Genomic DNA, 57,671 nt, shown 5'->3' with positions numbered 1-57,671 from the left:
ATGGGAGCGGTCGCGGCCGCGCACGGTCGGGCGGGGCGCCACACCCGGAGAACTCCGACATCGCGGACCACCGTTCACGATGCCCGCATGCGTAGCGAAGGGACCTCCCGGATGCCCCAGCTTGACGGCGCCTCTCTGCTCAAAGCGGGAGCGCGCAGTGTCCTCCGTCCGCACCGACTCGCGGTCGGCGATACGGCGCCGGCCGTGGCGGAGGCGGCGCACGGCCTCCTCGCCGGGCCGACGGGGCTGGGTACGTCGGCGGCCCGCCTGTTCCGCACGGCCGTTGCCGAGGCCGAAACCGCTCCCGACCGGCCCGCGGACGGCGGCTCGGACAAGCGCTCGGACGGCGGCTCGGAGGAGCGCTCCGAGGGGTCTTCCGTCCGTGTGCCGCCGCTCTACTGCCCGGATGCCGAGCGGGACGACCCGGCCCTCGGCGAAGAGGTGAACAACCGACTGGTCGAGTGGGCCGAGGAGATCGGCATCTTCCAGGGCCGTCTCGAGCGGCTGCGGTCCCATGACTTCGGGCGGCTGTTCATGCTCGCCCACCCCGACACCGACGACCCCGAACGCATCCTCACCGCGGCCCGTTGCGGCCTCGCCGAGTGGGCCGTCGACGACCACTGGGTCGACGAGGGGGAGGACACCACACCGGAGCTGATCGGTTCACGTCTCGCCCTGGCCCATGCCGTGGTCGACCCGGTCCGCCTCCCGGCCCGCTACCTGGCGGAGTTCGAGAACGTCGTCCGGAAGGAGCCGGTACTGCGCGCGTTCCGCTCGTGCCTCGATCACCTGGCGCGGATCGCGAGCCCCACCCAGGTGGCACGGCTGCGTCACGAACTGGCCGTGATGTTCGTGGGTTACAACCAGGAAGCGGAGTGGCGCAGTTCCGGGCGGACCCCCGCCGTCTGGGAGTACATGCTGCACCGCTACGAGAACGCCTTCTATCCCTGCATGGTCCTGGTCGACCCCGTCGGCGGCTACGAACTGCCGGCCGCGGAGTTCGCCGACGCGCGCGTACGCCGCACCTACCTGTACGCCGGTACGGCCAACGTGCTGCTCAACGACCTGTACTCGATGACCAAGGAAGATCCCACCGACACCAACCTTCCCAATCTCCTCGCCGTCGAGGACAACTGCTCGCTCCAGGAGGCCGTCGACCGCGCGGCGTGCATCCACGACGAGCTCATGCACACGGTGGAAGCCGAGTGCGCCGTCCTGAGTGCCGCCGGCTCCCCCGAACTGCGGCGCTACCTGGCCGGGCTGTGGGCCTGGATGGGCGGCAGCAAGGAGTGGCACGCGACCAGCCCCCGGTACCACGGCGCATCGACCCAGTGAATCCATATCAGTTCATCAGCTATCGGAAAGAGAAGACACGGTGACCATTCAGGAGACCCCCGCCTCGGTTCTCGCCAGCGCCTACCAGCGGTCCGTCGCCGATTACTGGAACCGCGAGAAGAACCCGGTGAACCTCCGCCTCGGTGAAGTGGACGGCATCTACCACCACCACTACGGAATCGGTGACGCCGACTGGTCGGTCCTGGAAGGGCCGGAGGAGACCCGCGACGAGCGGATCACCGCCGAACTGCACCGCCTGGAGTGCGCGCAGGCGGATCTGCTGCTGAGCCATCTGGGGCCCATCGGCCCCGACGATCACCTGCTGGACTCCGGGTCGGGCCGCGGAGGCAGCAGCCTCGTCGCCAACCAGAGGTTCGGCTGCCACGTCGACGGAATCTCCATCTCCGAGACCCAGGTGGCCTTCGCCAATGAGCAGGCCGAGAAGCGCGGCGTGGCCGACAAGGTGCGCTTCCATCTCAAGAACATGCTGGACACCGGCTTCGAGACGGGCCGTTTCCGGGCCATCTGGAACAACGAAAGCACCATGTACGTCGACCTGTCCCAGCTGTTCCCCGAGTACGCCCGGATGCTGAGCCACGGCGGCCGGTACGTGACCATCACCGGCTGCTACAACGACGCCTACGGGCTGCCGTCCCGCGCCGTCAGCGAGATCAACGCCCACTACATCTGTGACATCCACCCGCGGAGCAGCTACTTCAAGGAGATGGCGAGGAACCGTCTCGTCCCCGCCGCCGTGGTGGACCTGACCGAGGCCACCATCCCGTACTGGGAGCTGCGCGCCCAGTCACCGCTGGCCACGGGCATCGAGAAGGCCTTCCTGACCGCGTACAAGGACGGCAGCTTCCAGTACCTGCTCATCGCGGCCGACCGGGTCTGATCGCGTAGCGCTTTTCGGTCCCCGGCGCATCGCCGTCGGGGACCGACGCCTGGCCCCCTCCTGCCGGTCCCGGCCTTGGCCAGGCCCGCCTCGGCCCTGCCTCAGGTCTGCCTAGGCTCCCCCCTCAGGTCCGTCTCAGGTCCGCGTCAGCACCTTCCGGAGGACCGTCGCCGCGCTGATATCGCGGTCCCTGGTCGCCGTGAGAAGGGTGAGGGGGCCCTGCCGGGCCAGTTCCTCAAGGTGCCGGAGGGCCGTCGCGCGGGATGCGTCGCGCAGTTCCGCGCGGTAGCGGCGCTCGAACTCCTCGAAGAGGGCAGGATCGTGTCCGTACCACGTGCGCAGCTCGGTGGACGGTGCGACGTCCTTGCACCACTCGTCGAGTGCGGCAGCGTCCTTTCTCAGGCCACGTGGCCAGATGCGGTCCACGAGTACGCGGCTCCCGTCCGCCTCCTCGGGCGGGTCGTAGACCCTGCCCACCCGCACCTGCCGTGACTGCCCCATGAGCCCATCGTCCGGCCCGGCCGTGCGGAGCGCACCCGGGGCGTCTCACACCCCCGCCCTGAAGTCCGCCGCCCGTGCTCCAAAGCCGCAGCCGGGGCGGTAGCAGCGGATCGACATATGCCCCCAAGTCATTACTCCGGTCGAGTTCGGCCGGGGCAACTCGACAAGAACTGACTCCGAGTTCTAGTGGAAGCGTCCCTTCCTCATGCAGTGAACCTCATTGAGGATCGTGTGACATCCGGAAGCACCCCGTCCGCTTCTTCCGCTCTGCACTCTTATGAGGACTCATGTTGGCCCCATTCGACTTCCATGCCGCTCCCGCTGGATGGAGATCCGGTGAAGGTTCCGCCCTCTGTGTGCCTCGAAGGCGAGGAGCTTTGGGCCGTATCACCTCGCGGTATACCCGGCGGAAGTCATATCGCCCAGCGAATGGGGGAGCGCTGGCGCGTTGAGATTCCGGATCGGTCGCCCGAACAGCACATCCGTCCGCCCGTCTCCGGAGGATCCGGTAACCCTCCATGCCGCGTATGACGCACAGGGTTCACAGGGTCTACAGGACCCACGGGACGCACAGGCCGCACAAGCCGTACATACCGGAGAGCCGGAGACCGCCGAAGCACCTCTGTCGGATCACGAGATAGACCTCATAAGGACCTCCCTCGCGGTGGTCGAACCCCTTGCGGGGGAGATAACGGTCTACTTCTACGCAATCCTTTTCGCTCGCTACCCCGAAGTCCGTCCGATGTTCCCGGAAGGGATGGACACCCAGCGCGATCGCCTTCTGCGGGCACTGCTGCGCATCGTGGATCTGGTCGACGACCCCGAGCATCTCGTCCGCTTCTGCGGAAACCTCGGCCGCGATCACCGTAAGTTCGGCACCCTCGCCGCGCATTTCCCGGCCGTAGGCGAGTGCCTCCTCGCCTCTCTGGCCCGGTACGCCGGCCCCGCATGGACCCTGGACATCGCCGCCGCCTGGACGAAGGCGTACGGGACCGTCGCCCAAGTCATGATCAGCGCGGCCGAGCAGGACGAGGCGGTACGGCCCGCCGTGTGGCCCGCCACCGTCGTGCACCGCGTCTCGCGCGGAAACGGAATCGCCGAAATCACCGTACGCCCCCATATTCCCTATGAGTACGCTGCCGGCCAATATGCGAGCATCGAGACTCCTTGGTGGCCGAAGCGGTGGCGTTACTATTCCGTCGCCAACGCACCTCGTGAGGACGGCACACTCACCTTTCACGTGCGCGCAGTGGACGGCGGCTCGGTCAGCAATGCACTGGTGCACCGAGCGGTGGTGGGCGACGTACTCCGGCTGGGGCCCCCGATGGGCGACATGGTCCTGGATGCGGCCGACCCCTACAGCGAACTGCTCTTCGTGGCCGGGGGCACCGGTCTCGCCCCGATCCGCGCACTCATCGAAGAGGTCGCCCGCCGAGGGGGACGCCATCAAGTGGACCTTTTCCTCGGGGCCCGGACCAGTGCCGAGCTGTACGGCGTCGACGACATGCTCCGGATGGCCCAACGGAACCACTGGCTGACGATCAGGGGCGCAGTCTCCGACGAGTACATTCCCGGAATCCGTGGATCCCTGCCGGACGTACTGGCCGAGTACGGGCCGTGGTACCAGCACGACATCTTTCTCAGCGGCCCGGCTCAGATGGTCGCCTCGGCCAGGCACATGCTCACCCTCAGCGGCACCCGGCCCGACCGTATCCATCACGACCCGTTCGAGACTCCGGTCCTGTCCACTCCCTGAGTCGTACGCCCCTATCCGCCTTGCCAGGAGAACCCTTCGTGACTTCGCCTCCGCCGCCTTTGGGATCAGCGGGTGAACACCGGCTGCAGCAGCACCTCGGTACCGCGGACCGTGCTGCCCGGTTCTACGACCAACAGGTGCGTCGCCATCTCACACCCGAGATGCGGGACTTCATCGGCCGCCAGGCAATGGTCTTTCTGTCCACCGCCGACTCCCACGGCGAGTGCGATGCCAGCTTTCGGGCCGGGCCGCCGGGGTTCGTCCACGTGATCGACGCCTATACGCTCGTCTACCCGGAATTCCGCGGGAACGGTGTGATGGCCAGCGCCGGCAACATGGTCGAGAACCCTCACCTCGGCATGCTCTTCGTGGATTTCACCCACCATCGCGTGGGGCTGCACGTCAACGGAGTGGCCCACCTCTACCACGACAGCGACCTACGCCGTATCCATCCCGGACTGCCCACTGACGTCGCACCCGGGCGCAGCCCGGAAATGTGGGTCCATCTCGCGGTCGAGGAGGCCTACATCCACTGCTCCAAATACATACCCCATCTGGTGCCGGCCCCCCGTCCCGCCGGCCGCGACGCAGCCCGTCCCAAGGACGCGGAGTATTTCACCAAGCCCCGTGCGACATCCTGGCCGAACCTTCCGTGAACATGGGAGTGTGGACGGGAACCGGGATGTGGACGGGGCCGGGTCGCCGGGCGTGCTCCAGGTGGCGCCGACGGCGCGGACTGCGGTGGCGTGGCTGCCGCCGCAGGAGCTCTGGCCGGCGATTCAGGACATCCGCTGGGAGCACGATCCCCAGGTGCGGCGGTGGCCGCCGCATGTGAATCTGCTGTTCGGCTTCGTACCGGAGGAGGATTTCGCGCGGGCGGTGCCGCTGCTGTCCGCCGGGGCGGCGGAGAGCGTGGCGTTCACGGCGCGTCTGTCCGGAGTGCGGTACTTCCGGCATCGGCACTATGCGACGGTGTGGCTCGATCCGGCCGCGGCGGGCCCGGCACCGTGGGCCCGTCTCCGCCGGGAGCTGGGGTCGCGGTTCCCGCTCTGCCGTGAGCGCGGCGGGCGCTTCACCCCGCACCTGTCTCTGGGCCGTACCCAGGACCCGCGGGGTCTGGCGGCCGAGTGCGCCGGCCGGCTCGGCGCACTGTCGGCCGTGGTCGAGGAGGTGGTCCTGCTCTCCCGGCGCGGCGAGGAGCCCATGCGGCCGCGGGCCGTGATCACGCTGGGCACGGGCCGGGTCCGCCGGCTGCCGGAGCGCTGAGGCGAGCGTGCCCGGCGGCGGCCTGGCGCGCCGGGGGCGTCGATGCCGCGTAGGCCGACGGCGCCGCCCGGCGTCGCCGTCGGCCTACACGGTCAGGAGCGGATCAGGAGCAGGTCACGAGCGGGTCAGGAGGACGCGCCGAAGTTCTGCGTCCACCACGGGCCGTTCGAGGCGAAGTTGATGCCCACGCCGATCTCCTTGAAGGAGCAGTTGAGGATGTTGGCGCGGTGACCGGAGCTCTTCATCCAGCCGTCCATCGCCGTACGGGCGTCCTTGGGGCTCTTGAAGATGTTCTCGCCGTATGTGCTCCAGCGGTACCCGGCGGCGGTCATCCGATCGCCGGGGCTCTTGCCCTCCGGGCTGGTGTGGGCGTAGTAGTCGCGGGCGGCCATGTCGTCGGAGTGGCCCTGGGCCGCCGCCTGCAGCTTCGCGTTGATGGTGAGGGGTGAGCAGCCGGCCTTCGCACGCTCCGCGTTGACCATGTCGACGACCTGCTGCACGTGCTTGCCGTTCGCGCCGCCGGCCTGGGCGCCGCCACCGCCACCGCCGCCGGCCGCGGGCTTACGGGCGCTGCCGCCGGAGCCGTTGCCGCTCGCGCTGCCCGTCGAGGACGTCTCCTTGGCCTTGGCGGGCGTCCGGGCGTCCGGCTCGTCCCCGGCCCCGGCCTCGGTCTTGGCCTCGGTCCCGGTCTGGTCCTTCTTCTTCTCCTGGTCCCGGTCCTTGCCTGCGGCCTTCGACGCGCTCGCGCTGGGGGACGCGCTGTGCGCGGTGGGAGCCGACGAGGCGGCCGCCGCTGCGGTGAGGTGGTCCTTCGACGGCTCGGTGGTCCGGTCCGCGGTCGGCTCGGACGCCGCCGCGGCGCCCGAGCGGGTCTCCCCGCCGCCCGACAGCGACTGGGCCACGCCGTACCCGCCGCCCACGACGGCTATCAGACCCACCGTCCCGCCTATGACCATCGCCCGCCGGGGGCGCCGGCCACGGTGGCGGCGCGGGCGCCGGGTGCCGTCGGATGCCGGGTCGAACGTCGGAGTCTCGGGTTCACGATTCACGTGGATCACTTCCGGTGCGGGGTCACTGAGTGCTGGTCCAACACTCAGGAGACGCCGCGGCCGGGCCCGGATAACAAAAATTCGTGAACGACGTCCGCCGATCCGCCGACTCGCTGCCCGCGCGGCCTGCGCCCCGGCTTCCGGCGTCAGACCGTGTCCAGCGCCGGGGCGATGACCGCGAAGGCGCGGTCGATCAGTTCGGCGGGGTCCTCGGCCCCGTCGCTGCCGCTCCACCGGTGCAGCACGGCGTCGAAGGCGTTGAGCGCCATCCCGGCGGCCAGCCGTGGATACAGGTCGGAGTCGGGGTCGAGCCCCAGGCGCTGCGCCAGTTCCGCCGCCAGGTCGTCGCGCCACTGTGCCTGACGTTCCAGGAAGCGCGCGTGCAGGGCGGGAGTGCGCAGGATCAGCTGCACCACTCGCAGCGCCCTGTCGGAGTGGTCGGCGCAGGTGGCGATGGGCACCCCGACGGCGCACTGCAGCGCCGCGGACGGGCGCTCCTCGGCGGAGCGGGCCGCCAGCTCCGCGCGCATGTCGGCGCCCATGTCGGCCAGGAACTGGACGACCACGTCCTCCTTGGAGGCGAAGTAGCGGAAGAACGTCCGCTTGGAGACGCCGGCGGTCGTCGCGATCTCGTCGATGGTGACCGCGTCGAACCCCTTCAACGCCAGTAGTTGCAGCGCTGCTTCGGTCAGCTCGTTCGAGACGAGCTGACGTTTGCGCATGGCCATGGTCACTTCAGGGCGGGAACTCACCGAACGATGGTAACGCCATGCCTCGAATGGCACCTAGTGACATCTTGACACTCAGTGACACGAGCGGCAATGTATGTCGCATGACGAAGCAGCAGCGATGGACTGCCGATCAGATAGCGGACCAGACGGGGCGGGTGTTCGTCGTCACCGGAGCCAACAGCGGCCTCGGCCTGGCGACCACCCGGGCGCTCGCCCGCCGGGGTGCACATGTGATCCTTGCGGTACGTGACGAGGAAAAGGGCCGCCGGGCGGTCGCCGATATCACCGCCGAACAGCCGGGCGCCCGTCTCGAAGTGCGCCACCTCGACCTGGCCGATCTCGATTCGGTCAGGGCATTCGCCGACGGTCTGCACGCCGACCACCGGCGGCTGGACGTGCTCATCAACAACGCCGGTGTGATGGCGCCGCCGCGCTCACTGAGCGCGCAGGGTCACGAACTGCAATTCGCGTGCAACCACCTCGGCCACTTCGCGCTCACCGGACTGCTGCTCGACCTGCTCACCGCGGGGCACGACCCCCGCGTGGTCACGGTGAGCTCGGTCAACCACCGGAAGGCGAAGATCCGCTTCGATGACCTGATGGGCGAGCGCAGCTACTCGCCCATGGGCTTCTACAACCAGTCGAAGTTCGCCAACGCCGTCTTCGGGCGAGAACTCCACCTGCGGCTGACCCGGGCCGGCAGCCCTGTGCGCAGTGTGCTCGCCCACCCCGGCTACACCGCCACCAATCTGCAGACGAGCGCGCCGATCGGCCTGTGGCGGGTCGTATTCGGCACGATCGGAAATCCACTGCTCGCCCAGGCTCCGGCCGACGGCGCACTGCCGCAGCTGTACGCCGCGACGGACCCGAATGCGGAGAGCGGCCAGTTCATCGGGCCGGACGGCATGGCCGAACTGCGCGGCGGCCCCACGCGGGTGGAGCTCGCTCCTGCCGCAGCCGACGGTGCGACCGGCCGGCGCCTGTGGGAGCTGTCGGAACGGCTCACCGGCGTACGGTTTGTGATTCCCGCCTGTGCCTGACCGGCTCTCGGAACGGCTTGAGCGGGGCGCTTCTTGACCTGAGCCTCTGGTCAGGCACAAGGGGTGCCCGGCCGGGCCGGTGCGCTGTGCTGCAGGGCGACCACCGCAGGCCCGACGGCGCGGGGGTCAGCGATGGGTACGCGCCGCGGTGTCACGTGCTCCGGCCTGCCGCGGTACCGGCGGGGCGGGCAGGCGGTACTCCGCGCAGCTGCCGGGGATCCGTACGCCCGCGGCGCGCAGTTGGTCCAGCCGGCGGTGGTAGGCGGCGCCGCGCAGGAGGTGTTCGGCGATGGCGGTGGCGTGACGGTGTTCGGGGGCGGCCAGTGCGCTGCCCGCGGTCCAGTCGTTGAACGCGCCCATCGCCGGGCCGCACCAGATCTGCCAGTCCTCGGCGCGGTCGTCCGCCCCTGTGGTCGCCCATCGTGAGGCCATGGCCAGGTACCAGCGGAAGATCAGGGCCATCCGGTGCTTGGGGTCCTGCTCCGCCCGGGCGAGCTGAGTGGGGTGACGGTCCTTCAGGTAGTCGGCGGTCTCCTGCCACACCCGGTCCAGGGGCATCCCGAAGGTCCGCTCCAGGCGCCGCTGTTCGGCGTCGGGCAGCGCGTCCAGTGCGGGGTGGTCGCGGTACAGGCGGTACAGCCGTCCGGCGCGGCCCGGGAAGAGCGTGCCACGGCCGAGGACCTGCACGGTGACACCCTGCTCGAACATGTCGGCGGCCGGCGCCATGACGCAGTCCGCCGGGCCCGCTTCGGCCAGCAGGCGCTTGACGGCCGGCGAGGTCGCGGCCTCGACGGTGCCCTGGTTGACCGAGCCGGTGACGACGTAGTCCGCGCCGAGGGCGAGAGCGGCGGCCACGGCGCGGGGTGTGCCGATGCCGCCGGCCGCGCCGAGACGCACCGGGTCACCACCGGGGTGGGGCAGGCCGAGCCGGTCGCGCAGCCGCGCGATGGCCGGGAGGAGGACGGTCAGCGGCCGGCGGTCGGTGTGGCCCCCTGAATCGGCTTCCACGGTGATGTCGTCGGCCATCGGCACCGCGCGGGCGAGAGAGGCCTGTTCGACCGTGATCTCGCCGCGGGCCAGCAGCTCGGTGACGAGTGCTTCGGGTGCGGGACGCAGGAACAGCTCCGCGGTCTCGGAGCGGGAGATCTTGGCGATCACCCGGTGCCCGGCTCGGATGCCGCCGCCGGGTGCGGGGCGCAGTCCCGTGAGGCGGTAGCGCACCAGGGCCGGGGTGAGCTGGACGAAGGCGGACGCCTCCACGCAGCGCACGCGGTGGCGCAGACAGAGGTCCACGCAGGTCCGTTCGGCCTCCGGCGCCATGGGGCTGTGGATCAGGTTGCAGGCGTACGGCGCGTCACCGAGCCGTTCCTCCAGACTCCCGAGCGCCTCCCGCAGACGGGACGCGGGCAGGCCGGCGGCGCCGAAGGAGGCGAGATGACCGGCGCGGGACATCGCGACGACGAGGTCCTCGCCGGCGATGCCGCCGGCCATGGCGCCCGCCATGTAGGCGGAGCGCACGCCGTGGTGGCGCGCGAAGGCGGCCGAGCCGAGGCGGTGGGGCGGCTGGGGGCCGGCCGCGGCGAGCAGGGCGGTGGGGGAGCCCGGCGCGGGGCGGTCGTGGGTGACCCCCACGCGCCCTCCGACGGCGACGACGTAGCACGGCAGGTCGAGCGCGGAGAGGACCGCGTAGACGCCGTCCGCGTCGTGGTGCACGGTCATCGCCCGGCCTCCCGCCCCGCCCCCGGCCGGACGGCCAGAGCGATGTTGTCCACCTGATAGACCCGCAGGTCGTCGCGCCATACGCTGCCGTCCGCACGGACGAGCAGCCGGTCGCGCTCCTGCCGCACCTCGCGGATGTGTGCCTCGCCGCGCACCCGCCCGTGGTGGCGCAGGATCTGGCCCCGGTAGGACCACCGCAGTTCCTCGCCGACCGCGAGGGCGAACCACGGGCTGCACAGATGATCGGCGAGTCCGGTGCGCAGGACGCATGCCTGTACGGCCTGGAAGAGCATCTGCACCCCGACCGATCCGGGCAGCACCGGGTCGTGGGGGAAGTGCTGGTCGAAGAACCAGTCATCGTCGCGCACCGGTTTGCCGCACCACACGTACCCCGCGCCGTGGTCACCGCCGCCGGGCACCACGACCACCTCTTCGAGCAGGGCCAGCCGGCCGCTGCCCGTGCGGCTGTCGTCACGCAGATCCAGCCGGACCGCCCCGGCCGGGCTCTCGGGCCGGCGCTCCAGCCACGGCGCGACATACCTGCCACCGTCCAGGCCCTGTTGCCTCGCCAGCACCTCGGCCGTGAAATAGCCGTGCGTCGCCTCACCGACACAGAACGCCTCGCCGCCGGTGCTCAGCTCGAAACCGGAGCGCTGCATCACCGCTCCCGGGAGGGGCACGGACGAGCGCAGGACGGCATCCTGAACCACCGTCATCGCGCGCAGGTCGGTCTCGTGGATCAGCATGGCCCGGCCCTCGAGATTGCGGCACACGAAGTCGCGGTCGGGGTACTCCCACGTCATGCCGGACAGACCGCCGAGCAGTCCCAAGGTCTGGAGTGCCATCTCCATCAGGGCGAACGCCGGGACCCCGGGGCCGCCGCTCTCGCGGCAGTACCAGGGGTCGGCCGGGACGTCGTACTCGGCGGTCAGCCTGCTGCCGAGCCGCTGCGGTGGCGGGCCGGTCTCGGTGTGCGTGCAGCGGTCCACCATCCTCAGGTCGGTGCGGGGCAGCCGGGGCCGGGTCCGGGTCGCGGTCGGCTGCGCACCGAAGGAGGCGAACACCTCCACCGGGTCGCCGTCGGCCACCTGCGCGATGTGCCGTTCGTCGAGGACCACCGGGCCGCCCGACGCCGACTTGCGGCAGCTGAGCCGCTCGGGATGGGGCGTGACGTCGGAGCCCGGCCGCTCCCGCACGGTCACTCCGAGTGCCCGCAGCCGGGCCACCGTCCGCCCGGCCGCGGTGACGCGGCAGTCGGCGGTGGCGTACGGGCGGGGCGCCAGACCGAGTCCGGTCACCTCGACGGTGAAGCGCAGTGCGCTCGTGAATGTCGCCGCAGGGTCGAGGACTTCGACCCTCATGGGGCTATCGGATGAGGGGACCACTCGTGCCCCGGGCAGGCACAGGTGCATGCCCTGGTGGAAGACGTACACCCGCAGTGCCTCGGTGGCCGCCGCGACCAACCACGGCCACACCGGTTCGGGGTCACCCGCGGTCCCGGCGCCGGCCGTGGCCGGACGGGCGGTTGCGACGAGCAGTCCTTGGCCGTACGGGCCGCCGCGGGGCTCGATGACGGAGATCTCCTCCAGCAGGCGGGCGGGCCATCGCTCGGGCAAGGACTCCGGCTCCACGCCGTCCTGGTCGAAGGCGTCGCCGAGGACACCGGTGATGTCCCCGGCGGCGAGCGCGTCGAGCCCGGACGCGGACAGCCGGTGCACAGCGGTACGGGCGAGGGGCCGGAACTCCGGGGGAACGGCGGGCACAGGGCGTTGCGCCGGTTCCTCCTCCTGCAGGTCCGCAGTGCTGCGCACGATCGAGACGATGAGCCGCCGATCGCCGTCGTGGACCAGGCAGCGGGGCTCGGCGGCGCCGGATCCGGCGAGGTGGGCATGGAGCTCGGTGGGTTCGAACGGTACCTGCCCCTGCCAGGTCACCTCGTAGGTGCCCGGCTCGGCGGCGTACGGCAAGCGGGCCGCCCCGGCCCGCAGCACCGCGGCCGCGCCGCCCAGCCGTGCCCACGCGTGATGGCCACGCGGGGGCGGTCCCGTGGGCGTGCCGGGCCCGGCAAGGTGGGCCTGGCGACGGCTGATGGCCCGGTGTGCTTCGAGTACCGTGGCGTGGGCGCGCTGTACTTGCCGTGCGATGCGCCGGGCCGGGTCCGCCGGCGAGGCGCTGTCCGCCGACGCGGGCCGCTCCGACGGCACAGGCCTGCCCGCCGGTGCGACCGTGCTGCCGCTGCCGCCCGGCGGAAGTGCCGAGGCCCCGCCCCACAGTTCGGCGAGAGGGACGCCGTCGAAACCGAGCTCGTCCGTCGTTCCCGGTCCGGTCATGCCGTCTCCCCTGTCGGCGCCCGGCGGCTAGGTGCAGTCATCCGTTCCACCATCTGTTCTTTGCTGAGCCCGACCAGGGTCAGCCCGGACCACCGCTGACGGACGAGTCCGTCCGGGGAACAGGCAGTGACCGTGCAGCGCACGTCGAGCGCGGTCGCCGACTCCAGTTCGGCGACGACGGCGAACGGCGCGTCGTCCGGGAGCGGTGCGAACAGCTCCACGCGTTCGACGCTGACCGGTGCGCAGCTGTCCTCATGGCGGTGACGCCCCAGCAGAGCGGCGGCCTGGAGCAGCAGATCGGCCGTGCCGGGGCTGTAGAGGCAGCCGGCGTATGCGCCGTGGGCGAGGAGGGGGTCAGGCAGCCGAGCGGCCAGGACGAGCCTGCCGTCCTCCTCGGCCAGGACGTTGCGCAGTCCTTGCAACGTGGGTCCGTGGAAGAGGAATCCTTCGGCGTAGGCGGGATGCGGCTTGTCCGAGATCACGTAGGGCGGCAGTTCCAGGCGCGGTGCGGCGGGGGCACGGTCGGCGCACCGGAAATCACCTTCGTAGCGCACCCTCGCTTCGTGTTCGTCGTCGAGTGTGTGTACGGTCACCCGGGCATCGGTCTGCGCCGCCTGGGGGTCCGGCACCACGCGGACCACGGCCTGTTTCGGCTGGGAGCCGTCGAAGTACAGGCCCCGGCTGATGCGGAATCCCCGGCACTCCACCACGGGCCGGGCTCCTGCCCGGGCGCTCTCCACGACGTGCAGGCCCCATCCGACGGCGGCCGTCATGGGCAGCAGTGGTGCGCCCGCCCAGCGGTGGTCGGTCAGTACCGGTTCGCCTTCCAGTCCGGCCAGGTCGCGCAGTGCCGTCAGCCCCTTGCCGGGCAGGCTGTCGGACCGGCGGAAGAGCGGAGCGACGGGCCCGATGACGACGACTTCGTCCGCGCTGCGTCCGGGGCGCATCTGGTCGAGGAAGTAGGCGCAGCCCGCGTCGCGCGCCAGCACGGGAACGCCCTGTTGGCGGAAGATCTCCTGTACGGGGGCGGCCATGCCGCCTGCCCACGGGCCCCAGGCGATGGAGGCGACCCTGCAGGTGGGGTGGGCTGCCTTGAAGGCGCAGGCATAGCGGTTGACGGCCTCGTTGGCCAGGGCGTAGTCCGACTGCCGGACGTTGCCCCAGATGCCCGAGACGGAGGAGAAGACCACGAGGTGGCGCAGCCGGGAGACGTCCAGGGCGGTGAGCACGTGGTGCAGGCCGGAGAGTTTGGTGCCGATCACCCGGGCGATGGAGCCGGGCGTCTTGTCCGCCAGGGGCGAGTCGCCGAGGGATCCGGCGGCGTGGATGACACCGGTGATGCGTGAGGCGTGCGGAGCCAGCGCCTGCGCCAGCGCGTCGGCATCGCGTACGTCCGCAGCCAGGTAGTGGGCTTCGACTCCTCGGGCCCGTAGAGCGTCGAGGGTGGAGCGGATCCTGCGACCGGCCAGGATCTCCTGGACCTGCCGGTCGGTGTGGGATCGGTTCTGCGGCTCGTCGGCGCCGTCGTTGTCGTCACCGGCGGCGCGCAGCCGCTCCGCGAGGGCGTCGCGGAGCGCTTCGGGTCCGTCCAGGCCCGCGGCCCACTCCGGTTCCGCGGTGAGAGGTGTCCGGCCGAGCAGCAGGTAGGAGCAGCGGTGCTCGGCGGCGAGGGCTTCGACGCACCAGGCAGTGATGCCGGAGGCGCCGCCGGTGACCAGCAGCACGTCGTCGGGGGAGAGCTCCGCCGTCTGCGGCGGGTGCGGCAGCAGCGGGTCCGGGGCCGTGGACAGTACGGGTGTGCGGCGGCGTGCGGCGTCCACTCCCACCTCGCGGACGTCGGTTGCGGAGTCCGCGATCTCCGCGGCGAAGATCTCTCCGGCCCTCTGGGCGGGCAGGTCCGGGGCGAGGTCCAGGGCCCGGCAGAACAGGGGTGCGGACTCCAGGGCGAGCGTCTTGACCAGGCCGCCGAGACCACCGGCGAAGGCCGCCACCGGATCCTGGCCGGACCCTGCGTAGCCCAGGACGCCGTCGAGCCGGGTGGCGGTGACGAACGCGGCGCGCGAGCCGCCGCGGGCGGTCTCCTCCAGCACGGGGAAGGCGTGCTTGGCCACCAGGACGGCGTGTTGCAGCCGGGCGACGAGCTGATCCGCCGTCGTACCGGCGCTGCGGTCGACCGGCAGGGCGCACAGGTCGATCCGCGAGGTGGCCGCCAGGACATCGGCGAGCCGGTCGGCCAGTGCCGCCTCGGTCCAGTCCGCGAGCGCCCAGGTCTCGCCGTCGGCGCCGTCGGCGCCGGGGAGCGTCAGACGGCACGTGCGCCAGCCGCCGGTCCGCAGGGCTCGGGCCACCGCCGTGCACAGCTCGCCGCCGTCGTCCAGCAGCAGGGCGCACGGCCGGTCGGCGTAGGCGTCGGTGCGGATGTCGACGGCGGGCAGCTCGCGCAGCGTCACGAGGGCCCGGTCGAGCGGCATGACGTCGGCCCGCCGGAGTTCGGGGCGCGCGCCGGTGAGGGTCTGGCGGAGCATCTCGGTGAGTTCGCCGACGGTGCGCGCCTCGGTGAAGCGGAAGAGTTCGTCCCGGGTGATCACGGGATAGCGGCGCCAGAACTCCGCGGCGATCTCGACCTGTTTGAGCGAGTCGATACCGAGGTCCTCCTGGATGTAGAGGTCCGGCTCGATCATGTCGGCGTCGTAGCCGGTCTTCTCGGCGACCACTTGGCGGAAGACCCGCTCCATCTCCGCAAGATCCACCTCCGAGTCGTCCGCCGCCGGCTGTGCCGGGCGCCCGGCCCCCTCCGGGTCGGCCATGAGGTCCGCGAGAGCGGAGGTACGGGGGGCCGGGGGCCGTGCGCTGCCGGAGGCCGCCGGGCGGGGGAACAGCGGGGGCTCGCCCGCGGGGCGGGGCACGAGCGGGTTGCCCGGGCCCGGGGGAGCGGCTGTCTCGGGCGGCCGGCCCGCTGCCCCGTCCCGGGCCCGCGAGTCTGTGGAGGGCCACGTCTGCCGGCCGTCGGGGGACAGGCTCATCAACCGGGTGACGACCTCGCCCGCGCGGGTGTGCGCCTCCCCGAGGGCGATGCTGTGTTCGGTGATGGCGTGGACGGCGGCGGAGAGCGACTCGTCCACCCGTCCGTCGACGGTGCCTGCCGACAGCAGACCGGTGAGCTGCTCTGCGGTGTCCAACTGGTCGTTCAGATACCGGACATGGGCGGTGAGGTGCTCGGCGGCGGCCCGGGACAGCGGGTCCGTCCCGGCCGGTACGGATGGCTGCGGTGATGCCTGCTGCTGTTCCGGGAGGCGCGGGGGCTCGGCCTCTTGTGCGCGCCGGCCGGTCTCCATGGCGAAGTTGGGGCCCTCCAGCAGGCGGGCGACGTTCGAGGCCGTGGGGCGTTGAGGTCGCTCCGGGGCGTCGTAGCGGTTGATGTCCGTCAGCGGCAGTCCCAGTACGGCGAGCCTCAGTGCTGCTTGCTTGAGGACCACCGAGCTGTCGGCGCCGGCGAGGTCGCAGGGGACGGCTTGCGCGCCGCGTTCGCCCAGGGTGCGCTCCACCAGCCCCGTGAGGGTGCGGCCGGGCCCGAACTCGACGAAGACGCGGACGCCGTCTGCGTACATCTCCTCCAGCCGCGCCGCGAACTCCACCGGACGGCGCAGCTGTTCCACGAGCGTGCGGCGATCGGCCTCCGGGCCGGGTCCGTACGTCGCGCCCGCGGTGTTGGCGTAGACGGGCAGAGCAGGCGCGGCGAAGTCCACGGCGGCGCAGGCCGCGGCGAAGGGGGCGAGGGCGTGCTCGACGAACGCGGTGTGGAAGGCCGCGGCGACCGGCAGCCGCTGCACGGGTACCGTCTGCTCGGCGCACCACCGTACGAAGTCCTCGACGGCCGGGGTCGGGCCGCCCACCACCTGTTCGTCCGGTGCGTTGCGGGCGCACACCACCAGCTCGGGGCGGTCGGCCAGCAGCTGCCGCAGTCTGTCGTCCGGTACGCGCAGCGCGGCCATGGCCCCGGGGTCGGTGCTGCCGGGCGGCGGGGACTGCATGGCCTCGCCTCTGGCCCGCGCGAGTGCCAGGAACGCGTCGTCGTCCAGGGTTCCGGCGGCCCACAGCGCGGTCAGCTCGCCGAAGCTGTGGCCGAGTACCGCGTGCGGGGCGAAACCCAGCTCGGTCAGGAAGCGGTACTGCCCCATGGCCAGCGCGGCGATGGCCGGCTGGGCGTACGCGGTGCGCCGCAGACGCTCCTCGGCGCGCTGTTCGTCCCGGGCGCCGGGCGGTGGGAAGACCGTGCGCGCCAGAGTGTCGCCGGGCGGGAAGAGGGCGCCCGCCGCGTCGAAGGCCGCGCGCACGGGCGGCACGTCGAGCAAGGCCCGCAGGCCCATGTCCACGTACTGGCTTCCCTGCCCGGCGAACAGCGCGCCGGCCTTGGCACCGGGCGGCAGGGCGGTGCGGCGGTAGTGGACGCCCCGTGCGTGGTGCCACTCGTCGCGCCCCAGGTTGTTGCGCAGCTGGTCGATCGTGACGGTGAGCAGCTTGGTGTGGTGCTCCTCGCCCTTCGCGACGTACCCCACGCGGGCGTGGCCGGCCGGGACCGGCCCGTCGTCGGGTGCCCCGCCGTTCTCCAGCAGGACGAGCAGTTCCCGTGGGGTGGGGGCGTGCCACAGGCGGGCGCGGGGGGTGCGGTGCAGGACCCGTCGCTCCGGCCGGCCCTGCAGGGGGCGGTGTTCCTCGAGCACGGCGTGGTAGTTCACCCCGCCGAAGCCGAACGCGGAGACGCCGGCCCGGCGCACCGGCCGGGCCGGGTCCAGGACCCAGGGCCGGGTGGTGGTGTTGACGTAGAGGGCGCCGTCCTCGCGGGCGGCCGGGGCGCTGGGAGCGGCGACATTGATGGTGGGCGGCAGCAGCTTGTGGTGCAGGGCCAGCGCGGCCTTGATCAGCCCGGCGGCACCGGCCGCCGCCTTGGTGTGCCCGATCTGTGATTTGACGCTGCCCACGGCGACGTAGCGGCTGTCGTCAGGGGTGGCCATCAGCTCGGCGAGGGCCGTCAGCTCCACTTCGTCACCGGCCGGGGTCCCGGTGCCGTGCGCCTCGATCAGCTCGACGGACCGGGGTGCGCAGTCGGCGTCGTGGTAAGCGCGCCGCAGAGCCGTCAGCTGCCCCTGGCCGCACGGGGCGTAGATGCTCTTGGCGCGGCCGTCACTCGAACTGCCGAGGCCGCGGACGACCGCGTAGATGCGGTTGCCGTCCCGCTCGGCGTCGGTGAGTCGTTTGAGCGCCAGCATGCCGATGCCCTCACCGACCAGAGTGCCGTCGGCTTCGGCGTCGAATGGGCGTACCCGGCCGGTGAGCGACAGCGCAGGGGTCTTGCTGAAGCACATGAAGGACACCACGGAGTTGTCCGCGTCGCACCCTCCCGTGATCATCAGGTCCGCCCGGTGGTTGACGAGCTCGTCGACGGCGGCCCGTACGGCGGTCAGCGAGCTGGCGCAGGCCGCGTCCACGGTGTGATTGGCCGCGCCGAGGTCGAAGCGGTTGGCGACCCGGCCGGAGACGACGTTGCCGAGGATGCCGGGGAAGGAGTCCTCCGTCCACGGCGGCAGCGTGTCGAGATACGTACGGGCGAGCTGACGCGCCTGTGCATCCGGGACCCCGTGCCGGCGCGCGGCATCGGTGATCGCGGGGGCCAGCAGGCGGGCGGCGAGGGGGATGAGGGTGGAGTTGGTGCCGCACACCCCGAGCACCACCCCGGTCCGCGCCGGGTCGTACCACCGGGCCCCCTCGCACCCCGCGTCCCGCAGCACTTCCTTGGCCACCATCAGGCTCAGCAGCTGCACCAGACCCGTGGAGTCGACGGTGTTCGGCGGCATCCCGAACTCGCGGGGGTCGAACACGGCCGGTGACAGGAATCCGCCACGGCGGGCGTAGGTCTTGTCGGGTGCGAACAGATCCGGGTCGTAGTGGTCCTCGGTGCTCCACCAGGCGGGCGGGACGTCGGTGATGCAGTCCCGGCCCGCCACGACGTTGTCCCAGAACTCGCCGAGATCCTCCGCCCCGGGGAACATTCCCGCGAGCCCCACGATCGCGACGGGGGCGTGGGCGAGCCGGTGATCGGCGTCATCATCATTCGTTGGCACGGACACCTCGTTCTTGTTCCGCCTTGTTCCGCCGCGTACGGCATGAAGCAGCCGTCCGCTGACCGCCACTGCTCACCACGGGGAAGGGGGCGGCACCCCACCTGTCAGAGCAAACGACCACCCGCGCAACCGGATACCGAACACCGCAGACATTCGGGGCAGCTCACCTGAACAGGGGACACCTCCGCTGAACGGAGGACACACGCGGCACCCGTTGCCCCGAGAAGCGGAAACATCGCCTTCACGTTCGAGGAGGCGACAGGAAATACGCCCTGCCTAGCGTTCCCCGTGGCCGGCTGCGAAGCCGCCGCAGCCACTGCACGCCCAGGAGATCGCATGAGTAGCACCGAGCCACGACTGAAAGAACCCGCCGGCCGTGAGGAGTCTCCGCACGCCGGATCCGACCCCGGGGCGGGTCTCGGGGCTGACCTCAGGGCCGACCGTAGGGCCGGTCTCGGGGCTGACGTCGGGGTCGACGCCGAGCACGCGGCCCGGGAGACCCTGGAGGACTACACCCTCCGGTTCGCCCCGCGCAGCTACCGCCGCTGGACACCGATGGTCGTGGCGACCACCGCGATGGGCGGGATCGCCTACATGGCCGACTTCTCGATCGGCGCCGGCATCGGCCTCACGCACGGCACCGGAAACGCGCTGGCCGCGATCCTCGTCGCCGCCGTGGTCATCTTCGTCACCGGCTTCCCGCTCGCCTACTACGGGGCGCGCTACAACATCGACCTGGACCTGATCACCCGCGGCTCCGGCTTCGGCTACTACGGTTCGGTCCTGACCAGCGTCATCTTCGCCAGCTTCACCTTCATCTTCTTCGCCCTCGAAGGGGCGATCATGGCGCAAGGGCTGAAGCTCGGCCTGGGACTGCCGCTGTGGCTGGGCTATCTGCTCTCGACGTTCATGGTGATACCCCTGGTCGCCTACGGGATGAAGGCCCTCAGCAAGCTTCAGGTGTGGACGACGCCTGTGTGGTTGCTGCTGATGGTGGGACCGCTGGTCTACCTGATGGTCACCGACCCGGGGACGGTGGACCGCTGGCTGTCCTACGCGGGCACCGACGGCCGGGGCGGGGTGGACACGGCCTCGGTGCTGCTGGGCTCCGGCGTCTGCCTGTCACTGATCGCGCAGATCGGCGAGCAGATCGACTATCTGCGCTTCATGCCTCCCCGCACCGATGCGAACCGGCGCGCGTGGTGGACGGCGGTCGTGGCGGCCGGCCCGGGCTGGGTCGTGCTCGGTGCGCTGAAGCAGGCGATCGGGGTCTTCCTCGCCGTGTACGTCATCGCCTCCGTGGGGCCGGTGGCCGCAGCCGAGCCCATTCAGCAGTTCAAGGCGGCCTTCGATGCGATGATGCCCTCGTGGCTGGTCATCCCGCTGGCCGTGGCCCTGGTCGTGATCAGCCAGATCAAGATCAACGTGACCAATGCCTACTCCGGCTCGCTGGCGTGGACCAACTCCTTCACCCGGCTCACCAAGCGCTACCCGGGACGCATGGTGTTCGTCCTGCTCAACCTGGCCTGCGCGCTGGCCCTGATGGAAGCCGACATGTTCAGCTTCCTCAACCGCGTCCTGAGCTTCTACTCCAACTGCGCCATCGCCTGGGTCGTCACCGTCGCCACCGACATCATGGTGAACAAATACCTGCTGAAACTCTCCCCGCACGCACCCGAGTTCCGGCGCGGCATGCTCTACGCGGTCAACCCCGTGGGCACGGTCGCCTTCACCGCCGCCTCCGGGCTGTCGATCGCCATGTACTTCCACGCCCTCGGCGACGCGCTCCAGCCCTACTCCCCGGTCGCGGCGGCACTGATCGCCTTCGTCCTCACCCCGCTGATGGCCGTCCTGACCAAGGGGCGCTACTACCTGCGCCGCACCACGGACGGGATCGACGAACCCCTCCTCGACGCCGGCGGAAACCCCAGCGCCACGCTCTACGAGTGCCACGTATGCCGGCAGGAATTCGAACGCCCGGACGTGGCCGCCTGCCCCGCTCACGACGCGGTGGTCTGCTCCCTGTGCCTGAGCACCGACGGAGCCGGCGAGCACGTACTCCCGGCGTCGCCGGCCGCAGCCTGATGTGCCGGGCCGGTTTCAGGCAAGCGCCGAGCAGGTGAGGGAGGTGAGGGCGTCATGAAGGGAGGAGTCGCCGGGCGGGCGGTCGCGCCAGCGGGCGCCGATGTGGCCGTCCGGCCGGATGAGGAGAGCGCCGTGTGAGCGGAGGCCGCACAGCTCGGCGTGCTCGTCGGGAAGCGTCTCGACGCGGAGCGGCCATGGCGCGGCGGCCTGCTGCTCCCAGGGGGTGGGATCCGGGGTGAGCAGGGTGAACCATTCGCCGAAGGCGTCGAGCGTGGACCGGCCGGGGGCGAGCCAGAGGTGTGGCATGCGGCGGCCGGGGTCTGCGGTGGGGACGTAGTCCGTGCCTGTGCCGGACGGCTCGGGCGGTGCGGTGTGGTCGGCGAGCACGGCGTCGGAGCGGTAGCTGACGCCGAGCACGAGGCCGAGCTGGGCGAAGTACCGTTCCGACCAGGGAAGTTCCATCCGGGCCGGTGCTGATTCGCCGGTTCGGAGCTGATCGCGGCGCCGGTCCTGCACCTGCATCATGAGCTGGGCGTTGGACACCGCCTGGCGGAGAGTCTCGTGGGCGACGGGGTGCCGTTCCGTCTCATAGGTCTCCAGCAGGCCCGGCCCTGCCCATCCGTGGAGAACGCCCGCCAGTTTCCAGCACAGGTTGTGCACGTCCGCGACGCCGGTGTTCATCCCCAGGCCACCGACGATGGGGATCGCATGCGCGGCATCCCCGGTCAGCAGGATCCGGCCGTGGCGGAAGCGTTCGGCGACGGATGCGTTCATCACCCAGTGCTGGACCCGCAGCACGTCGGCCCGGCCGTCCGCGCCGGGGCCGAGGGCGCGGGAGAGGAGTCCGGACCAGTCGGTGTGCGCGGCGTCTTCGGGTGTGGGAACGAACCAGGCCCAGCCTCCTTCGGGGTAGAGCGGGGCGAACAACCCGTGCGCGGTGAAGTAGACCCCGGCGGGCTGGTGGGCGCACCAGCGGCTGAGATCGGCGTCGAACACGACCGTGGTGAAGCCCCCCAGCTCTCCGGGGCCGGTCGTGCCGATTCCCAGCCGCTGCCGGACGGTGGAGTTCGCGCCGTCCGCGGCGAGCACGTAACGGGCCCGGACGCGGGTCTCCTCACCGTTCTTACGGTCGAGGACGGAGGCCACGACGCTCCCGGGTTCCTCGACCAGGCCGATGAGCTCGACCCCGAACCGCACCGGTGCGTCTGCTGCGGCGAGCAGGAGGGGTTCCAACCGGTCCTGCGAGGTGACCGTGCCGATCACGGGGCTTTCAGGCACCGGCGCGTTGATCCCGACCATCGCCGCCGTGGCGAAGTCGCGGTCCTGAAGGGTGTCGCGGAAGCGGATGCGGCCGTACTCCGGTGCGAACGCGCCGGCCGTGATCTCGGCGCCGATCCCGAGCCCGCGATAGATCTCCATCGAGCGCACGTTGACCAGCCGGGCCCGGGGAAAGGGCGACAGCTCGCCGTGCTTTTCGACCAGCAACGCCCGCACACCCCAGCGCTCCAGCAGCGCCCGGGCGGTGAGCCCGACCGGCCCGCCACCGACGATCAATACGGCCACTTCGGCGTCCGCCATAAGGTCCATCTTCCGCCCTCGGGGGCCGGCCGCAATGTCCGCGCGTCGGCGTACCGCCGAATGCCCTTCCAGGCGGCCGCCCGCTCAGCCGAACTTCACGCTGTGGGGAATCGTCCCCCCTTGGAAGCTCCTCGCCATGTGCGGCTGAAGCGTGCCGACGACCCGCGACTCGCAGTCCCCTGGCTCCTCGTAGAACGTGGCCCTGGTGTCCGTGTCGTTATCCGCCCGCAGGGCACCGCCGACCAGGAGGAAGCACTCGCCGTTTCGCGGGTTGTCGAACGTGAGGTCCTCCCCGTTCGCCGACGCGTAGTCGAACTGGCCCGTGGCGGCCTGCGCGCTGGTGGAGAGACCGGTGGCCAGCACGAGCGCGGCTCCGACCGTCGTCGCGACCCGGCCCAGACGTGTGAGCGTGTACATGAACATCCTCCCCGGCGGGACGATGCCCGCTCCCGCTTTGACTATCGGGCATGACTTAAGGCAGATGAACCGATTCACAGGAGAGTGACGCCCGAGGTCACCCGTATGGGTGGCGTTGAGAACGCCTGTCCCGACTGTCGGGGCTCTGTCACCTTTCCAGGAGCGGACGCAGCCGGGCATGAGCCCACCCGCTGAGCGAGGTCGGTGTGGTGGTGAGCAGGTCGCGGGGCTGCTCGGGCACCAGGTCGCGCGATCCGGTGGCCATCCCGGCGATGCCCTCCACCGCCGAGGGCGGCAGCCCCGCCGCGCGCAGCGCGTCCCGCGCCGCGCCGTCGCTGACGGGGTTGAGCCGGACCGGGCGTCCGAGCGCCTCGGTGAGGATCCGTGCGACCTGGTTGAAGGTGAGGTCTTCCGGTCCGTGGACGGCCTGTACGACCCGGCCCTGCCAGGTGTCGCTCAGCAGCCGGGCCGCGGCCACGTCTCCGATGTCGCGCGGATCGACCCACGGCATCGGCCGGTCGGGGTCGAACGCCGTGGTCAGGACGCCTTGGGAGAGCCCTTCGAGGTCGAACAGCAGGTTGGTGAAGAAATAGGCGCACCGCAGGTGCAGCACATCCGCGCCGGTGGCATCGAGTCGTTCCTCGATCCCGGCCAGGGCGTCGATGTGTCCCACCCCGTGTCGCTTCTCCGCCCCGATACTGCTCAGCAGCACCACCCGCCCCACCTCACCTGCCCGGGCGGCCTCCACCAACGGCGCCGCGGTCCGCAGCGAGGTCTCGATCGGGTCCGCCGTCGTGTGCGGAGTGGGATCGACCCAGAAGACGCTACGTGCCCCGGCCACCGCCTCGCGGACGAACCCGGCGTCCGCCAGGTCGCCCCGGCGCGCATCGACCCGCACGCGGGTCTCCTCGTCCAGGCGGTCCGGGTCCCGGACCAGAACGCGGGGACGGACGCCCGCCTGAAGCAGCAGCCGCACCACGCGCGATCCCACGTGCCCCGTCGGCGTGGTGATGACGATGGTCATCGAAGCACCCCTTTCGTGCACCTCTTTCGTGCACCTCACTGGTGTTCCCTGCACTCTAGGGCTCCGCGCGGGCGCAGTCCCTTCACCAGGCCTCACCCTCTTTCCGTCGCCCGGTTTCCGCCCGGTGTCCCGGGCGCAGTATCCGGGAGGGCGGGGCGGCAACGGCAGAGGGGGAGACCATGACCGTGATCGTCGGGCTTGTCCACCATGAGCGGGTGCACCTGGGCGGGGACTCGGCCGGTGTCTCCGGTCTCGGCCTCACCGTCCGCCGGGATCCGAAGATCTTCCGCAACGGCCCCTACGCCATGGGCTTCACCACCAGCTTCCGCATGGGCCAGCTGCTGCACCACGCGTTCAAGGCACCCAAGCCCAAGGGCGACTTGGACCGGTTCATGACCACCGTCTTCATCGACAAGCTGCGCACCTGCCTCAAGAACGGCGGCTGGTCGCGCAAGGAATCCGAGCAGGAGCGGGCCGGGACGTTCCTCGTCGGCATATACGACCGCCTGTTCGCCGTCTACGAGGACTACCAGATAGCCGAGCCCGCCGACGGATACGAAGCGGTGGGGTGCGGTGGCGAATTCGCGCTGGGCGCCCTGCACGCCACCGCGGGCCTGGGCCTCCCGCCACGCAGGCGTCTGGCTCTGGCTCTCGCGGCCGCGGGCCACCACAGCGCCGGAGTCTGCGAGCCGTTCCGTTACGTCACCGCCCGAAAGCGCCCCTCCTGACGCCTGGTCGGGGCCCGGCCTGCCGTGGCTCTAGGCCGGGCACACGGGACCGGACGCCTGGTCCCGCACGTACGAAGAACGTTCTCTGCGGGTGAAGTCCCGGTGGAGTGCCCGGCAGACCCTTCTGCCCGCTTCGGCGGCATCGGGAAGGTCCACGTCCCAGAGCTGCACCGCGCTGTCACCACTGCCGGTCGCCAATGTCTTCCCGTCAGGGCTGAACTCCAGCAGGACCACCTGCGTGGCGTTTTGAGGGAAAACACTGCGGGATTTCCCCGTGGCCACGTCCCAGAGCCGCACCGTCCTGTCGTCACCGCTTGTGGCGATGGTCCTGCCGTCAGGGCTGAATGCCATCGCCAGCACATTGCCGGAGACGCCGGTGATGACGTTACGGGCTTTCCCCGTACCTGCGTCCCACAGCGCCACGGTGTCGTCGAAGCTGCCGGTGATGAGGGATTGCTCGCCGCTGCTGGTGGCGAGCGTTCTTCCGTCCGGGCTGAATGCCATCAGTACGACCCGGGCGGTGTGGTCGGTGGTGATGGTGCGGGTTCTGCCCGTGCCCACGTCCCGGACCCGCGCGGTCCTGTCGGAGTCACCGGGGAGACTGCCGGTGGCGACCGCCTTGCCGTCGGGACTGATCACCGCCGGTCCTCCGGGTACGGTGTGGCCGGTACGGGTGTTCCGCAGGGTGCCCGTGGCGATGTCCCAGATGCGGACGGTCGTGTCCTGGCTTCCGGTGACCAGTGTCTTCCCGTCCGGGCTGAACGCCACCCTCCCGACCGGAGCAGCGGCCTTGGGCAGGATCCTGAGGGTCTTGGCGGCGTTGATGTCCCAGAGCCGGACGCTGCCGTCGTAACCACCCGCGGCGAGAACCCTTCCGTCAGGGCTGAACGCCACTGATGCGACCAGGGCAGTGTGGCCGGCGAGGGTGCGGCGGATTCTCCGCGTCGCCACGTCCCACACGCGTACGCTTTTGTCGTAATTGCTGGTGGCGAGGGTTTTACCGTCGGGGCTGAACGCCACTGCCTCCACAGGACTGTTCTGCCCCGTGAGGGTGCTGCGGGCTTTCCCTGTGGTGATGTCCCAGATACGGGCGGTGCTGTCCGAGCTGCCGGTGGCGAGGGTCTTTCCGTCAGGGCTGAACGCCACCGACCGCACCGGGGCGCTGTGGCCGGTGAAGGTGTTGCGGAGCATCCCCGTGGCCACGTCCCACAGCCGTATGGATTTCACGCTGCTCGTGGCGAGGGTCTGGCCGTCGGGGCTGAAGGCGACTGATTCCGCTGAGGTGAGCTGACCCATGGGGAGGGTGCGGGCTTTCCCCGTCGTCACGTCCCAGAGCTGGACGGTGCCGTCGTAACCGGCTGTGATGAGGGACTTGCCGCCCGGGCTGAACACGACCGACTGCACCGTGGCAGCGGTCTTTGCCACCAGGGTGTTGGAGATCGTCTCTGTGGTGATGTCCCAGAGGCGCGTCGTCCGGTCTTCGCCTGCGGTGGCGAGGGTCTTGCCGTCGGGGCTGAACGCCAGCGAGGTCACCCGGGCACCAGGGGCGAAGGTGGCGTGGATCGCGCCTCTTGCGACGTCCCACAGCCGGACGGTTCCGTCGCCGCCGATGCTGGCGACGGTGAGGCCGTCAGGGCTGAAGGCCACCGATGCCACCGGACGGGTATGGCCGGTGAGGAGGCCGTGAGTCTCTTCTGTGGAGACGTCCCAGAGCCGCACGGTCCTGTCGTCGCTGCCGGTGGCGAGGGTTCTGCCGTCGGGGCTGAACGCGACCGATCGCACCGGGGCGCTGTGGCCGGTCAAGGTCGTGCGGACTCTTCCCGTAGCGACGTCCCACATGCGTGCGGTGCCGTCGGAACTGCCGGTGGCGAGGGTCTTGCCGCCGGGATCGAAGGCCACCGACGTCACCGCCCCGGTATGGCCGGTGAGACGGTGACGGAGGGGGAGCGTGGCGGCCGCGTAGAGGCTGGCGGTCGCTTCGTCGGTCTTGCCGGTGCGGTGGGCCTGAACGGCCAGCAGCGAGGCCAGGTCGGGATCGGAGTCGAGCAGGGCGCTCGACTGGGCGGCCATCTGCCGGGACTGAGCCTCGCGCTGAGCGGTGACGGCGGCCTGCCGCTGCCAGAAGGCCACGCCCGTGGCGATCAAGGCAAGGGTCAGGAGGATCACGAGACCGGCGAGCAGCCGGCGCATACCCCTGCTGCGACGCTGCTCCTTCTTTCGCTCTGCGGTCTCGTGGTCGGTGCTGGCGTCGAGGAAGGCCTGTGCCACGGGGCTCAAGGTGGCGCGGCGGGCGGGGTCGGCGGCCCATTCGCGGGCTGCGGCCAGGCGGGTGCCGCGGTAGAGCAGACCTTTGTCGCGGCTTTCCTCCTCCCACGCCGCAGCCGTCTCGGCGAGGAGCTGGCGGGTCCTCAGGCCGGCCCGGTCGTCGTCGATCCATGCCCGCAGGCGCGGCCAGGCGTGCAACAGGATCTCGTGGGCCGGTTCCACGTGGTCGGCGTCCACGGTCAGCAGGCGGGCGCGGGTGAACACCTCGAGGACGTCTTCGGTCGTCTCCCGCGTGGGACGGTCCTCCAGCAGATGCGTACGGTGGGTGCGGTGGCTGGTCTCCCTGTCCTCGCCGACGTGGACGAGCTGGAGCAGGATGCGCCGGGCCACCGCTTGCCGGTCGGTGGGCAGTGACGTGTAGGCGCGCTCGGCAGTGGCGGCCACGGCCCCGGATATGCCGCCGGTCAACCGGTAGCCGGCCACCGTCAGCGTGGCGTTTTCCCGGTGCTGCCAGGTGCTGAGCAGAGCGTGGGAGAGCAGGGGAAGCGCTCCGGCCCGGGACACGCCGGTATCCGCTGCGTTGCCGGGCATGAGACCGATGTCCCGCAACAGGACTTCGACCAGACCCGCCTCCACCTCCAGGCCGGCCTCGCGGGCAGGCGCCGTGATGGCCTCGCGCAATCGGGCGTCGTTCATCGGGCCCAGGGTGATGTGGCCGTGCTGCAGGGAGGCCGCCAGCCCGGGGTAGGCCAGGCACCGATCGTAGAAGTCCGCACGGACTCCGAGCACGACCAGAGCCGTCGGCAGCCCGCCTTCTGTGTCTCCGCCCTCTGTGTCTCCTCGCCCCGTGGCCAGGGCGAGCAGCGCCTCCACGAAGACGGCGCGTTCCTGCCCGTCCCGGCAGAGGGTGAAGAGCTCCTCGAACTGGTCCACGACGACCACCAGGGCCGCGGCCGCCTCGGCGGCCGAGTCGCCGGGGCTCCTCCCCGGACCGGACGTCCGGTCCGGGGAACCGTGTCCGGCCACCGCATCGCGTACTGCGGCGGCGAAAGCGCCCGGTCCCTCGTTCAACGCCGCTTCGAGCAGCCGGTGAGCTCCTCCGGTCACCTTCGTCACCTGGGACAGGAGCTCCCGGACGGGACGCTCACCGGGGGTGAGCAGCACCGCGGGCCAGGCGTGTGAGCCGGCGACCGGCAGTGCTCCACGGGCAAGGGCAGGCAGCATTCCTGCCCGCAGCAGGGAAGACTTCCCTGCCCCGGAAGGGGCCATGACCAGCAGGGGGCCGGGCAGGGTGAGCCGCTCCGTCAGCTGGGCGACGACGCCGGCGGTCTCCGCGTCGCGTCCGAAGAACCACCGGGCGTCCTCCGCTCCGAACGGGGACAACCCCCGGTACGGGCACACGCCGTGGTCCTCCGGCCGGGAGCCGCCCTTGTCTCCGGCCGGAACCGGGACGAGGAGCTCGAGCGCTCCGCCGGTCTCCAGTGCGTGATCACAAGCGCGGGCCAGTTCCAGCGTCAGCGGCTTCTCGCCGTTCTCGACCTTGCTCAGGTAGCCCTTGCTGTAGAACGCGAGCCGGGCCAGCTTGACCAGGGAGACGCCGCGTTCGAGGCGTAAGCGGCGCAACTGCTCACCCGCGTGTTGCGGCCCCGGTGGCCGTGCCCCGGCGGGCCGGCCGCCGGGGGCGTGGGTTCCGCCTTCCACTGTCCGGAGCCCTCCTATGGCTGTCCGGCCCTGAACGGGCTTGCGGTCTCAGGCCCGGTCGGGCGGTTCCGGCGGTGCCGTCCTCGGCCGGGACCGCCGGAACCGCGCTCGTCGCGGGAACATACAGGTCTGTGACGTACTCCTCGACGTTTCCGGCCATGTCCGGCGTCCCGGACGGCACCCGTCCGGCGGGGAACGCGCCGACCGGGCCTTGGGCCTTGGTCCTTGGGCCTATGGGCCCGGTGGCTCTACGGCCACCTCGGGCAGGGCCTCGCGCAGGCGGTCGAGGAGTGCGCGGGCCGCGGGGCTCACGGGTCCGGTGGACCGCCAGGCGAGGGCGATGCGGCCGCGTATCCCGGGCCGGACGATCTGCAGCATGCGCAGGTGCCCGTCGGGGGCCGGTCCGTCCTCGCCGGCCGGCAGGACGGCAATGCCCAGGCCCCGGGCGGCGAGCTGCGCGAGCACGTGGGGGGCCGCTGCCTCGAAGGCGACACGCGGCCGGAACCCGGCCTGCGCGCAAGCGCGTTCGAGCGCCGCGCGCACCCCGGTGCCGCGCGGCAGGCAGATCAGCGGCCGGTCACGCAGATCGGCCAGGTGGACGCTCGTGCGGTCGGCGGGGGCGGGGGCGGGGCGCGTACCGCCGGGGGCGAGGAGCGGGTCGCCGGACGCGACGGCGGCGGCCAGCGGGGTGTCGATCACCATCCGGAAGGACACGCCTGGTGGCGGCGTCTCCTCCGTCGGCCCGAGGAGGGCGATGTCGAGCTCACCGGCGAGCAGTGCGGCCTGCATCCGCTCCGAGGTGTCCTCGGTGAGGGCGATCTCCACGGCGGGATGCGCGTCGTGGAAGTCCGCGAGGAGCGAAGCGACATCGAAGGCGTGGCTGGTGGCGCCGGAGACCACTCCGAGCGTGACCCGGCCGCGCAGCAGCCCTGCGTACTCGTCCACCGTCTGTCGCACGGCGTCCGCCGCGGCCAGCGCGGCGCGCGCGTGCGGCAGAACGGCCCGGCCCGCCTCGGTAAGGGTCACCGACCGGCCGGAGCGGTCGAGCAGGGGCTGCCCCAGCTCCTTCTCCAGCCGGCGGACCTGGGCGCTCAGGCCCGGCTGGGCCAGATGCAGCCGGGTCGCGGCGCGAGTGAAACCGCCCTCCTCGACGACGGCGACGAAATAGCGCAACTGCCGGAGTTCCATAAGCGGTCATTCTAAAGAGCAGCACAAACGTCTATTGGACGTATGTGCAGGCCGGCCGCACGCTTGATCACATGAAGAACGCGACGGACCACAAGGGCAGGACGACCGAGGTCAGGGCCGCGATCGCAGCAGAACGTGAAGAGCTGGCCGACCTGTTCGACGAGCTGAAGGCCGGACAGTGGGACGAGCCGAGCCTCTGCGCCGGATGGCGCGTTCGTGAGGTCGTGGCCCACATGTCGATGGGGTTCCGGCTCTCCCTGCCCGCGACGATCGGCGAACTGGTGAAGGCGCGCGGGAACCTGCACCGCATGACCGACCGCGTCGCACGCAGGGACGTGGCCGCCCGGACCACCACCGAACTCGCCGCCTTCCTGCGGGACAACGCCCACCACCCCTGGACGCCACCGGTCGGCGGGTATACGTCGGCACTCGGCCACGATGTGGTGCACGGGCTGGACGTCACCGTCGCCCTCGGGCTCGACCGGCGCGTCCCCGAGGACCGGCTGCGCATTCTGCTCGACGCCGTCCGGCCCAGCGGCCTGAAGTTCTTCGGCGCCGACATCAGCGGAGTACGGCTGTGTGCCGAAGACCTGGACTGGTCCTACGGATCCGGCTCACCTCTCTACGGCACAGCGCAGGACCTCCTCCTGGTCACCTTCGGCCGTAGGCTTCCGGCCGGCCGGCTCCGAGGCGAGCCGGCCGGCAGGTTCACCGCAAGGTGAAGCGTGAAGCCGTGGGAGCCGGCGCCCGCGCCCGCGGAGGCTGGACTGGTCAGGCGCGCACGGTGTACCAGGCGCCGATACCGCCGCAGCCGTTGGCCATGTACGTGGTGCTGCGGTATCCCGGCGGGATGGGGGAGCCGGGGCAGGTCCAGATGCCGTTGCGGACGAGCTGGTGGTACCACGCGCCTATGCCGTTGCAGCCGGTACGCACGTAGTTGGTCGTGACGTAGCCGGGCGGGATGGGGGAGCCGGCGCAGGTCCAGCGGCCGTCGCGGGCCAGCTGGTGGTACCAGGCCCCGATGCCGGTGCAGCCGTTGCGGTCGTAGTTGGTGATGACGTAACCGGCCACGATCGGCGAGCCGGAACAGGTCCAGATGCCGTCCTTCACCGGCTGCTGATACCAGGAACCGATGCCGTTGCAGCCGGAGCGGTCGTAGCCGGTGATGACCCAGCCGTCCGGCACGGGAGCGCCGGAGCAGGACCACTTGCCCGACGGCCGCCAGTCACCGGTCGTCGCGGCGGTGGCCGTACCGGCCGCGGTGCCGGTGAGCGCAGTCGTGATCAGTGCGATTGCTCCCACGGCGGCGGCAACCCGGCCGCGGGCCGCTGCCGCCTTGGCTCTGAGGTACGTCAATGGTCTGTACACGCCCATCCCATCCCATCCCATCGTCATGGTCGCTCGTGCCTGTCGAGGGGCAAGGACACCGGAGGCCGGGACGAAAGTCAGCCCGCCCGGCACGGAGTGTGAGAAGGGCGTCACTGCCGATGAACGGCAGTCGCAGCGACCCTGACATGGTAGGGAGGACAGGGAGGAGAGGCGCATAAGTGGCGATGCCGCCGACATCCCTGATTACTTCCGCACCCGGTAAGGGAGTTCGACGGAACCGCATCCGCGGTGAGGCCTTGGCCAGCACAATGTCAGGATGCCGAACTTCACCGAACTCCGCCTCGCCGACGGCACGTCGGTGCGTTTCGCGCTTTTCCCGGCGGAGGCGGAGTCCTGCGGACCCGGGCCCGGTCCGGCGCCCTCTCCCGGCGAGGACCTGCCCGAGGACCTGCCCGAGGGCATGGGCCGGAGTGTGCCGGTGGCCCGGGGCGACGGCCGGGGCGCCGCAGCCGCGTTCGCGGTCGACACCCTGCGCAAAACGCTCCAGCCGCTCGGCGTCCTCCTGCAGGAGGTGCACGACGCCGTCACGGCATCGGAGCCGCCGCCTGCAGAGGTGAACGTGACCTTCGGTATCCAGGTCGGCCAGGACCTCAAGCTCGGCATCGTCGGCAGCAGCGGCCAGGCACACCTGACCGTTTCGGCGATGTGGAAGCCGCAACCCCGTACGGAGTGATACATGGGCTGGTTCCGCACCATGGCCCCGGAGACCATGGATCCGCGCCACATCGTCGCCTCGGTGACCCGCGGCCGGGACGGCCTGTCCGCCGGCGCCGGCGTCCTGCTGGCCCCCGATCAGCTGCTCACCTGTGCCCATGTCGTCAACGACGCCCTGGGCCGGGACCCCTTCGAGACGCGCGCCCCGGGCCGCGAACCCGTCCAGGTGTCCTTCCACGGCTCCAGGGGCACCCGCAGGCACGAGGCCCGCGTACGGCACTGGATTCCTCCGCGTCCGCTCGACGGCACACCGGCAGTGCGCGCGGGGCGTGACCAGGAGTGGCTCGGCGACCTCGCCGTGCTCCAGCTCGACGAGCCCCGGGCCGACGGCGTCGCCCCGCCGCACCGGCAGCCGATGAAGGAGGGGCAGACACTGCGCGCCTGGCACGGCACGGGGCTGCGCAGCTCCTTCGCCGACGTCGAGGTGATGGCCTGCGACGGCACCATCGGGTACGTGGACGGTGCGTGCACCGGGATGCCCATCGGGCCGGCCTACAGCGGAGGGCCGCTCTGGTCGGCCGCACACCAGGCCGTGGTCGGGATCGTCGCCGCCCACATCATGCCGCCCCATGACCGTGCAACGGGTCTGCCCCTGCCGTTCAGCACCCAGCAGGTCGCCCGCCGCAGCTGGGGCATCCCCTGGCAGCGGATCGAGAGCGAGCTGCGGGCCGCCGGTGCCGGACGGCTCCTCGACGGGCACGAACCGGACCTGGACGACCCGGCGCTGCCGGTCCTCACCGACCTCGTCGAGACCCTGATGCCCTTGTCCACGCTCCGGGCGGACCACGGGCGGGCCGTGGCGGACCGCTGCGGGCTCGGTCACCGCGACGACGGCTCGGCGCCCACCTCGGAGGAGTTCGCCCAACTGCTCGTGACGGAGCCGCGGGCGCTGGCCGCGATGACCGAGATCTTCAGTCACGACCCCTTGTCCGTGGCCCGGCTGCTGGCCGCCGGCCAGCTGTCCCGGACGCCGCGGCTGCTCTCGCCGCTGGAGCACCGCAAACTGCGCAGGCTCCTCAACTCCCTTCCCGACCCGGCCCTGGCGCGGCTGCCGGAGGCCGTGCGGGCGGCGCTGCCGCTCGCCGCCGCGTTCCCCGGCGACGAGGGTGCCGAGGGGATCCTCGACCATCTGGAGTGCCTGCTGGGCGACAGCCGGGCAGAGGAAGAGGGCTTGCGGGTTCCGGGGCTGCTGCGGGTCATGGAGTACCTCGCCGTGCTCTGCCCGTCCGCCCAGCGGGCGGGGCTGCGGCTGTGGTGCGACGGCGTCGCCGAGCGGCTCGGCATCCCCCGCTCCGCGCTCCGGGAGCGACGCTCGGACGCCGACGACTGGGCGGGGGCCCTGGCGGAGCGCACCGCCCCGCCGCGGGTGCTCGTCGAGATCACCGGCGGGCCCGGGGACCGCTACCGGCTGCGTGTGTGGTGCGACGAGGGCTCGGGACTGCGCCGGCTGCCGGGCGACGGCAGCATCACGTACAGCCGGTCGGAGGCGGCGCGGGAGCTGCTGAGCGTCCTGGAGTCGGCCTACCGGGGCTCGCCCGACCGCCGCCCCCTGGTGGAAGCGCTCGTCGACCGTGCCGGGCTGAACCTCCCGATCGACGAGTGGGAGAGCCAGGGGCCGGACGACCTGGTCCCCGGCGTGCTGGGCGCCGAGTTCCCGCTGGTGGTCAACTGCCCGGATCTGCTGCGCCGCAACGAGCGCTTCGTCCCCGACTGGCGCCGCCGGTGGAGACAGCTGGACTCCGGCGCCGCCCTGCGGTTCACCGACCCGGCCCTGGGCCAGCGGATGGTCTACGGGACGCTGATGGACCGGCTGGACGCCGTCCGGGTCACGGTGGACGTCCCGCCCGGGCTGCGCGACGGGATCGTACAGCTCTGCCTGGCCCTCGGCGTGCCCGTGGTCGTCTGGGACCGGGGCCCGGCGCAGGAACAGCACGCGGTCGACCGCATGGCGGGGGTGGCCACCCGCGAGCTGCCCGAAGGCGTACGGTCCTACCGCGCCAAAGCCCTGCAGCAGCCCTTCGAATTCCCCGGGCACCCGGTCCTCGCCTGGGCGGACGCAGACCGTGCAGCGCCCAGGCTGCTGCTGTCCGAGCCTCAGGAGAGCGTATGAGCACGGCACCGGCCGATGACTGGCGGATCTTCCGCGGCGACGGCGTCCAGCGCACCCTCACCATGCCGCCCGCCCCTCCGTGGCGCCGGTTCAGGACACCCAGCCGCGCACCCGCACCCCTGCCCTATCTCATCTCCCCCGAGCACGCCGACGTGGTCAACGCCGCGCTCCACCTGAGGCGGCCGCTCCTGGTCACCGGCCCGGCCGGCACGGGGAAGTCGTCGCTGGCCCGGGCCGTCGCCCACGAGCTCGACCTGGGCGAGCTGCTGCGCTGGCCCGTCAACAGTCGCTCCAGCGTGCAGGACGCCCTCTACCAGTACGACGCCATCGGCAGGCTGCGCGAGACCACCCTGAGCCGGGACCGCGATGAGCCCGAGCCGTCCATCGGCAGCTTCATCCGCCTCGGCCCGCTCGGCACGGCGCTCGTGCCGAACAGCAGGCCGCGGGCCCTGCTCGTCGACGAGATGGACAAGGGGGACGTGGATCTCCCCAATGACCTGCTGACCGTCTTCGAGGAGGGTGTCTTCGAGATCCCCGAACTCATCCGGCTGCCGCAGGAGATATCCCTCGTGGACGTCCTCACGGCCGACGACGGCACCGTCCCGGTCGAACGGGGCCACGTCCACTGCACCGAGTTCCCCGTCGTCGTCATCACCAGCAACGGCGAGCGGGACTTCCCGCCCGCTTTCCTGCGCCGCTGCATCCGGCTCGACCTGCCCGTGCCGGACGAGGAGCGGCTGCGCGCCATCGTCCGGGCTCACCTCGGGGACGACACGCTCCGGCAGGTGGACGACCTCTTGCAGGCCTTCCTCAGGCGCCGGGCACCCGGCGAACTCGCCACCGACCAGCTGCTCAACGCCGTCTTCCTGCGCGTGGGCGGTGTGGACCTGGACGCCGACGGGCTGCTTGACGCGGTACTGCACCGGCTGACGGGAAACATCTGACGGTGACCCCCGCCGCGCGGCACCTCGGCACCGTCCTGCAGGTCCTGCACGACGCGGGCCGCGGGCTGGACCCCCACGAACTGCTGGATGTGCTCTGGCTCGCCGGCCGGCTCGACGGCTCCGCCGCCGGACTGCCGCTCGCCCGTGCCCTGCGCCGACCCGGCCTTCCGGAGCCGGACCGTGCGGCGCCGGCCGAAGACCCGGACGCGGCAGACGAGGACGAGCCCGACTCCGTTCCCCCGCCCGGGGACGCCCTCGACCGCACGGCACCGAAGCTGCACGCCGCGATGCACGACTGGGCGCGGCTGATCATGTCCCCGGGGACCACCGTCGAGCTGCCGCTGATGTCCCGGCCCGGACGGCACCGGCCGGTCGCCGCTCCGCGCGAGGCCGGCACCCTCCAGCACTTCCGGGACGCCGCGTCGCCCGAGGCGTACCGGCTCGCCGCGCACCTCGCCGCCGTGTCGCCCGTGTCCATACCGGTCATGCGCCTGGTGCAGTCGGCCGTGCCGTGGGGAGCGACCACGGCGGAGCTGGCCGAGGTGTTCCTGGGCGGCCTGCTCCGCCCCTTCCCGGCCCCGGTTCCGGGCCCGCTCCTGGCGCAGCACCGGGTCTTCGACTTCGCCGAGTCCTCCAAGGCCGCCCTCCTCGACGCTGTACCCCGCGCGGAGCTCCTCCGCACGGGCCGTCACATCGGGCTCCGACTGGAAAAACTGGCCGGCCGCTCACCGGACTTCCCCGCCTGGCTGGCCCACCCGGACGGCGCGGACCGGCTGCCCGCCGCCTACCGCTCCTTCACTGCGGTCGAACGCCGGCTGCTGGCACGGTTCGGGGTGACGGCCGAGCCGCCCGGGCCACCCGGCCTCGGGACGCCGGATCCGCACCGGCCCGGCGAACGCTGGGAGCCGCTGACCGCCGCGGACCCCCGGCGGCTGGGCCGCTACGAACTGACGGGGCGCCGGCTCGGCCGCCGCACGGTCGTCTACTTCGGCCGGGGGCCCGGCGGCGAGTCGGCCGCGGTCTGCACGGTCCGCCCCGACCAGCCGGACTCCACCGACCACCTGATCGCGACCCAAGCCGAGGTACTGCGCCGGCTGGACGGGCGTTACGCCCCGGCGCTGCTGGCCACCGGGCTGGACGACCGGCCCGCGTGGATCGCCATGCAGCTCGTCACCGTCTCCGGACGAGACGACGCGCCACCCCGGCTCGGCCATCTCCTCAGCATCGCCCCGATGGACGTGCTGACCAGCATCTCGCTCAGCTGGCACCTGGCGGGGGCACTCAGCCTCTGCCACCTCCAGGGAGTGGTTCCTGCCCGCCTCGACGCGTACTCCGTGATCGTACTGGGACGTTCGCTGCTCCTCACCGGGCTGTCCGATGCGGCGGTGGACGGCGAGTACACGGGTGCAGGGGCCGCCCCGACCCCGGCCGGGAACATGAAGTCCCTCGGCGAGCTCCTCCTGCTCATCAGCAGCAAGAACTGGGAGACGCTGCCGGGGATGGAGCTCTGGCAGGGCGACACCTGGCAGTCGCTCCGCGAACTCGTGACGCGCTGCCTGGCCCCGGCTCCGGCCGACCGGCCGACGGCGAGCGAGGCGGAGGGGGTACTGGCACGCTACGTCGCGATCGCCGACGAGCTGGCGACGCGCAACGGGCAGACGCAAGGGGCGCGTACGCTGCGGCCGGCCTGGGACGCGGCCCGGAAGCGGCCACTGCTCAGCGGAGTGGCGCCCGGACCCCGCGATGACTCCGCAGTCCGGATCGGACGGCGGCTCCGTCTTTTCGCGACCGACAAGGCCACATACCGCGAACAGCTCGACCGCATACGCGTACCGCTCGTGTACAGCAGGCACATCACGGTGGTCGGCGCCCACAACGGCTGCGGCCGCGTCACTACGACGTTCACCGTCGGCTCGGTGATCGCGGCCGTGCGGCAGGAACCTGTTCTCGCCCTGGACGGGGCGCCCACGCTGGGGGACCTCTACCAGCGCCTCACGCACCGCAACCCGGCGACGCTACGTAACCTCACCACGCTCCCGACGGATTCCTCGCACGTGGACATCAGCCGGTTCACCACACGCGTCTCCTCGGGTCTGGAGGTTCTCGGCCACGGTGCCACGCATAAGGTCGCGAGCCCGGCGTACGACGACGAGTACCGCCGGGTGATGGCCATGGCGGGGTGTCACTACCCCGTGATCCTGACGGACTGGGCCATGTCGCGCTTGAACGCCACGGCAGAAGCCGTGCTCGAACTGACCGACCAACTGGTGCTGTGCTGCACGATGACGATGCGGTCCCTCAACGCCGTGCAGCAGCTCATGAAGACCCTGCAGCGCGAGCACCCGGCCCTGGTGCGGGGCGCCGTCGTCGTGGTGACGAAGCTGAGTGGCCTTGACGCGACGCTGCGGGACGACGCGATCGCCGAGCGCTTCGGCCACCCCCCGTCCCGTGTGGTACTCGTCCCCTTCGACACCCATCTGTCCAGCCAGCGCGAGATCCAGCTCGGGCGGCTGAAGCCACGGACGGCGGACGCATACGTGCAACTGGCGTCGATCGTGGTCGCAGGCTAGGAGGCCGGGCAGTTCTCGTCGGCTCCGGCGTCCGCCGGCGGGCGGATGTGCAACGGCCTCCGGAAGAATCGGTTGGATGACCGATGTGCGCGGGTGACACCCGAAGGCACAGTGCTTCCACCCCCGGCCGATTCCGCGGAAGCCCCCGTCATCAGCCCCGTCATCAGCCCCCGGCAGAGAGGACATCGCCGTGCCCGGCACTCCGGCAGATCTCGTCTTCGTCAACGGTTCGGTCCTCACCGTCGACTCCCGTTTCACCGTCGCCTCCGCCCTCGCGGTCACCGACGGCCTCGTCAGCGCGGTCGGTGACCGGGCCGAGGTCATGGCGCACGCCGGTCCCGCCACCCGGATCGTCGACCTCGGCGGCGGAACGCTCCTCCCCGGCATCAACGACTCGCACCTGCACGGCTGCGCCCTGGGGCTGACCATGCCGCCGCTGTCCCTCGACGTCTCCCACCCCGCCGTGCAGTCGCTTGCCGACGTGGCCGAGGCCGTGCGGCAGGCGGCCGCGACGACTCCCGCGGGGGAGTGGATCAGTGGACACGGGTGGGACGCGGGCTATCTCTCCGAGTGTGTCGCCGATCCCTCCCGGCTGCCCGGCCGCCACGACCTGGACGCCGTCAGCCCGCACCACCCCGTCCTGCTGTACTCCGCCACCGGGCACGCCACCTGGGTCAACTCCGCGGCGCTCGCGCAGGCCGGGGTGGACCGGGAGACCCCCTTGCCGCCCGGAGGGGTCATCGTCACCGACGCGTCGGGCGAGCCCACCGGCCTTCTCCAGGAAGGCGCCCAGGATCTCGTCCACCGGGCGCTGCCCGCCCTCTCCCCGGAGGTGCGCGCCGACGCGATCCGGGCCACCCTGCGCACCCTGGCCCGGCTCGGCATCACCAGCTACACCGAGCCCGGCCTCGGCCCCGGCGGCGACGCCCTGATGCGCGGTGCCATGGCCCACAGCACCCTCGACGTCTACCGGCGCCTGCTCGCCGACGGCGAACTGACCGCGCGGGTCGGCGTACTGCTGCTGCCGGCAGGCATGGCCGGCAAGGCCGAGGAGTTCGTGCGGACGCTGGCAGCCATGGACGAGCCTCCGTCCACCGACCCCCGCCGGCTCGCCGTCCTCGGCGTCAAGCTGTTCGCCGACGGCATCCCGGTCAACAAGACGGCCTGGATGCACGAGCCGTACGTCGGCGGCGGCTGCGGCTCGCTGTGCGTCGGCGGGGAGACCGACGACGCGCGCGTCGCCCAGATCACGGAGATGATCCGGTACACCCACGCCGCCGGGTACCAGGCCGGTGTCCACGTCACCGGCGACCGGGCCATCGACACCGTCGTCGACGCCTTCGCCGCGGCCGCCGCCGCGCAGCCCCGTACCGACCCCCGGCACTACGTCATCCACGGCGACTTCCTCACCGCCCGCAGCATGCGGAAGCTGGCGCAGCACGGCTTCGGCGTCAACATGAACCCCACCGTCAAATGGACCGTCGCCGACCTGGAAGAGCAGTTCGTCGGCCCGGAGCGGGCGGCGTACGAATGGCCCTACCGGGACGCGATCGACGCCGGCGTGATCGTCACCAGCGGCTCCGACGCCCCCGTCACCCTCCCCGACTGGCGGCAGGGCGTCTCCACGATGATGCTGCGCGAGTCCCGGGCCGGCGGCCGCGTCAGCGGACCCGGCCAGCGCATCCGGCTCGCCGAGGCCCTGCGCACCTACACCTCCGACGCGGCCTGGCAGGACTTCGCCGAGGACTGGAAGGGCACCCTGGAGGTGGGCAAGGTCGCCGACCTGTGCGTGCTCGCGGGCGATCTGCTGACCGCCGATCCGCACGACATCCCTGCCATGCCCGTGGTGTTCACCGCCGTCGGCGGCGACGTCGTGCACGACGAACTCACCGATTGACGCCCGTTTGACGCCCTGACACCGGATGATCATTCTGAGCGGATGAAAGCCGAGCCGACGCCCATGACAGCAGCGCAGCCGAGCACGACGGATGTCCTGAGCGCCGCCCTGGACGTACGCGAGGCCGCGCGCCACGCCGTGCGGGGGAAGGGCGGCGCCGACGAGGTCCTGACGGCCCTGTCCGCGGTGATCGACCACGACCACGCGTCGCTGTCCCGGTGGGACCCGCTGCTCCGCCGCCACGTCACGCTGGCCGGCAGCTACCCGGCGGGCACCACTCGCTACATCGAGACCCGCCTGCACGACGATCCGGCCTTCGCGCTCATCCGGCACGCGCCGGGCACCACGAGCTGGTGGCACGACGTGCCCGCTCCGGTGCGGGGGGCCTCCACCGGGTTCCAGGAGGTGCTCGAACCGCTGGGCGTCCAGGACGGCGTGGCCCAGTGCCTGTTCTCCGCGGACGGGCGGTACGTGGGCATCCTCAACCTCAGCACGACGCGGGCACGGTGCGACCAGCCGGCCGTCCGGGCCGTGATGACCCTGCTGGGCGAGTGCCTCGCGGCCGTCGCCGACCCGCTTGCCGGGCACCGCTCCCCGGGGCCCGGCGGCTCCGGCCACGCCTGCGCCGTACTCCTGCCGGACACCGAGGAGGCCGACGACGCGGTTCCGGTGACCGTGAGCGGGGAGCCGCTGCCCGGCCTCACCGAGCGCGGCTCCCCGCTGGTGGCCCTGCTGCGGCGGACGGCCGCACGGCGGACGCTGCCGGCCACGGTGCTCGTGCCGTACCGGCAACGGATGCTCGAACTGCACCTGACCCGCCGGGGGGACCGTACGGTCGCCGTGTGCCGTGCGGTCACCCGCCCCGCGGCGCTCTCCCCGCGCGAGCTGGAGGTGCTGGCGGAACTCACCCAGGGGCGGACCAACCGGGAGATCGCCGATCGCCTGTACGTCAGCCCGCGCACCGTCGCCACCCACATCGAGCACATCCTCGCCAAACTCGACGTCCCGAACCGGGTGGCCGCCGCGGGGCGAGCCGTCGCCTGGGGCCTCGAACCTGCACCCTGACCGGCCCGGTCAGGCGAGGGACGCCGGTACAGCAGGCACCCTCGGTGATGCCGCTCGGCGGTGTGGTTGGCTACGCCGTATGGGTCTCAGGCGAGCGTTCCCCGTGTGTACGTGTGTGCAGTCGAGGTGTTCCAGCGGTGATGCCGGGCGGCAGCCCGCCGTCCGACCGGGGGGTGGGGCATGAGTGTCCGCCGTCCGTCGCCGGAGTCCGGCCGGCTCCCGGCACCGAAGGCGCCCCCCTTCGACCCTGAACTGGGCGTCGTGCTCGCAGCCTTGAGCAAGGAGCCGAGGGAGCCGGTCACCCCGGAGAATCTGGGAGCCCGGCAGGAGCGGGACGCCGCGACCCGGCCCAGGCCGACGGCCGAGAGCCTGCGCGCCGGCGGCCGCTTCGAGGTGAGGGAACTCCGTGTGCCGGGACCACCGGACGCACCGGACGTCACGCTCGTGAGCGCGCGGCCCTCCGGGCTCGCCGGGCCGCTGCCTCTGCTGTACTACATGCACGGAGGCGCCATGATCATGGGCAACGCCTGGTCCGTGCTTCCGCGGATCCTCCGCGAGTGGGCCCTCCCCCTGGGACTGGCCGTCATCTCGGTCGAGTACCGGCTGGCGCCGCAGGCGCAGTACCCGGAACCGCTGGAGGACTGCTACGCCGGTCTCCTCTGGGCGGCCGGGCACGCGGCCGAACTCGGCATCGACGCGGACCGCATCATCATCGGAGGCAAGAGCGCCGGCGGCGGCCTCGCCGCGGCCCTCGCCCTGCTGGCCCGCGACCGCGGCGGCCCCGCGCCCCTGGGGCAACTGCTGCTGTGCCCGATGCTCGACGACCGCGGCAGCACTTTCTCCAGCCGTCAGATGACGGGCCTGGGCATGTGGGACCTCACCTCCAACGCGACCGCATGGCAGGCACTGCTGGGCGAGCGCTACGGTGCTGAGGACCTGCCTCCCTACGCGGCCCCCTCCCGCGCCACGGACCTCTCCGGACTTCCCCCGGCCTACATCGACGTCGGCTCGGCTGAGATGTTCCGAGACGAGGACGTCGCCTACGCGAACGCGATCTGGCAGGCCGGCGGCCAGGCCGAACTGCACGTATGGCCCGGCGCCTACCACGGCTTCGACGGCCTGGCACCGCAGGCGGCCCTCAGCCAGGATGCACGCGACGCCCGTACCCACTGGCTCCGGCGCCTCCTCGCGCAGGCCGGCACAGGGAGCCGGCCTGCCGGATGAGCAGGTCCCCCGGATTCCGGGTCGCGTCGCCCTGGCCGGCTCCGGGCTCCGGGCTCAGGCGGGCAGAGCGTCGACGGTGGGGACGACGAGGCCGAACAGGTCCGTGATGGTGGTCAGGGCGGCTGCCTGGAGGGCCGCGGCGGGCAGGACGGCGCCGTCGGGCGCGGTGAGGGCGCGGGTGGCGGTGGTCTCGGCGACGACCGTGGGGCGGTAGCCGAGGTTGAAGGCCCCCTGGGCTGTGCAGCTGACGCACATGTGGGTCATGAAACCGCCGATGACCAGGTCCTTGCCGCTGCCCGGGGCGGCGCCCAGGCCGGTCAGGGTCTTCTCCAGGTGGGTGAGGCGGAAAGCGTTGGGGAACTGCTTGACCACGACCGCCTCGCCGTCCGCCGGGGCGACTTCGTCGCTGATGGCGCCGATACGGGCGCGGATGTCGTAAGGAGTGTTCTCGCCGCCGTCGTTGACGACGTGGACGACGGGCGTGCCCGCGGTGCGGGCACGCTCCAGGAGACGGGCGCCCGCTGCGAGGGCTTCCTCGGCGCCTTCCAGGGCCATGACGCCGGTGCGGTAGGTGTTCTGGAAGTCGATCATGATCAGGACGGAGTCGCTCAGCTTGGGCGGCCGGTTGTCCAGGCCGATGACGTCGCGCAGGGGCGTGGAGGGCTGGTTGCTGCTCACTGGGTGCCTTTCACAGGGGAATTCCGCAATTCCGTAGGGGAATTCCGTAGGGGAATAGGGAAATGAGGCATGGCGAAGCTGTCCGCCGTGCCTGTGTACGAGGGATATCGACGGGGCGGGAGGGGACGGGAGGGGTCAGGCGGTGGCCTGCGTGCGGAAGCGGCGGCGGTAGGCGGCGGGGGTGGTGGCGAGCTGCCGTTTGAACGCCCGGTGCAGGGTCTCCACAGAGCCGAGCCCGGCCGCGGCGGCGACGTGGTCGAGCGGGCTGTCGGTGGTCTCCAGCAGGCGCCGGGCCGTCTCGACCCGGGCTGCCTCGACGTAGGCGGCGGGGCTGGCGCCGGTCTCCTGTTTGAAGACGCGGGCGAAGTGACGCTCGCTCAGGCACATCCGGGCCGCCAGCACCTCAGCGGACAGGTCCTCGTCGAGGTGGTCGGCGATCCACAGCCGCAGCTCGTCGATGTCGCGGCGGGCGGAGGCGGGCCGGCTGAGCGGCACGGAGAACTGACTCTGCCCGCCCTGCCGCTTGAGGTACATCACCAGCTGCCGGGCCACGGCCAAGGCGACGTCCTCGCCCAGATCCTCGGCCACCAGGGCGAGCGCGAGGTCCAGGCAGGCGCTGATCCCGGCGCCCGTCCACAGCCGCCCGCGGTCGGTCCGGACGAAGATCGGATCCGGGTCGACCGTGACGGCGGGGTGGTCGGCGGCGAGCCGGGCCGCGGTCGACCAGTGCGTGGTCGCCGTCCTCCCGTCGAGCAGCCCGGCCGCCGCCAGCACGTGCGCGCCCACACACACCGACGCCACCCGCCGGGCGTGTGCGGCGGTCTCCTTCACCCATGCCACGACATCGGTGTCGATCCGGGCCACGGGGCCGTCGTCGGTCATGTCGACCGCGCCGGGCACGAGCAGGGTGTCCACTCGCCCGCCGACCTCCTCGAAGGCCAGATCGGCCATCAGCCGCACACCCGCCGACGTCCGCACTTCACCGGCGGCCGGCCCGGCGAGGCGGACCCGGTAGCCGGCGCGGCCTGCGGTCTCCCGGTTGGCCAGCGCGAAGACCTCGGCCGGGCCGGCGACGTCGAGGAGATCGACATCGGGGAAGACCGCGATGACGACACGGTGCGAAAGGGGCATGCACCCATCCTGGCCGCCCCCACGTATGGCTGCAATGACGGCTTACTGTCACATCCAGACATGCGGTCGGTTCGCGGCGCCGACATCGACCAGGACCGCCACCAGCACCAGGACTACCGCGCACAGCGCGCACAACAGCGCCACCGCCCGTACCAGAACCCTGGCCGAATCCGATGTGTCCCCCACGTCCGGCCCCTCTCCGCTGCTCGGGAGACAGGATCCCCGCGTCCTGTGCCGTACGTCGAGAGGGGCGGCCGACCTGGTTGGCGACGGGCCTGCGACCGCTGGTCACCGACCTCTCGTCAACGCATTGTGATGTTCCGCCCACACGGTGTACTTTCGGTGGGGCGCGGACACGAGCCGTCGGGGGAGCGATGAAAATCGGCCTTGTTCTGCCTCTTTCCGAGTATCCGTGGGGGCAGCCGTCGTACGCGGAGGTCAGGTCTCTCGCCCTCCAGGCGGAGGACTCGGGCTTCGACTCGTTATGGGTCTTCGACCATCTGCTGTTCCGTGCTGCCGACGGGACGAGCGAGGGCATCTGGGAATCCTGGACCGTACTGTCGGCTCTCGCAGAGGCGACCGAGCGGGTCGAACTCGGCACGCTGGTGATGTGCACCGCGTTCCGCAATCCCGCGGTACTGGCCAAGATGGCCGTGACACTCGACGAGGTCAGCGGGGGCCGGCTCCTCCTGGGCCTCGGCAGTGGCTGGCACGAGCCCGAGTTCGACGCCTTCGGGGTCCCCTTCGACCACCGGGTGGACCGTTTCGAAGAGGCGCTGCAGATCATCGTTCCCCTGCTGCGGACCGGCCGGGCCGATTTCACCGGTCGCCATCACCGGCTGAGCGACGGCGAGCTGCGTCCCCGGGGGCCGCGGCCCGGCGGCCCTCCCGTCCTGGTGGGCGCGCACCGGCCGCGGATGACCGCGCTGGCCGTACGGTACGCGGACCTGTGGAACTCCTGCTGGTTCGGCTCTCCGCGGGGTGCCGTGGAGGTCCTCGCCAAGGTCAGGAAGAGCTGTCTGCAGGAAGGACGCGATCCGGCGACCCTGGGCATCACACTCGGCGTCAACGTCGATGTCCGGGGCGGCGGAGAAGGCGGCCCCGGTGAAGAGGGTCCGCCGGGCGCCGACATCCTGGTCGGATCACCGGACGCGGTGGCCCGGGGACTGCAGCAGTACGCGTCGCTCGGTGTCTCCCACCTGATCCTCAACCTCAACCCGCATCACCGTGCCGCTCAAAGACGTCTGTCGGCCGCTCTGCGGCTCTACCGATCCGGGGCCCGGCCCAGCGCGGAAAGCGCAGAAAAGGTGAACCAATGACGTGGATCGTCGACGAGTCACGGGTGCGGCCCTTCCTGTCGGCCGCCGAACGGCGTGACGTCACAGGGACTTTGTGGGGCGCTCCGCAGCCGGGCCGGGCCTACCCCGAGTCGGACGAGGCCGGCACGACCGCCGCCGGCCCCGCGTCGGCGGAGGGGAGGAAGAAGCGGAAGTGGTGGAAGGACGCAAAGGACCACAAGGACGGGAAGGAGGGGAAGGAGGGGAAGGAGATGAAGGACGGCAAAGACACCAAGGAAGGCAAGGAAACCAAAGAGACGAAGGACTACAAGGACACAAAGGACAGCAAAGACGGAAAGGATGGGAAAGACGGCAAGGAGATGAAGGACTACAAGGACTCGAAAGACAGCAAGGACGGGAAAGACGGGAAGGAGGAGAAGGAGACAAAGGACTACAAGGACTACAAGGATTCCAAGGACTCCAAAGACGGCAAGGACTACAAGGACTCCAAGGACGGAAAAGACTCCAAGGACGGGAAGGACGGCTTCGACGGAGCGATGTCCCCGCCCGGCCCGGCCGCCTTCGTGAGGCAGCGGCCCGAGCTCCTCGCCCCCGGCCCCGCACCCTCCGGAATGCCGCGTGCCCCCGAGGCCCGGACGCAATCGCCTGAGGAAGGGCACACGGAAGAGCACGAGGACGCCGCGGAACTGCGCGCCTCCCGGATCAACCGGCTGCTGCGGAGGCGCGGTGTCGTCATCTGAGGTGCCTCCCCCCGGATTCTCCGGCGTGGTCATCGTCGCCGACCCCGACGACGAGGTGGCCGCCGAGGTACGGGACTTCGTGGTGGAGAGCGGGCACGAAGCCGCGGTCCTCGATGTGTTCGACGCCGCGCAGATGTTCACCGTCACCGTCGACGGCTCCGCGGCCGGCGTCGAGCCGGCCCTGCCGATGATGCTCCGGCTGCCCGCCCCTCCCTTGCGGCGGATCAGCTTCGACGCCGAGTTCCATCTCCACGAGTGCCTGGCGCACCTGTGGGCCGTCGCCGCCCTGACCACGGCACCCGTGATCAACCGTCCGGCGCCCGGCGGCCTGGGCACACGCGTCTCGCCCTCCGCGGTCCTCACCGAGCTGCGGGCCGGGCTGACCGCAGGCTCCGTCGAGGTGTTCTCCTCGCTGCCTCCCGGGCCCGGCCCGACCGCAGCGGAAGAGGGCACGCAGTGGTGGGTGCAGGACCTGGCCTCGTGGACGACGCGGCCCTGGCCCGAGCGACCGGGAGGCCTCGGCCCCTACCGTGCGCGATGGTCGGACCCCGACCCCCTCTTCGAGAACGTCGTGGTCCTCGGGGACCACGCGTGGCCCTGCAGCGCTGTCGAGCTCGACGGGCTCCGCCTTGCGCAACGCAGCACCGGCATCGTCGCGAGACTGGGCCTCGAACTGGCTGCCGTGGTCTGGCGGATATCCCCGGACCTCGCACGGGCACAGCCCGTCCTGATCGAACCGTTCCCCGACGTGGAACAGCTGCGCATGGTCTGGCTCGGGCTGGGCCCCCGACTGCTGAAGGTGCTCTTCCCATGATCTACGCCGTCGGAATCGCCTCCGAGCGCACCATCGAGCACTTCACCGCCGGCGCCGGGGCCCGCGGCGTCGAGGTGGAGACCGTGGATCTGCGGGAAGCGGCCGAGCAGGGCGACTGGCAGCTGACCATGGGCGGAGACCGCCCGGCACGGCTCGGCGGCCACACCCTCGACCCCGAGGGGGCCTACTACTGCCGGATCACCGATCTGTCCGCCCTGCAGGAGGAGCGCGGGCGGGCGCTGCACTGGCGCTGGCTCACCACAGCCCTCACGGCCTGGCTGGACCACATCCCGGGCCTGGTCGTCAACCGGCCCTCCATCCACTCCGACAACGGGTCCAAACCGCTGCACGAATGGACGCTGACCCGGGCCGGGTTCACCGTCCCCGAGAGCGTCACCGGTTCCTCGCCGCAGAGGCTGCAGGCCTTCGCCGAGGCCGGGCCGACCCTCGTCAAGGCGGTCTCCGGCGTACGGGCCGACAGCCGGCTCGTCGAGGCGCGCGACCTCGCGGACTTCCACCCCTGGCAGGGGCCGGTGCACCTGCAGCGCTACGTCGAAGGCCAGGACGTTCGCGCCCATGTCGTCGGCGCTCACGTGCACGCCGAGGAGATCGTCTCGGGAGCGGTGGACTACCGGACCGACCCCGACGCCGTGTTCACCCCCTGCGAGCTGCCCGGGCCGCTCGCCGAGCGGATGGTCCGCCACACCGCGCACCTGGGCATGTCCTTCGCGGGCTGGGACTTCAAGGTCGCCGAGGACGGCACCCACTGGTGCCTCGAGGTCAACCCGATGCCGGCGTACGACTGGTACGACCGGCGGCTCGGCGGTGACATCACCGCATCGCTCCTCGGACTGCTCCAGGGAGGCCCGCGTGATTGACCGCCTGACCGTCCTCACGGAAGCCGGCAGCGACGCGGTCCGCGAGGCCGTGCACGCCCTGCGCCGGCACTGGATCCCGCGCGGCGCGGAGCCCGCCGCCTTCTTCACCCTGGGCACGCCCAGCTATCTCGACCTCGCCGGTAACCCCGAGGAGGGCGACTACCGGAACCGGGCCGGTGCCTCCAGGCCGCTGCTGTGGGAATCCTTCGGCGGGCTGTACACGCGGCTCGCGGACCTCCTGGGCGAACACCTCGGCGCCCCGGTCCGCTACCCCGAGGACCTCGCCCTGCCCGGCTTCCACGTCTGGCTGGCCGCCGCGGTGTTCACCAAGCCGAAGGCGCCCGTCCACTTCGACATGCAGTACAAGGCCTTCACCTGGCCTCCCGGGACCGATCTGAGCCGCCTGCTCTCCTTCACCCTCCCCATCCGGCTCCCGGCCGCCGGCGGAGGCCTGAACGTCTGGGACGCCACCTACGAGGAGTTCCGTCACGCGCTGGAGAAAGGCTGGGTCGAGGCCGCCGCCGACCTGAAGCGCTTCCACACCATGCAGTACATCCCTTACGAGGCCGGGCAGATGGTGATCCACTCCGGTCACACGCTTCACCAGGTAGCCCCCAGTGCCGGAGTCGCCCCCGATGACGAACGGCTCACCCTGCAGGGGCACGGGGTGTGGTGCGACGGGAACTGGCTCCTGTACTGGTGACTCGAGAAGCGTCACTCGAGAAGCGCCGGGCACACGTCGCGGCCGGCAGCGGGCCGCGACGTGTGCCCGGACCTGGCCGGACTCCTCTACCGCGATCTCACCAGGTGACCGGGATCCCGGCAGGCATGATCGCCATCCGGTTGGGGTGCCAGGGCACCTCCGCCACCGGTACCGCGAGGCGGATGCCGGGCAGGCTGTCGAGGAGCACGCGGAAGGCCGTGTCGGACTGGCGGCGGACCAGATGCGCGCCGGGGCAGTGGTGACGGCCGTAGCCGAACCGCAGATGGGAGTTGGGGGAGCGGTCCGGGTCGAAGGTCTCGGGGTCGGAGAACGCGGCCGGGTCGAAGTTGACCGCGTCCAGGGACAGCAGGACCATGTCACCCTCGCTGACCGAAGCGGAGCCGAGCTCCGTGTCCCGGGTGACGTAGCGGGGAATGGCGTTGCCCAGGACGACGCTGTAGCGCAGCAGTTCCTCCACGCACTGCGGCATGCTCTCCGGGCGGGCCCGCACCGCGCTCATCACCTCCGGCCTCTGCAGAAGGTTGACGGCCGCCACGCCCAGGAAGCTCGCGAAGTCCTCGTAGCCGCTGACGAACAGCACCGAGACGATGTTGGACAGCTGCTGCTCCGTCAGCCCCTGGTGTTCGGCGTTGAGGTCGGCGAGGCGATCCACCAGGCCGCGCGGCTCGCCGCGGCGGCGGCCGGCCATGTACTCCTGCATGTAGAGGCGGATCTCCTCCCAGTTGCAGGCGAGCTCCTCCTGCGTGTACGTGACCATCGTCAGGTCCACGTCGGCCCGCCGGGCCAGCCACTCGCGGTCCGCGAAGGGCAGGCCGAGCAGCCGGCACATGCACTGCGCGGCGACCCACTCCGCGAAGTGCCGCTGCAGATCGCCCGGAGAACCCTCCCGGACCATCGCGTCCAGGCCTTCACGGGTGATGCCGGCGACCCAGTCGGCGGGGAGCTCCGGCTGGTTGCGGCCGAGCGCCCGGAGCACCTCGTCGCGCAGCCCGGCCTTCTGCAGGTGGTTCATGGCGTCCATCAGCTCGGGCGCCAGGATCGGGGCGTCCTGCGCGGGGCTGTCGGCCTCGGCCAGCACGGAGCGCGCGAACGCCCGGTCCCGCAGCACGTGCTGGGTCAGCTCGTAGCCGGTGACCAGCCACGCCTCGCCGCCGGAGTTGGTGCTGACGCGGGCCACGGGGCAGCGGCCGCGCAGCTCGGCGAGCTCGGGGGCGAGACGGTCGCCCTCGGTGCTGAAGGGATAGTGCGGAAGCGGCTCCTCGCGCGGAGCGTCGCCGGTCATGGGCGCCTGTGGTGCGGTCACGGGGTGCGGGCCTCTCTCCTGGATCCGGGGGTGTGACGGTGGGCGTGACGGGGGGAAGTCACCAGCGCACGGGCAGCCGTGCCGGTGCGCGCAGCGGAGTCGACTCGTCCCAGGGGATGGAGTCCGCCGGCACCGCGAGCTCGATGCCCGGCAGCCGCTCCAGCAGCACCTCGATCACGGTGGCGAGCTGGAGCCGGGTCAGGTGCCCGCCGGTGCACGTGTGCGGACCGTGCCCGAAGGCGACGTGCGCGTTGGGCGACCGGGTCAGGTCGAGACGGTCGGGGTCGGTGAACGCCCGCGGGTCGCGGTTGGCCGACGCCGGCACGGGGACGACCGCGTCACCGGCCCGGATGTGCTGCCCGTGCAGCGTGAAGTCCTCCTTGGCGACGAGGATGTTGATGGCGTTCATCAGCGGGACGTAGCGCAGCAGCTCCTCCACCGCGGTGCCGATCCCCGCAGGCTCGTCCCGCAGCCGCCGCAGCTGGCCGGGGTGGGTGAGCAGCGCGAGCAGGGCGTTGCCGGTGTGCTGCATGTTGGTCTTGTAGCCGGCCATCAGCATGGTGACGACGAAACTGACGACGTCGTCCCGCGTCAGCCCGCTCCCCGGACGGCGGCTCTCCGCCAGCAGCAACCGCACGTAGTCGCCGCCCTCGCCGCCCTCGCCCTCCGCGGCGGGGGAATCCTCCTGCTCCTTGCGGGAGATGAGCTCCGACGCGTAGTCCTGGAGCGCGTACAGCGCCGCCAGCACCTCCTCCATCGTCAGCCCTGAGGCTCCGAGCAGGGCCAGGGTGTGCGGCAGGTAGCGGTCGCGGTCCTCGTGGGGCAGCCCGACGGTCTCGCACAGCACCCTCAGCGGCAGCGGCTCGACGTACGCGGCGACGAGGTCGGCCGTGCCGTCCTGCGCACCGGCCACCATCGCGTCGATCAGCTCCTCCGCCATGGCCCTGATCCGGGGGCCCATGAACTCCAGCCGCCGCCGGCCGAACAGCGGCAGGACGGTGCGGCGCACCCGCTCGTGGTGCTCCCCGGTCATCTCCAGGAACGTCGGCAGGCACGGCGGCGGCGCGTCGTCCCCCTCGCGGGGCGGCCAGGCCGACAGCAGCGGCCGCTCCAGCCGGGAATCGGCGAACGCGGCCCGCGCGTCCTCGTACCCGCTGATCAGCCATCCGGTCTCGCCGTTGGGCAGCTGCGCCTTCACGACGGGCGCTTCGGCGCGCAGCCGGGCGTACGCGCACGGCGGTCCCGCGGTGCCGGGCGTCACGGCCGGGACCGGGATGACGGTTCCGAGGTCCTTCATGCGGTCGCCTCCGAGGAGCGGTCGGTGGTGGGACGGGCGATGTAGCCCGAAGTGAAGAAGTAGTCCAGATAGCGGTCGAGCAGGGCGGAGTCGACCGGCGGGCAGTCCAGCCCGCTGCCGGCCAGCGCGGCTTCGGCGTTGCGCCGCCCCAGCACCGGGAACGTGTCCTTGAGGTACATCTCCTTGACGGACATGTCCGCCGTGCGGCTGCGGTCCACGCACAGGGACACGAACGGGGCCGTGGCGCTCGTCGGATGCGCGGCGACGTGGCGCACCAGCTCGCCGACCCACTGCGCGTACGGCAGCGTCCGCAGCGTGAAGCCTGCCGCGCGCATCCGGTCCAGGACGTCCGACAGCATCGCCGGGCGAGGGTTGGTGAGGTGGTGGACGCGCCCGTCCGCCGGCCCGTGGACGGCGATGTGGACGATCGACTCGGCGAGGTAGTCCACCGGGACGAAGTCCATGGGCAGCTCGATGTCGGGGGCCAGCCCCGTCTCGGCGATCGTCTTGAACAGCGAGCAGATGGCCGTCTCGGTGTTGCACACGCCGTGCGTCCGGTCGCCCGTCACCTCGTACGGCCGGTACACCGCCACCGGCAGGCCTTGTTCCGCGGCCCGCTGCAGCACCCGCTCGGCGACCCACTTGCTCTCCGCGTAGCCCATGGTGAGCCCGTCCGCGTGGGCCAGCGGCAGGTCCTCGTCCACCTCGCGCGCCCCTGCCGGGCCGAATCCTGCGACGACGGCGACGGTCGAGACGAAGTGCACCGGCACCCGGCGAGCTGCCGCGATCCGGACGACCTCCCGGGTGCCGTCCACATTCGCCGGGCGCAACTCCTCGTACGGATAGAGGAAGTTGACCCGGGCACCGTTGTGCACCACCAGGTCCAGCGTGCGGGCCAGCTCGGCCTTGTGGTCGTCCGGCAGGCCCAGCCCGGGCCGGGTCAGGTCGCCGGGGAAGCACTCGACCCGCCGCCACGCGGCCTCGTCCGGGTGCAGGCCGTAGCGGGCGAGCGCGGTGCGCACGCGTCGCTCGGCGTGCGCCCGGTCCGACGCCCGCACCGGGCAGTGGACGCGCGCCGAGGTCGAGCGCAGCAGCCGGTCGAGGAGGAAGGCGCCGACGAACCCCGAGGCGCCGGTGAGCAGGACGTCCCGGGGGTCCCGGGGGCGCGGGGCCGGTCCCTCGGCGGGCGGGAGGTCGAAGCCGAGGTCGGCTTCCTTCTCGAAGTCGACGGCCGCTTCGGCCGTCTTCATGGAGCCGCCGCGCGCCGCGCGTACGGCCGCCGCGAAGCTCTCCAGGGCGGGTGCGGCCAGCAGCGCCCTGATCAGGCCGGAGCCCAGGGAGGCGTCCAGGTTCAGGACGGCGAGGGTGCGGGTGACGGCCTCGGAAGCGAGCAGGGAGTCGCCGCCGAGGAGGAAGAAGTCGTCCTGGGGCGCGGGCCGGACGCGCAGCACCTGCTGCCAGACCTCGGCGAGGACATCGAGCATGCCGTCGGCCTTCGTCCCGGCTGCGGGGGCCTGGGCGGCGTCGGGGGCGTCGCCGGCGCCGGACGCCGGAACAGCTGCGGAGGCCGGGGCGCTTCTGGGGGCCGGGGCGGTGGCCTTCAGCCGGGCGCGGTCCACCTTGCCGCCGCTGGTCACCGGGAAGTGGCCCATGGGCACGAGCACCGGGACGGCCTGCGGAGGCAGCCACTGCGCACAATACGCGCGTAGATCCGGCAGGGGGAGAGACTGACCGAGCTCGGCAGGGGTGACGTATGCGGTCAGCGCCCCCTGCTCGGCCTCGACGACGGCCTCGCCCACCGCGGGGTGGGCCCGCAGCCGCGCCTCCACCTCGTCCAGTTCGATGCGCGCACCGCGAAGCTTCACCTGACGGTCCAGCCGCCCCCGGTACGCCAGCAGGCCGTCGGCCGTCCGCGTCACCCGGTCGCCGGTCCGGTACAGCAGCCCGTCCGGCTCCACCGCGGGTATCGATACGAACCGCGCGGCGGTCAGACCCGGGTCGCCGAGGTAGCCCAGGGCCAGCCCGTCCCCGCCGACGTACAGCTCGCCCTCCTCGCCGGGTGCCGCGAGCGAGCCGTCCGCCCGCAGAACGTGGCAGACAGAGGCGCCGAAGGGGCGGCCCAGGGGGACGTGCGCGGCGTCCTCGGCCAGCGGGCGCAGCACATGGGCGGTGGAGACCACCGAATTCTCGGTCGGGCCGTAGAAGTTGACCACCGTGGTGCCGGGGCAGGCCGCGAGGACGGCGTTCGCCAGCCGCGGGTCCATCGCCTCGCCGCCGGCCGAGACGAACCGCAGCCCGGAGAGCGCCTCGGGGCGGGTGCGGGCCACGAGATGGAAGACGCTCGTCGTCAGGTAGGCGACCGTCACGTCCTGCGTGCGGAGCAGCTGCTCCAGGGCGGGGGGCGAGAGGAGTTCCTCCCGGTCGGCGATGACCAGGCACGCGCCGGTGAGCAGCGCGCCCCAGATCTCTATCGTCGAAGCGTCGGAGGACAGCCCGTAGGCGTGCAGGACCCGGTCGCCCGGCCCCGGCGGGGGCAGTTCGGGCTCGGACAGGACGAGGCGGACCACGCCCCGGTGCGGTATCGCCACCGGCTTGGGCCGGCCGGTCGTGCCGGAGGTGAAGACCACGTAGGCGCGGTCGGTCGCGGACGGGGTGCGGGCGGGGCCGGCGAGAGGTCCCGGGGCGCCGTCCTCGTCGTCAAGCCAGATGTTCACGCGCAGCCCGCGCACCGGGCGCGCGCTGCCCGGCAAGGTCACGGCGGCGCGCAGCCCGGCGTCCTCCGCCATCGCCCGCAGCCGGGCCGGCGGCAGGTCCTCGTCGAGCGGTACGTACGCGCAGCCGGCCTTGAGGATGCCCAGGAATGCCACCAACGCCTCCAGCGAGCGGCTGCCGCGCACGCCCACCAGGCCGTCCGGCTCGACCCCCTGTGCGAGTAATCGTTTCGCCAAGGCATCGGAGCGGACGTCGAGTTGCCCGTAGGTCAGGGTGCGCTCCCCGTGCCGGGCCGCCGGTGCGTCGGGCCGGGCGGCCGCCTGAGCAGCGAACAGTTCGGTCAGGCTGCGGTCCCGGGGGTAGCCGGGTGGGGGCGTGCCGTCCGCCGGGGACGCGGGGCGGGGGAGCAGGGATGGCGAAACGGTGGTGTCGGTCATCGGTCCTTCTCGTTCGGACTGTGTGCGGGGTCGTGCGGCTGCTCGTGGTGGTGCGCCGGTGGTGAGCTCTCGGTGTCAGCAGGCTTCGGCTGCGGCGTCCGCGGCGGCGTCCGCTCCGGCATCGGCGAAGTCGGCGGCGAAGGCGGAGAAGTCGGCGGTGCGCCAGCGCTGCGGGCGCATGCGGAAGGCGATGTCGTCCTTGAGCTGGTCCGAGGTCGCCGCCAGGTAGTCGCGCGCCTCCCCGGGGTCCAGGTAGCGCTGGGCCAGAGCCTCGCGCACGGCCGGGTCGACCGGGTCCTCGACGGAGGTGACGGGACCTTCGACGCTGACGTACCGGTACGGCCGCCGCTCGTCCTGCACGCAGAGGCTGAACCGCCCCGCGGCGCGCAGCAGCCGGGCCTTGACCGTCTCCCGGCCCGTCTCGACGACGATCTCACCCCCCGGCTCGTAGCCGTACCAGACCGGCACCACCAGGGGCGCACGGTCGCCGCCGCGGGGGTCGGTGACGCCCAGGACGCCGATGCGCGGGGCGGCGAGGAATCGTTCGCGGGCGTCGTGCGGCATTGCGGGCAGCATGCAGTGAACTCCTGTTCCGGTGAGGGGAATGGTGGTGGTGATGGCGACGGCGACAGCAAGGGAAAGACGCCTGTCGCGGTGCTGTTCTCCGGGCGTGAGGAACGGAGGAACGAGGGTCGCGGGAACAGCCCGTCACTTTCCGGTTCCGGCCGGATGCCTAGGAACGCGGGGCGCCGCTCGATGGGGCGCCGACCGATCGGCCATCGGCCCTACAGGGCCTGCGGTCCGCGGTTCCGTCTATACGTACTCTCACAGAAGCCTAGCCTTCGAACTACAACAGACAGGGAAGAATAGGGAGGATGCTCGATGTACTTGAGGGAACCTCTCATATGCGACGGGGCCCTGATCCACTTTGCCCGGCGCGCAATGGGCCGCACAACCACGCCTGACGGGTATGGCCGACGGCCTACGGGTCTTGCGCCGGTGGTCTTGCGCAATCAACCATGATCGGCTTCACGCGATATCCGACCGTGCTGGTGACCGTGCGTGGTCGCTGAGGGCTCTCCGGAGGGACGGGTCATCTGCACGGGCTCACGGTTGGTGATCTCGACGACGTGGTGCGGGTCCGTCAGGAAGGGCGGCGTGGTGGCCGAAAGGATGCGGAACTTGTCCGTGGCCCGCCCGGGTGCACGGGGAAGCAGGCCAGTGAGTCCGGCCAGTGAGTCCTCGTCAAAAACCACGTCCGGCCCTGCGGACACGGTGTGATACGTTCTCGACGCCGTGCACCACTGCGAATCGAAGGAGGTGAGACCGATCAACGCTGTGACAGGTCGGGGCTCCCTCCCTTGCATGGTCTAAGGGAGCGCCCGCAGTAGGCATCCCGAAAGGCCTTGAAACGCGATGCGCTTCAACTCTCAGACGTCGTCGGACGGCGTCACCGAACAACTCTTCACCCTCGGCGAGATTCCCGGTGTTCTGTGGACGCCGGAAGGCGCCCGCGGCACTCGCCCCCTGATTCTGATGGGACACGGCGGCGGACAGCACAAGAAAGCCCCCGGCGTCCTGGCCGGTGCGCGCCGTTTCGTCGCCGAGGGCGGTTTCGCGGTCGCCGCGATCGACGCACCCAACCATGGAGAGCGTCCGAAGGACCCGGAGTTCCTCCGGATCGCGGGCGAGATGCGGGCCGGCATGGCTGCCGACGAGGATCCTTCCGCACTGGTCGCCGCCATGCACAGCCACCTTGCCGGGCCTGCCGTCGCGGAGTGGCAGGCGGTACTGACTGCGGTCCAGCAGCTCGACCAGGTCGGCACCGGCCCGGTGGGCTATTGGGGGATGTCGATGGGCTGCGGGCTCGGTATCCCGTTCGTCGCCGCGGAACCCCGGGTGCGCGCCGCGGTGCTGGGCCTGCTCGGGTCGACCGCGCTGGACGACACCGCCGCGCGGGTCACCGTTCCGGTGCAGTTCCTGGTCCAGTGGGACGATGCGCTGGTGCCGCGGGAGCAGGGCTTGGCGCTGTTCGACGCCTTGGGCTCCGCTGAGAAGACGCTGCACGCCAACCCCGGCAACCACCGAGACCTGCCGTCGTTCGAGACGGACAGCTCGCTGCGGTTCTTTACCCGGCACCTCACCCGGCACCTCGGATAAGGCTGCTGCCTTGTAGTTCGCGACGCGTCGGCCGGGGCCCCCGGCCGACGCGTCCGTGCCGACGGAATGAAACGTCTCCGGCAGGACCGGCAAAAGATTCCATTTGTCGCTTATGTCCTCACGCAGTGGATCTCTGGAACCGGAAGGTCCTCCGCGGCCGCCGCCTCAAAAGGCGACGGCGTCCTCCGGGCCGTCGGCTGCGGCAGCCCCTACATGTGCAACCTCACACTCGGCCGCTGCCGGCCCCAAAGCCGCTGGGCAAGCCGTAGCGCACGGATCGGCACCACCCGTGACCGGCGAAACCCACCCGCACCACTCCGATAGCATGATCGGACTCACGACGAGCGCCTTCGCCGGAAAAGCATGCCAACCGGCACAAAGGGTGACCTATTAACTGACATCTAACAAATCGGCCAAATAATTGATACCTATAGTATCGCGGGTGTTTTCGCGAATAAACTGCAGAATTACGTTCGCCGCATGGCGTAAACCACGGACGATTCTGTGGGCCACGGTGGGTGTGGTGGCTCTCGGATTCCTTGTCGCGCTGGAGATCGCCGCGCGTCACTACGGCCTGCCGGGGCCGATGACCAACCAGGCGAAAGAGGTGATACTCGCCCCCAAGTCAGGGCCGCTGCTGTACGCCAGCATGGCATTGATGATGGTGGTGCTCACCTGGCGGGAGCGGTTCATCGCGGCCGGTGTCGCGGTCGGCATCGACGTCGTCTTCTTTCTGGTGCGCTGGGTCGTCGACGCCAAGATGATGTTCGGCAACGGCGCGTTGTGGGTGATTCTGGGCTACGCGGTCATCGCTGTCACGCGCCGCACCGGCCGGGAACGTGTCCTGCTGCTGAAGGCCGTCGGCCTGGGTCTGCTGCTGGTGGCCGGCCGCAAGACCGGTGATACCTGGCTGCTCATCACGTCGAAGACCCGCCCGATGGTGCTCGACCAGTACGTGGCAACCGCCGATCACGCGCTGGGTGACCCGTCGTGGCTGGCAGGCCGGATCGTCAAGGCCACCGGCCCGATCGGCGACCATATCCTCGACTACGTCTACATCCAGCTCGCGGTGGCCGCGGTCCTCGTCACGCTGTACCAGCTGCGCAACGTGGCGGCCGAGCGCCGCTTCCCCCGCCATCACCTGGTGCGCACCTTTCTGACGATCGGCCTCCTCGGACCGGGCATCTACATGATCTTCCCGGTGGTCGGACCGATCTTCGCCTACGGCGACGACGGCGGACACTGGGCGGTGGCCGACCTGTGGCCCGGCACCCCGCCGTCGATCAGCATCCCGCACCTCATGCCGTTCGACGAGACCACGCCGCGCAACTGCATGCCCAGCCTGCACACGGCGTGGGCTACCGCTATCTTCATTCATTCCCGCAAGGGCCCGCGTATTCTGCAATTCTTCGGCGCGTTCTGGCTGGTTTCCACGCTCGGCGCAACGCTGGGATTCGGCTACCACTACGGCACGGACATCATCGCCGGCGTGGTGTTCACGCTCACGATCGAGGCGGCTCTGCGCTCGCAGGAACGTGGCTGGGACCGGTCGGGAATTCAGCTCGTCGCCTACGGCGCAACGGTTTTCGCCGCGCTCTTGGTGTCCTATCGCTATCTGCCGATGCAGATGGCCGGACATCCGTGGGTGTTCGGACCGCTTCTCATTCTGGCCATGGCCTCGGTGATCTACGGCTACGTGCGCACCACCAAAGCGTGGGAGCCGAAGGCAGCACCGGCGAGGCAGCCGGACCCCAAGCCGCAGCCCGAACTGGTCTGAGGTCTGAGCCGTATCGCATCGGGCTGTAGGCGCTCCGCGTGGACCGGCCCCCGCCCCGGCCGGCGTGGTCGACGCGGGC

At 71.4% G+C, this 57,671-nt stretch carries 42 protein-coding genes (1 of these 42 running past the window's edge); 23 read left to right on the top strand and 19 right to left on the bottom strand.

Translation table 11 applies throughout. The annotated features are described in order from the left end of the window. Positions 1 to 61, bottom strand: the start of a protein-coding gene (locus IE241_RS35030) for a S10 family serine carboxypeptidase-like protein (RefSeq protein ID WP_373300772.1). It extends 647 nt beyond the left edge of the window; the window shows 61 of its 708 coding nt (coding positions 1–61); the start codon lies at positions 59 to 61; its stop codon lies off the left edge, out of view. A gap of 26 nt (positions 62 to 87) precedes the next feature. Here IE241_RS35030 and IE241_RS27035 point away from each other — a divergent pair, with 26 nt between their 5' ends. Together IE241_RS27035 and IE241_RS27030 are read left to right on the top strand one after the other, a co-directional pair. Then, the gene (locus IE241_RS27035; RefSeq protein ID WP_229899876.1) at positions 88 to 1,335 is read left to right on the top strand and encodes a family 2 encapsulin nanocompartment cargo protein terpene cyclase; all 1,248 of its coding nucleotides are present in this window, start codon (positions 88 to 90) and stop codon (positions 1,333 to 1,335) included. 40 nt (positions 1,336 to 1,375) lie between these two features. Then, a complete protein-coding gene (locus IE241_RS27030; protein WP_190024447.1) occupies positions 1,376 to 2,233 on the top strand; it encodes a geranyl diphosphate 2-C-methyltransferase in 858 nt (285 codons plus the stop codon). A 135-nt stretch (positions 2,234 to 2,368) separates the two neighbouring features. Here IE241_RS27030 and IE241_RS27025 read toward each other — a convergent pair whose 3' ends face one another. Continuing rightward, the gene (locus tag IE241_RS27025) at positions 2,369 to 2,734 is read right to left on the bottom strand and encodes a DUF488 domain-containing protein (protein WP_190024446.1); all 366 of its coding nucleotides are present in this window, start codon (positions 2,732 to 2,734) and stop codon (positions 2,369 to 2,371) included. A 664-nt stretch (positions 2,735 to 3,398) separates the two neighbouring features. On the opposite strand from IE241_RS27025, the gene IE241_RS27020 reads away from it, so the two are divergent. The 3 genes from IE241_RS27020 to IE241_RS27010 are packed head-to-tail and all read left to right on the top strand — an operon-like array spanning position 3,399 to position 5,756. Next, entirely contained in the window at positions 3,399 to 4,490 is a 1,092-nt protein-coding gene (locus tag IE241_RS27020; RefSeq protein WP_229899874.1) for a globin domain-containing protein, read from the top strand. Positions 4,491 to 4,528: 38 nt separating this feature from the next. After that, positions 4,529 to 5,146, top strand: a complete 618-nt coding sequence (locus IE241_RS27015; protein ID WP_190024445.1) for a pyridoxamine 5'-phosphate oxidase family protein — start codon at positions 4,529 to 4,531, stop codon at positions 5,144 to 5,146. Positions 5,147 to 5,156: 10 nt separating this feature from the next. After that, positions 5,157 to 5,756 carry a 2'-5' RNA ligase family protein gene (locus IE241_RS27010; RefSeq protein ID WP_229899872.1) on the top strand — a complete coding sequence of 200 codons (600 nt, stop codon included), beginning with the start codon at positions 5,157 to 5,159 and terminating at the stop codon, positions 5,754 to 5,756. Between the two features lie 125 nt (positions 5,757 to 5,881). Here the strand turns inward: IE241_RS27010 and IE241_RS34360 are convergent, their stop codons facing one another. Continuing rightward, a complete protein-coding gene (locus IE241_RS34360; protein ID WP_229899870.1) occupies positions 5,882 to 6,805 on the bottom strand; it encodes a CAP domain-containing protein in 924 nt (307 codons plus the stop codon). A 146-nt stretch (positions 6,806 to 6,951) separates the two neighbouring features. Further along, on the bottom strand, positions 6,952 to 7,533 hold the full coding sequence (locus tag IE241_RS27000) for an acyl-CoA-like ligand-binding transcription factor (RefSeq protein WP_190024511.1): 582 nt from the start codon (positions 7,531 to 7,533) through the stop codon (positions 6,952 to 6,954). 104 nt (positions 7,534 to 7,637) lie between these two features. On the opposite strand from IE241_RS27000, the gene IE241_RS26995 reads away from it, so the two are divergent. Beyond that, on the top strand, positions 7,638 to 8,576 hold the full coding sequence (locus IE241_RS26995) for an oxidoreductase (RefSeq protein WP_190024444.1): 939 nt from the start codon (positions 7,638 to 7,640) through the stop codon (positions 8,574 to 8,576). A 126-nt stretch (positions 8,577 to 8,702) separates the two neighbouring features. Here the strand turns inward: IE241_RS26995 and IE241_RS26990 are convergent, their stop codons facing one another. Genes IE241_RS26990 through IE241_RS26980 form a run of 3 tightly spaced genes read right to left on the bottom strand, consistent with a single transcriptional unit; the run spans position 8,703 to position 18,744 of the window. Further along, positions 8,703 to 10,295 (bottom strand): PfaD family polyunsaturated fatty acid/polyketide biosynthesis protein, encoded by a 1,593-nt coding sequence (locus tag IE241_RS26990; RefSeq protein WP_190024443.1) that lies wholly within the window; start codon positions 10,293 to 10,295, stop codon positions 8,703 to 8,705. Beyond that, positions 10,292 to 12,625 carry a hotdog family protein gene (locus IE241_RS26985; protein WP_190024442.1) on the bottom strand — a complete coding sequence of 778 codons (2,334 nt, stop codon included), beginning with the start codon at positions 12,623 to 12,625 and terminating at the stop codon, positions 10,292 to 10,294. The genes IE241_RS26990 and IE241_RS26985 overlap by 4 nt, the downstream gene beginning before the upstream one ends. Next, positions 12,622 to 18,744 (bottom strand): type I polyketide synthase, encoded by a 6,123-nt coding sequence (locus tag IE241_RS26980; RefSeq protein WP_229899868.1) that lies wholly within the window; start codon positions 18,742 to 18,744, stop codon positions 12,622 to 12,624. The genes IE241_RS26985 and IE241_RS26980 overlap by 4 nt, the downstream gene beginning before the upstream one ends. Before the next feature lie 336 nt (positions 18,745 to 19,080). Between IE241_RS26980 and IE241_RS26975 the strand changes: the two genes are divergently transcribed. Further along, entirely contained in the window at positions 19,081 to 20,829 is a 1,749-nt protein-coding gene (locus tag IE241_RS26975; protein WP_190024441.1) for a purine-cytosine permease family protein, read from the top strand. Positions 20,830 to 20,844: 15 nt separating this feature from the next. Here the strand turns inward: IE241_RS26975 and IE241_RS26970 are convergent, their stop codons facing one another. The 3 genes from IE241_RS26970 to IE241_RS26960 all read right to left on the bottom strand — a co-directional run bounded on the left by IE241_RS26970 (position 20,845) and on the right by IE241_RS26960 (position 23,848). Beyond that, entirely contained in the window at positions 20,845 to 22,407 is a 1,563-nt protein-coding gene (locus IE241_RS26970) for an FAD-dependent monooxygenase (RefSeq protein WP_229899866.1), read from the bottom strand. A gap of 84 nt (positions 22,408 to 22,491) precedes the next feature. Beyond that, a complete protein-coding gene (locus IE241_RS26965; protein ID WP_190024439.1) occupies positions 22,492 to 22,824 on the bottom strand; it encodes a hypothetical protein in 333 nt (110 codons plus the stop codon). 148 nt (positions 22,825 to 22,972) lie between these two features. After that, complete coding sequence (locus tag IE241_RS26960) at positions 22,973 to 23,848, bottom strand: NmrA family NAD(P)-binding protein (RefSeq protein WP_190024438.1); 876 nt, start codon at positions 23,846 to 23,848, stop codon at positions 22,973 to 22,975. 179 nt (positions 23,849 to 24,027) lie between these two features. Between IE241_RS26960 and IE241_RS26955 the strand changes: the two genes are divergently transcribed. Beyond that, positions 24,028 to 24,576, top strand: coding sequence for a hypothetical protein (locus IE241_RS26955; RefSeq protein WP_190024437.1), 549 nt, complete (start codon positions 24,028 to 24,030; stop codon positions 24,574 to 24,576). Between the two features lie 30 nt (positions 24,577 to 24,606). Here IE241_RS26955 and IE241_RS26950 read toward each other — a convergent pair whose 3' ends face one another. Beyond that, entirely contained in the window at positions 24,607 to 28,464 is a 3,858-nt protein-coding gene (locus IE241_RS26950) for an nSTAND1 domain-containing NTPase (RefSeq protein ID WP_190024436.1), read from the bottom strand. 309 nt (positions 28,465 to 28,773) lie between these two features. Next, positions 28,774 to 29,730, bottom strand: coding sequence for a LysR family transcriptional regulator (locus IE241_RS26945; RefSeq protein WP_190024435.1), 957 nt, complete (start codon positions 29,728 to 29,730; stop codon positions 28,774 to 28,776). Positions 29,731 to 29,801: 71 nt separating this feature from the next. Between IE241_RS26945 and IE241_RS26940 the strand changes: the two genes are divergently transcribed. Continuing rightward, positions 29,802 to 30,452 carry a maleylpyruvate isomerase family mycothiol-dependent enzyme gene (locus IE241_RS26940; RefSeq protein WP_190024434.1) on the top strand — a complete coding sequence of 217 codons (651 nt, stop codon included), beginning with the start codon at positions 29,802 to 29,804 and terminating at the stop codon, positions 30,450 to 30,452. Between the two features lie 49 nt (positions 30,453 to 30,501). On the opposite strand, the gene IE241_RS26935 is transcribed toward IE241_RS26940, so the two are convergent. Beyond that, positions 30,502 to 31,032 (bottom strand): hypothetical protein, encoded by a 531-nt coding sequence (locus IE241_RS26935; protein WP_229899864.1) that lies wholly within the window; start codon positions 31,030 to 31,032, stop codon positions 30,502 to 30,504. A 343-nt stretch (positions 31,033 to 31,375) separates the two neighbouring features. On the opposite strand from IE241_RS26935, the gene IE241_RS26930 reads away from it, so the two are divergent. The 7 genes from IE241_RS26930 (at position 31,376) to IE241_RS26895 (ending at position 41,643) form a co-directional block, all read left to right on the top strand. After that, the gene (locus tag IE241_RS26930) at positions 31,376 to 31,792 is read left to right on the top strand and encodes a CU044_2847 family protein (protein WP_190024432.1); all 417 of its coding nucleotides are present in this window, start codon (positions 31,376 to 31,378) and stop codon (positions 31,790 to 31,792) included. A 3-nt stretch (positions 31,793 to 31,795) separates the two neighbouring features. Beyond that, complete coding sequence (locus IE241_RS26925; protein WP_190024431.1) at positions 31,796 to 33,943, top strand: VMAP-C domain-containing protein; 2,148 nt, start codon at positions 31,796 to 31,798, stop codon at positions 33,941 to 33,943. Further along, on the top strand, positions 33,940 to 34,887 hold the full coding sequence (locus tag IE241_RS26920; RefSeq protein ID WP_190024430.1) for an AAA family ATPase: 948 nt from the start codon (positions 33,940 to 33,942) through the stop codon (positions 34,885 to 34,887). The genes IE241_RS26925 and IE241_RS26920 overlap by 4 nt, the downstream gene beginning before the upstream one ends. A gap of 2 nt (positions 34,888 to 34,889) precedes the next feature. Next, positions 34,890 to 37,457 carry a protein kinase family protein gene (locus tag IE241_RS26915; protein ID WP_190024429.1) on the top strand — a complete coding sequence of 856 codons (2,568 nt, stop codon included), beginning with the start codon at positions 34,890 to 34,892 and terminating at the stop codon, positions 37,455 to 37,457. Positions 37,458 to 37,647: 190 nt separating this feature from the next. Next, on the top strand, positions 37,648 to 39,354 hold the full coding sequence (locus IE241_RS26910) for an amidohydrolase (protein ID WP_190024428.1): 1,707 nt from the start codon (positions 37,648 to 37,650) through the stop codon (positions 39,352 to 39,354). Between the two features lie 42 nt (positions 39,355 to 39,396). Beyond that, positions 39,397 to 40,419, top strand: a complete 1,023-nt coding sequence (locus tag IE241_RS34355) for a helix-turn-helix transcriptional regulator (RefSeq protein WP_229899863.1) — start codon at positions 39,397 to 39,399, stop codon at positions 40,417 to 40,419. Between the two features lie 180 nt (positions 40,420 to 40,599). Continuing rightward, positions 40,600 to 41,643: an alpha/beta hydrolase gene (locus IE241_RS26895; RefSeq protein ID WP_190024427.1), complete on the top strand. Its 1,044-nt coding sequence runs from the start codon at positions 40,600 to 40,602 to the stop codon at positions 41,641 to 41,643. Positions 41,644 to 41,697: 54 nt separating this feature from the next. Here the strand turns inward: IE241_RS26895 and IE241_RS26890 are convergent, their stop codons facing one another. Further along, complete coding sequence (locus IE241_RS26890; protein ID WP_194552800.1) at positions 41,698 to 42,321, bottom strand: isochorismatase family protein; 624 nt, start codon at positions 42,319 to 42,321, stop codon at positions 41,698 to 41,700. A 135-nt stretch (positions 42,322 to 42,456) separates the two neighbouring features. Then, a complete protein-coding gene (locus tag IE241_RS26885) occupies positions 42,457 to 43,452 on the bottom strand; it encodes a GlxA family transcriptional regulator (RefSeq protein WP_190024426.1) in 996 nt (331 codons plus the stop codon). A 374-nt stretch (positions 43,453 to 43,826) separates the two neighbouring features. On the opposite strand from IE241_RS26885, the gene IE241_RS26880 reads away from it, so the two are divergent. Genes IE241_RS26880 through IE241_RS26860 form a run of 5 tightly spaced genes read left to right on the top strand, consistent with a single transcriptional unit; the run spans position 43,827 to position 47,885 of the window. Then, positions 43,827 to 44,771: an LLM class flavin-dependent oxidoreductase gene (locus IE241_RS26880; protein WP_190024425.1), complete on the top strand. Its 945-nt coding sequence runs from the start codon at positions 43,827 to 43,829 to the stop codon at positions 44,769 to 44,771. Beyond that, positions 44,768 to 45,490, top strand: coding sequence for a collagen-like domain-containing protein (locus IE241_RS26875; protein ID WP_190024424.1), 723 nt, complete (start codon positions 44,768 to 44,770; stop codon positions 45,488 to 45,490). The genes IE241_RS26880 and IE241_RS26875 overlap by 4 nt, the downstream gene beginning before the upstream one ends. Further along, the gene (locus tag IE241_RS26870) at positions 45,477 to 46,304 is read left to right on the top strand and encodes a hypothetical protein (protein WP_190024423.1); all 828 of its coding nucleotides are present in this window, start codon (positions 45,477 to 45,479) and stop codon (positions 46,302 to 46,304) included. The genes IE241_RS26875 and IE241_RS26870 overlap by 14 nt, the downstream gene beginning before the upstream one ends. Next, complete coding sequence (locus tag IE241_RS26865) at positions 46,301 to 47,182, top strand: ATP-grasp domain-containing protein (protein ID WP_190024422.1); 882 nt, start codon at positions 46,301 to 46,303, stop codon at positions 47,180 to 47,182. Before IE241_RS26870 ends, IE241_RS26865 begins: the two co-directional genes overlap by 4 nt. Further along, on the top strand, positions 47,175 to 47,885 hold the full coding sequence (locus IE241_RS26860) for a hypothetical protein (protein ID WP_229899862.1): 711 nt from the start codon (positions 47,175 to 47,177) through the stop codon (positions 47,883 to 47,885). Before IE241_RS26865 ends, IE241_RS26860 begins: the two co-directional genes overlap by 8 nt. A 97-nt stretch (positions 47,886 to 47,982) precedes the next feature. Here the strand turns inward: IE241_RS26860 and IE241_RS26855 are convergent, their stop codons facing one another. The 4 genes from IE241_RS26855 to IE241_RS26840 all read right to left on the bottom strand — a co-directional run bounded on the left by IE241_RS26855 (position 47,983) and on the right by IE241_RS26840 (position 54,231). Then, positions 47,983 to 49,209, bottom strand: coding sequence for a cytochrome P450 (locus tag IE241_RS26855; protein WP_229899860.1), 1,227 nt, complete (start codon positions 49,207 to 49,209; stop codon positions 47,983 to 47,985). A 58-nt stretch (positions 49,210 to 49,267) separates the two neighbouring features. Beyond that, positions 49,268 to 50,506 carry a cytochrome P450 family protein gene (locus IE241_RS26850; RefSeq protein WP_190024421.1) on the bottom strand — a complete coding sequence of 413 codons (1,239 nt, stop codon included), beginning with the start codon at positions 50,504 to 50,506 and terminating at the stop codon, positions 49,268 to 49,270. Further along, positions 50,503 to 53,655: an amino acid adenylation domain-containing protein gene (locus IE241_RS26845; RefSeq protein WP_190024420.1), complete on the bottom strand. Its 3,153-nt coding sequence runs from the start codon at positions 53,653 to 53,655 to the stop codon at positions 50,503 to 50,505. Before IE241_RS26845 ends, IE241_RS26850 begins: the two co-directional genes overlap by 4 nt. Positions 53,656 to 53,730: 75 nt before the next feature. Beyond that, entirely contained in the window at positions 53,731 to 54,231 is a 501-nt protein-coding gene (locus IE241_RS26840) for a pyridoxamine 5'-phosphate oxidase family protein (RefSeq protein ID WP_190024419.1), read from the bottom strand. An 840-nt stretch (positions 54,232 to 55,071) separates the two neighbouring features. Between IE241_RS26840 and IE241_RS26835 the strand changes: the two genes are divergently transcribed. Together IE241_RS26835 and IE241_RS26830 are read left to right on the top strand one after the other, a co-directional pair. Continuing rightward, entirely contained in the window at positions 55,072 to 55,815 is a 744-nt protein-coding gene (locus IE241_RS26835) for a dienelactone hydrolase family protein (RefSeq protein WP_190024418.1), read from the top strand. Between the two features lie 520 nt (positions 55,816 to 56,335). Then, complete coding sequence (locus tag IE241_RS26830; protein WP_190024506.1) at positions 56,336 to 57,592, top strand: phosphatase PAP2 family protein; 1,257 nt, start codon at positions 56,336 to 56,338, stop codon at positions 57,590 to 57,592. The last annotated feature ends 79 nt before the right edge of the window (positions 57,593 to 57,671 follow it).

The organism is Streptomyces hiroshimensis (genome assembly GCF_014650335.1).
Taxonomy (GTDB): Bacteria; Actinomycetota; Actinomycetes; order Streptomycetales; family Streptomycetaceae; genus Streptomyces; species Streptomyces hiroshimensis.
Note: the sequence above shows the minus strand (reverse complement) of the source record. Positions and strands in the feature narration are given on the sequence as shown.

Bases quoted from the DNA above. Each gene is read 5' to 3' on its own strand.
- IE241_RS27035 (WP_229899876.1), top strand. From the start codon at position 88: ATGCGTAGCGAAGGGACCTCCCGGATGCCCCAGCTTGACGGCGCCTCT.
- IE241_RS27025 (WP_190024446.1), bottom strand. From the start codon at position 2,734: ATGGGGCAGTCACGGCAGGTGCGGGTGGGCAGGGTCTACGACCCGCCC.
- IE241_RS27000 (WP_190024511.1), bottom strand. From the start codon at position 7,533: ATGGCCATGCGCAAACGTCAGCTCGTCTCGAACGAGCTGACCGAAGCA.
- IE241_RS26995 (WP_190024444.1), top strand. From the start codon at position 7,638: ATGACGAAGCAGCAGCGATGGACTGCCGATCAGATAGCGGACCAGACG.
- IE241_RS26990 (WP_190024443.1), bottom strand. From the start codon at position 10,295: ATGACCGTGCACCACGACGCGGACGGCGTCTACGCGGTCCTCTCCGCG.
- IE241_RS26985 (WP_190024442.1), bottom strand. From the start codon at position 12,625: ATGACCGGACCGGGAACGACGGACGAGCTCGGTTTCGACGGCGTCCCT.
- IE241_RS26975 (WP_190024441.1), top strand. From the start codon at position 19,081: ATGAGTAGCACCGAGCCACGACTGAAAGAACCCGCCGGCCGTGAGGAG.
- IE241_RS26970 (WP_229899866.1), bottom strand. From the start codon at position 22,407: ATGGCGGACGCCGAAGTGGCCGTATTGATCGTCGGTGGCGGGCCGGTC.
- IE241_RS26965 (WP_190024439.1), bottom strand. From the start codon at position 22,824: ATGTACACGCTCACACGTCTGGGCCGGGTCGCGACGACGGTCGGAGCC.
- IE241_RS26960 (WP_190024438.1), bottom strand. From the start codon at position 23,848: ATGACCATCGTCATCACCACGCCGACGGGGCACGTGGGATCGCGCGTG.
- IE241_RS26955 (WP_190024437.1), top strand. From the start codon at position 24,028: ATGACCGTGATCGTCGGGCTTGTCCACCATGAGCGGGTGCACCTGGGC.
- IE241_RS26945 (WP_190024435.1), bottom strand. From the start codon at position 29,730: ATGGAACTCCGGCAGTTGCGCTATTTCGTCGCCGTCGTCGAGGAGGGC.
- IE241_RS26940 (WP_190024434.1), top strand. From the start codon at position 29,802: ATGAAGAACGCGACGGACCACAAGGGCAGGACGACCGAGGTCAGGGCC.
- IE241_RS26930 (WP_190024432.1), top strand. From the start codon at position 31,376: ATGCCGAACTTCACCGAACTCCGCCTCGCCGACGGCACGTCGGTGCGT.
- IE241_RS26925 (WP_190024431.1), top strand. From the start codon at position 31,796: ATGGGCTGGTTCCGCACCATGGCCCCGGAGACCATGGATCCGCGCCAC.
- IE241_RS26920 (WP_190024430.1), top strand. From the start codon at position 33,940: ATGAGCACGGCACCGGCCGATGACTGGCGGATCTTCCGCGGCGACGGC.
- IE241_RS34355 (WP_229899863.1), top strand. From the start codon at position 39,397: ATGAAAGCCGAGCCGACGCCCATGACAGCAGCGCAGCCGAGCACGACG.
- IE241_RS26895 (WP_190024427.1), top strand. From the start codon at position 40,600: ATGAGTGTCCGCCGTCCGTCGCCGGAGTCCGGCCGGCTCCCGGCACCG.
- IE241_RS26885 (WP_190024426.1), bottom strand. From the start codon at position 43,452: ATGCCCCTTTCGCACCGTGTCGTCATCGCGGTCTTCCCCGATGTCGAT.
- IE241_RS26880 (WP_190024425.1), top strand. From the start codon at position 43,827: ATGAAAATCGGCCTTGTTCTGCCTCTTTCCGAGTATCCGTGGGGGCAG.
- IE241_RS26875 (WP_190024424.1), top strand. From the start codon at position 44,768: ATGACGTGGATCGTCGACGAGTCACGGGTGCGGCCCTTCCTGTCGGCC.
- IE241_RS26865 (WP_190024422.1), top strand. From the start codon at position 46,301: ATGATCTACGCCGTCGGAATCGCCTCCGAGCGCACCATCGAGCACTTC.
- IE241_RS26850 (WP_190024421.1), bottom strand. From the start codon at position 50,506: ATGAAGGACCTCGGAACCGTCATCCCGGTCCCGGCCGTGACGCCCGGC.
- IE241_RS26845 (WP_190024420.1), bottom strand. From the start codon at position 53,655: ATGACCGACACCACCGTTTCGCCATCCCTGCTCCCCCGCCCCGCGTCC.
- IE241_RS26840 (WP_190024419.1), bottom strand. From the start codon at position 54,231: ATGCTGCCCGCAATGCCGCACGACGCCCGCGAACGATTCCTCGCCGCC.
- IE241_RS26835 (WP_190024418.1), top strand. From the start codon at position 55,072: ATGCGCTTCAACTCTCAGACGTCGTCGGACGGCGTCACCGAACAACTC.